Genomic DNA, 52,194 nt, shown 5'->3' with positions numbered 1-52,194 from the left:
TCGGCTAATGGTTCCCCTTAACGGGCCCATAGCGGACTTGCACCGCCAAGTAAATGCGCCCTGCCGGGCGCACCAAAAAAAAGGCCGTATCACGATTTATGATACAGCCTCGTTTTTTCTTATGCAGAAAATCTTAATTTTAATTGACGTACTGTAATAAACCGTTTGCTTGTTGTGTTAGATTGACATTATGGAGCTTTTTTAATTTTTTTACAAACAAAAATCCGGCATCGTTATTGTACTATTGAATCCATCTAAATACAAATATATGAAAGACCAGACAAGAGTTATAGCTGCACTACTGATAGGGGCAGCAGCCGGGGCGGCTTTAGGATTATTGTTAGCCCCCGAAAAAGGCGAAAAAACCAGGGAGGACATCGCCGACTACATAAATGATTTAATAGAGGATGCTAAGGACAAGGCCCAAACCGCCGGAAGCAGCATTCGCGAATATGGAAATAACCTTTATGGCAAAGCACGCTCAAAGTTTGCCGGGGCTGCCGAAACCGCCGCTGACTACAGGGACGCCGCAGTTGCTACTGCCAGGGAAAAAGCTGAAGACCTTAAGGATCAGGCCCAGAGCAAATTTGAAGGGGCCAAAGCAAAGGCAAAAAGCGACATTAACGATCTGAACCACTCTGTTCAGAATTCTTAAAATTAAATTTATCTAAAATAGAAAAACCCGGTTTGATCGCCGGGTTTTCTCATTTATAGAACGTACAGTGGTTTACTTTTACCGGGCTTTGACAGCGGAGTTAGTGCCGTCCCATCTATTGTTGCTTTCATCAGCATCCATAAAAATACCGCCGTCAAGCACCGCCGACTTGATGGTTTTGCCGGCTTTAAGATTGATGCTGGCTAGCTTTTCGTTCTTATGCCAAACTTCAGGCGTTTGGTGAAAAGTTGCAGTAGTGCCGTCGGTATAGGTCACATTGATGTCAAAAGGTATTGCAAAGCCGCCTATATTTTTCACATCCATCGCATAACCTCCATTCGTTTTAGTAAGCTTTTGTACAGCTATATCTATATAATTGGTGGTAAAGAACCAGTTGTTGAAGAACCAGTTCAGGTTTTTACCCGAGCCGCTGTTCATCGAGTTAAAGTAGTCCCATGGAATAGGGTGCTTGCCATGCCAGTTGTCCATATATGTATGCAGTGCTTTTTTAAACAGGTCATCGCCAAGCATATCCTTAAGGGCAAAGTAGCTTAGCGACGGCTTGCCATAAGCATTATTGCCAAAACCCTGCCTTACCTCGCTCGTAGGTACTATAATAGGCAGATCCTCAGCCTGTGAAGGGTCATTGATATAGCCTTCTATACGGAAAGCTTTGTATAACTTGTCGGCTGCTTCTTTGCCAACCTCTGCTGTGCCGATCAGGCGCTCGAAGGTGGTAGCCCAGCCTTCATCCATAAATGAATATCGGCTTTCATTAATCCCCATGTAAAAAGGGAAAAAGGTGTGCGCTATCTCATGATCCTGTACAAATTGGGCAAAATGTAAATCATCCTGGTGGCTGTCGTTTACCATCATCGGGTATTCCATATCGGCAAAACCCTGGAAGGCCGTCATTTTCGGGAAAGGATAAGGTACGCCCGGCCAGTTATTTGACAGCCACGTTAATGAATGGCGGCCAAATTGTACCGAATGATGAAAATCAGTAGCACTGTCTAAAAAAGCAGCCTGCATGCTTGCCCGTCTGCCGGTTTTACTATCAACAATGGCGCTGGCAGCATCCCAGTCATAATGGTCGCTTATGCCTACGGCTACGTCGCTGATGTTAGTAGCTGTCCATACCCAGGTGTTGGTTTCGTTTTGGGCCGTAATCTGTTTCTTCGCCAGGTCTTCTTTTGTAGCCACATGTATGGTCGAATCGCTGGTGAATGATTGTTCTAATCTTTTTGCATACTCAGGTTGTAAAACCTGGGCAGCGTTTTGCAAGGTGCCTGTAGCCCATACCAGGTAGTTTTTAGGCACAGTTACGCTAAGCTTGTAGTCATTAAAATCGTTATAAAACTCCTGTGCATCTAAAAATGGCAGCATATCCCAGCCATTATAGTCATCAAACACCGCAACACGCGGATAAAAATAAGCAAGGTAATAGCTGGTTGAGTCAATCATACCTTCACGGCCGCTTTCTTTTGATATAGTATAATGCCAGGTGATGTCGAGCTTTACTGAATCATGCGGCGCTAAGGGTTTGGGTAGTTTAAAGCGCTGGTTAGTATTTACAGCCCGCTCATTATTCCAGGGAATATTTGTGCCGTTTGCCGTAAACGAATCGATTTGCACACCGGTGGTTAAATAGTCAGGGTTTGCTGTACTAAACCGCGCCACTCCGGGGCGGTGTATGTTCAATATCAGCTTCATGTTCGGCGCCTTTATCGTATCGGGGCTGTTGTTAAAATATACTATCTGCTCAACGCCTTTTATTGTTCTGTCCGGAGGTAGCGCGGTAACTGATATGGTGTACCGGCCATGGTTTTGCCAGTAGTTTTTTCCGGGTTTACCATCCATCGATCGGGTGCCTTTTTTATAGGCTTGCTGAACGTCGCGCGGCATGTAAAGGTCTTGCGCCCGGGCCTGGAACAAAACCATGCTGCAAATAGCAGCTGCAATAATTGATTTAAACATTCTTAGTAATTTTTTTTGCAAAAAGTAAATTGTTTTAGGCTGACACGATATGTCAATAACACCTATCTTAAGACGATATACCCATAAGACGCTGCCGGGATGGAATAATTACAACTGTTTGCGAAAAAAAATTAACTTACTATTTGTAGTCCGGCAAATATTTATTTAATTTGCACCCAGTTATTTTAATAGGGGTATTAAATAACTAATTTCTAACCATCTGCCTTAGGGCGGGTGGTTTTTTTATTTTTGGCATTCCACCGATACAGAGATGGCTGCAGTTTATTCAATTAACTGAATCGGCAAACTCAAGTTAATTCAATCTGTATAATCTTTAAATTACCTTCTGTCTGTGGAACCAATTTTTAAGTCTGTGAAATCATAAGAAAATGAAGTATAAGTTAGGCGATTTTGTGCGGTTTGTTGATGAAAAGATGGAGGGCTTTGTAACCCGTATTATCGACGACCAGATGATAGGCGTTACCGGCGAGGATGATTTTGAAATACCTGTACTGGCGAGTAAAGTTACCACAGTGCATGGTTACGAAGCGCCAGGCAACAAAAAGGACGATACCGCTATTGACCAACCTGTGCAGGCCGGCGAATTTAAAACCAATGGTGTTTTTCTTGGAGCGGTTAACGACTCAAAGGCGAATTCAGTGGTACATTTCTATTTGATTAACGAAACATCCTTTCAACTGCTTGCATCCCTGACCGCTGAAAAACAACAGGTATACAAAGGCGAATTTAGCGGAACACTTGCAGCCAATACTGCTGCTAAAGTTTATTCAGCCCAGTTGGCGGATTTGCAGCTTTGGCCATCCCTCAGCTTTCATATACTATATTATACCAAACAAAATGTGCAGCCCCCTGCCCCATTGATAATTAATGAAAAGTTTAAAGCGAAAGATTTTTCAGGTTCGAAAAAGACAATACCGCTATTAAACCAGCAAGGGTGGCTTTTCAGGTTAGATGAGCCCGAACTGGTAATTGACGCGCAAAAGCTGAAGGAGAGCTTTTATCAATCGCCCGAAGAGAAGGCGGTGGTCGAAAAGCCGAAAAGCGAAGTCGACCTTCATATTGAAAAGATCCGTAACGATTATCAATTTCTCAATAGCGGCGAAATTCTTAAAATCCAGCTGGATTATTTTCATAAGATGCTTGACGCAGCTATTGTCCACCAACTGCCCGAAATAACATTTATTCACGGGGCAGGCAACGGTATTTTGCGCCATGAACTTCATAAACAACTGGGCCGCCACCAAAAAGTGCAAACATTTATGGATGCCCGCAAAGAGAAATTTGGATATGGGGCTACAAAAGTGATTCTGAAATAAATAGCATGCCTTGATTACGCAGAACGCTTACCTGTGTATAAATGGCAAATTTTTCTCTGCGCAATCGTTTGCGCTGGCAACACTAAGTCGGTGGCATTATGCTAATTTAGCATTCCGATAATACACTGACTCTCATGAAGAAAATCTTTTACCTGGCAATGTTGTCTTTTGCTGTTAAAGCTGCTGCTGCACAGCAAATCCCTTACATTTCAAAAAATAACGATTGGGATGCCGATTCTTTAGGCAATCACCGCGTGGCGCTTACATTGCAGAATGCAAATACTTCCGTTGCAAAGGCCATGATCAATTGGCGCAGGGAGGACCTGAAACCAGAAAACAAACAACTATTTATGGTTGATTCTGCCACCAATAAACGCTTGATGAATGTTTCAGTAGCAGCTATGAACCGCGAAGCGTGCGTGCTTTATTTTGAGCCTGTTGCCGGGCATAATAAATACTTTGTATATTATATGCCTTATTCTATCAACCGGAAATCAAACTATCCTAATGCGAAGTATATCCCTGCTGCCCAAACGGCAGATAATGCCTGGCTGCAATCGATAGCGGCTGCCAAGAATATTGAGGGTGCTAAAGTTGAAAGTATTCAATCGCTTAACGCCTTAAACAGTTTTTACCCGATGGAGGTGATCGCCACGGAAACAGAGACAAAGAACTTAATCCAACAAAATGCAGGGAAGAGTTACCTGGTATTTCCGGAGGACAGGTTGCACATTATAAAAATGAAACACGACCTGCCCCAACGCTGGATAGAAAAAGGCGTTAAGGGTATGTTCAGCGGCGAGGCTAAACGCGGTGAAAACTATTCATATCAATTGGGCATTTATCCCGTCGCTAAAGATTTGTCAGGCGTAAAAATTATATTTTCAGACTTGAAAGGCAAGGCCGGCAGTGTTATCTCATCAAAACTGATTTCATGTATAAATAACAGCGGCGTCGATTACCGGGGTAAGTCGTTCAACAAAACCGTCGACATCGCTAAAGGCGATGTGCAGGCAATGTGGTGCCTGGTAAATATTCCTGCAGGAATCGCTGCCGGTACTTATGAGGGTTATGCTACTGTGACCGCAAAAAATGCAGAAAACACTAAAATTGGCATCAGTATTAAGGTAGATGCAAAAGTTGCGGCCAACGGCAACATAAATGAGCCTTGGAAAGAAACGCGGCTTACCTGGTTAAATTCTACATTGGCGCAAAAAAATGATGTCATTAAGCCTTATACGTCGCTGGTCGTAAACCAGAATAGCATCAGTTTGCTCGGTCGCAAGCTCGTGCTCGGTAAAACCGGCTTCCCGGCAAAGATTGAAACTTTCTTTACGCCTGAAATGACGTCGATATCGGCAAAGGCAAAAGAAGTTATTGCGTCGTCGATAAAGCTGGTGGCAGAAAATGAAAATGGCCCGGAAACCTGGCAGGCCAAAGGTGTAAAATTTACAACCAAACAAGCCGGAACCGTTGGCTGGACAGCCACCAATATATCTGCCAACCTGAAAATGGATGTGACCGGCAATGTTGAATTTGACGGATTTGCCATGTACACGGTTAAGTTAACCGCCCTGAAGGACGTAGTTCTAAAGGACATCCGTATGGAAATACCTTTCAATAAAGAGGCATCTAAATACATCATCGGCCTGAACCTTAAAGGCGAGCGCAGGCCGGAAAAGTATGAATGGAAATGGGACGTAGCCCACAAAAACCAGGATGGCGCCTGGCTGGGCGATGTAAACGCCGGTTTGCAATACTCTCTTCGCGATGAAAACTATGTGCGTCCGCTGAATACGAATTTTTATCTGCAAAAGCCCTTACTCCTGCCGACATCATGGGGCAATGATAATAAAGGAGGCATAAACATAAGCGAGACAGGCAGCCAGGTGTTAGTAAATAACTACAGCGGTGCGCGTAATATGAAAAAAGGCGATGTGTTGTATTATAATTTTACTTTACTGATCACACCTTTCCACCCTATTAATACTGATTTTCAATGGGCCACCAGGTTTTATCATAAATACAGTGATTTGGATAGTATCAAAGAAACCGGGGCAACTGTGGTTAACATTCACCACGGCACGCCGATAAATCCGTACATCAACTACCCGTTTATCCGCTGGAAGCAAATGAAAAGTTATATCGATTCCGCTCACCGGTTAGGGCTGAAAGTTAAGATATATAACACCGTGCGCGAGCTATCAAATAGTGCTTATGAAACTTTTCCGATGCGTAGCCTTGGTCATGAAATTTATTCACCGGGCAAGGGCGGCGGCTATTCGTGGCTGCAGGAGCATGTAGTGGATGATTACATCGCTGCCTGGTATGTGCCTGCATATAAGGATGCTGCATTAATAAACAGTGGAATGAGCCGCTGGCATAACTATTACGTAGAAGGCATGAACTGGCTGGTACAAAACGTGGGTATCGACGGTATTTACCTGGATGACGTTGCATTCGACCGCATCACCATGAAACGCATTAAACGTGTGCTGACCAAAGACGGACATCCGGGTATTATCGACCTTCACTCGGCTAATCAATACAATAAAAGCGACGGCTTTAACAACAGCGCTAACCTGTATATGGAACATTTCCCCTACCTGAACAGGCTTTGGTTTGGTGAATATTTTGATTATGAGAAAAATTCGCCTGATTTCTTCCTGACCGAGGTATCAGGCATCCCGTTTGGCCTGATGGGGGAAATGCTGCAAGGTGGTGGCAATCCATGGCGTGGCATGATTTATGGCATGACCAACCGCATGCCGTGGAGCGACAATGCCGACCCACGCCCGATATGGAAAGTTTGGGATCAATTCGGCATGCAGGGCACAAAAATGATTGGCTATTGGGTAGAAAACAACCCAATAAAAACCAACAATCAGGAAGTGCTGGCCACCATCTACAAAAAAGAACATAAGGTATTAGTATCAATAGCCAGTTGGGCGAATGATGATGTAAACGTAAAGCTTAAAATAAACTGGAAGGCATTAGGTATAAACCCGGCTGCAGCAGCTATAACAGCACCTGCAATTAAGAATTTCCAGCCCGCCGCCCAGTTTAAAGATGGGCAGGATATAAAAGTGGAAAAAGGCAAGGGGTGGTTATTAATTATAAAAGAAGGTAAATAGAATCTATTTACACACAAATCATGCAGGTGAAACGTAAAGACGCGATGCTTCGTGTCAAAAAAAAAGCGAAAGGTAATTCGTTTGCAATACGTACCAGAACGAAAATATGTTTGACATCTGTCCTGTGGGAGACGGAAGCATCGCGTTTCTACAATGACATACAATGTATCCGAAATAATGAAGATAAATAAATTGGCTACGGCCGTATTATTCCTAACCGCTATATCTGCTTCTGCAGCAGTAGCAAACGGTCATCATTTCAAAAAAACAATTATCAGCGCAACCGATACCGTTATTACCCTTCCTGCAGGTGGCAATTCATGGCGGGTAGGGAGTGATACAAGCGGCGGAACCGTAACCAATAACGGTATTGTAGGATGGACAAAAAGTACTACTAAGTTTGTCTTTTATTTTCGCCTGCAACGGACCGGCTATTTTAAGCTTTGGTTGAATCTTAAGACGGATGGCAACAGCAAAATAGCCGTATCTGCTTTAAAAAGCACCAGCCAGGTAAGTGTTGCCGGCAGTGATCTTAAGGATTATTATGCGGGTGAATGGTTAGCGAAAGACACAGGTTACGTTGCTGTAACACTAAGCGGTATTAATAAAACCGGCAGGCAGTTTGCCGAGGTGAGCGCGATTAAACTATCAGGCGCCGCAATTAACAATAAAACGGCTTATGTGCCGGATAACAATGGTAATTACTTTCATTGGGGCCGCCGGGGGCCATCGGTGCACCTGGCCTATGACGCCCCCAAAGTTAACGCCGAATGGTTTTACAATGAAGTAACGGTACCGGTTGGAAATGATGTGATTGGCTCCTATTTTATGGCAGATGGGTTTAATGTAGGTTATTTCGGCATGCAGGTTAACTCTCCTACGGAGCGGCACATTCTGTTTTCAGTTTGGAGCCCGTTTAGCACCGATGATCCTAAGGCAATTCCTGACAGCCAAAAAATTGTAATGCTGAAAAAAGGCGCAAATGTGCACACAGGTGAATTTGGCAATGAAGGTTCCGGCGGGCAGAGTTACATGAACTATAACTGGAAAGCAGGAAACACCTACCGGTTTTTGATACACGCCAAACCGGAAGATAAAAACCACACTGCTTTTACCGCATGGTTCTACGCGCCCGAACTTGGCAAATGGGAACTATTAGCCAGTTTCAACAGGCCGCAAACGCATACTTACCTGGTTGGTCTGCACTCATTCCTCGAAAATTTTGAGCCTGAGGAAGGAACAGTAACACGACGGGTAATGTTCAGCAACGGCTGGGTGGCCGATGATAAAGGCCAATGGACAGAAATCACTAAAGCCAAATTTACCAATGATGCAACGGCGCAAAAAGGTTACCGGATGGATTATGCAGGAGGTGTAGAAGGCAGCTCTTTTTTCCTGAAAAACTGCGGCTTTTTTAATAATTATACCAGGCGCGGCCTCATATTGGAAAGAACTCCGAAAGGCAAAGCACCTGTTATAGACTTCGACAATCTGCCCTGATATTTGTTGTAAAAATCTGTCGTGGCGACGCAGCCGATGCCCTACGCTGAGGGAATTTGCCCTTACATGGCGAGAAACATTGCCCTCAATGTGCAATAGCCCTGAAAGGCGCCGATCTGCCAGCGCTGGGCTATGCCCGTCGCTAAACGGCATGACGTACGATATTTTGTTGCTTTTTTATTTATTCAGTTTATCAACTTTATCGTAAAATTCATTTTGCAGCTGAAGGGTTTTGGTATCGGCCTTAACTTCCTGTAGTGCTTTTATGAAAGATGCTATTTCGTGATCGGTGATGAACTTGCCAAATTCGGCCGTTGCCTTATCCCCTTCTCCTGCGTAGTGGTTGGGATATGATGAATACCACCAGATAGGCGTATATAAGCCCGGGAGGTCGCTGCGCTTTTGGTCAGCGCCGCTTTGGCTGGCCGCTCGGTCCATACGCATCAAATCGGGGCGATAATACATTAACACCGAGGTTTCATCTTCACCAGCGTGCTGATCATTAGCCATAGGCGATTTATGCATTGCATGGTACTGTTTAGCATAATCAGCATCCCGCCCGCCGCCTGTATACAGGTAAACCGCATAATTATGGCGCTTGTTCAACAGCGATTGCATAAAGAAACGCAAAAACTCCGGGTTACCGCCATGACCGTTAAGTATCACGATTTTATCAAATCCATTCCGGGCTATTTCGTCGCAGGTTTCTTCCAGCAGTTCGTAAATGACCTTACTTGGCAGGGCAAACGTGCCGGGCTGATGACGGGCCTCATTTATTTGTCCGTAAAAATAATCAGGAAATACCACCGCATACTCTGATCTTACCGCCCGGGCAGCCCATTCACGCACGTGGATTAAATCGGTGCCTATCGGCGAATGCGGTCCGTGCTTTTCTAATATCCCTATGGGCAGAATACAGGTTCTGGACGACTTTTCGAGTGCCTTAGGAAAATCAGTGGCAACAAGCTCATCCCAGCGGGCAGGTAACTCTTGTGCAAAACATGCAACCGAAAACAGCAGGGCTGCAAGCAGTGATAAACAGGTCTTCATATAGCGAGGTTTATAATAATGGATATGCGGATGAAATTACAAACTAATCCTGTTATTTTGCCACACACTATGTAACATCTGCATGAATTTTTCTCTCTTACTTTTCCAGAATAAACGTAATGTTTATCCAGTTTGAGGCAACGGCCGGGCTGTGCAGGGTTTGTTTGATCGTCCAGCCTTCTTCAAGGTACCTGTTTACGTAGCTGATGTCGTAAGCAGAGTGCCGGTTGGTGGTGGATTGTTCGTAAACATTAATATTTACGGTTACTACTTTTTGAGCCATCTTGTTTTATTTTAGGAATCTCAAAGGTATATATTTATAAAGCTATTACATTATAAGGTTTTTGTAACGTGAATAGATATGACGAGTTAAGGAAAGCGCTATCGGTAAACCTCAGTGTAACTGATGAGCAATGGGCGACTATCGCCGGTTTTTATAAACCGCTGACGGCCAGGCGCAACGAAATTTTGTTGGAAAAAGGAAAAATAAGCCAGTATATGTATTTTATTGCTAAGGGTTGCCTGCGTATTTTATTGATTGACGATGACGGACAGGAAGCCACCCGTTTTTTAATGTTTGAAGGGCAAATGGGCACCGCTTTTCCGAGCTTTGTTTTGAAACAGCCATCAAAGGCATCCATTCAGTGTGTCGAACCCTCTGAAATGTTGGTTATTGGCTATAACGACTATCAGCGGCTTATAGACGAAATGCCCGGTTGGGAAACGATGACCCGCCTTAACCTGGAACGCGCATACATTGATGCCATTGAACGGATTGAAAGCCTGATAACCATGGATGCACGAGAGCGGTACGATATCTTACTGAAACAAAACCCCATCATCGTGCAACGGCTGCCTAATAAAATCGTGGCTGATTATCTGGGTATTTCGCAGGAAACATTGAGCAGGCTGAAGTCCCTGAAGTCAGGAAATCGTAGAGGTCAGTAAAGTCCTGAAGGCGGGTATCGGATAAATTAAAACATCTGCTGACATGCAGTTGTCAATCCTCTGCAATACCTTCAAATATGAAATCGACTGATATCTCCCGTTTACGTCTTTTCAATCAGCATTTAGCATCGCAACGATTTAATAAGGCCGCCGAAATTATAAATTATCTGGGCGCCGTACAGGCTCAGGACTATGCAGGTGCAAAATGGGCAGTGGGCATGCGGCTGCAAAAAAGTAAGGATTCTGCTATCGACAAAGCTTTGACGGATGGCAGTATCATTCGTACCCATGTATTGCGGCCGACCTGGCATTTTGTGACACCTGCTGATGCCCGGTGGATGATTGAACTTTCCGCACCGCGCATCGCCCGGCAGGCGGCGGGGCGCCACCGGCAGCTAAAATTGGATAGCCGCATCTTTAAAATTAGCAATGATGCCCTTGCAAAAGAACTGGATGGCAATCGGCAGCTTAGTCGTACGGATATGGCTGCCGTACTGCATAAAGCGGGGATTGACATTAACGAGGAGCGTTTCTCGCACATACTGATGCAGGCCGAACTTGATAAAGTTATTTGCAGTGGCGGCAGGCAGGGCAACCAGTTTACTTACGCCCTTTTCGACGACCGTGTACCGCAATATCCCAGTCTCCCGCACAATGACGCAGTTAAAGAACTGGTTAAACGCTATTTTATAAGCCGGGGTCCTGCAACTGTGCAGGATTTTACATGGTGGAGTGGCCTTACTGTAACAGACGCAAAAGCGGGGATAGAAGCGAATCGGGACCGATTAACCGAAGTTATCTTAAACGGCGTCCGCTACTGGGTGAATAAAGACCGGCAGCAAACAATCGGCAGGGCGCCCCTAGCCTACCTGTTGCCTGCTTATGATGAATTTGCAGTAGCCTACAGCGACCGGAATGTAGCTATCAATAAAAAATATAAAGAGCAAACAAAGTACATAATTTTTGCGCCAGCTGTTTTGATTGATGGCAAAGTTGCCGGAACATGGCGGCGCACTTTGAAAGGAAAAGCACTTGAGGTTGACTTAAACATTTTCGGTAAACTAAACCCCGCGCACAATAAAGCTGTGGATAGAGCGGTTGAGCGTTACAAAAAGTTCATTGGGCGCTGAGGGAAAAATTGTCCATCAACAAGCGTACATCATCCATTTTGCAGCAACGGCAGCGGTTGCACATTTGTATTGTCAATAACGACAAAACAAATTACAAAGAAAATGACACGCTTAACAGCAATTAACCCGGAAGAAGCCACTGGCAAAACCAAAGAATTATTTGATGGAATACAAAGCAAACTTGGCGTAGTGCCAAACATGATGCGCACCATGGGGCATTCGCCTGCCTTGCTTGAAGGATACTTAAATTTAAACGCAGCACTAAGCCATGGAAAATTGGGCGGTAAAAGAGGCGAACTGCTGGCCCTTACCATTGGCGAAACCAACAGTTGTGATTACTGCTTATCGGCCCATTCATATATCGGCGAAAAGCTGGTGCATATTGATACAAACACTTTACAAAACGCACGTAACGGCAATGCGGCTGATGAAAAAACTGCCGCCATTTTAAAGTTTGCGAATGTATTGCTGGAGAAAAAAGGCAGGGTAAACGATGCCGATGTGGAATCAGTAAAAGCCGCCGGACTGACAGAGGGAGAGATAGCCGAGATTATCGGTCATGTGGGTTTAAACGTGCTGACCAATTATTTTAATAACGCCGCAGACACTGCTATTGATTTTCCTGTTGTCCGCGCCGGACAATTGGTGTAATATTACTGCCGGGATCTGGCTATAACCGCAAGAGCTAAGCTAGTTCTTAGCTTTGCGGTTTTTACTAATTTTATGAAATATCAGCATGCAAGAAAAAAGATACCCCCTGCCTCCGTTTAATATGGAGACCGCCCTGCAAAAAGTACAAGCTGCAGAAGATGCCTGGAATACCAAAGACCCAGAAAAAGTATGCCTTGCTTATACCGAGGACACTGAATGGCGTAACCGTACCGAATTTATAAACGGCCGCGAACAGGTAAAGCAGTTTTTAAAAAGCAAATGGGAGAAAGAACTGGATTATAAGCTAAAAAAGGAGCTTTGGGGCTTTAAAGAAAACCGCATGGCAGTTAGGTTTGAATACGAATGGCACGATGCGGCAGGTCAGTGGTACCGCAGCTATGGCAACGAGCTTTGGGAATTTGATGAGAATGGACTAATGCGTAAAAGATTTGCCAGCATTAACGATTTGGCTATTAACGAATCTGACCGGTATTTGTAATATGTTAAATTCCCAGCGCAATTTTACATTGGTTAACCCGCAGACTGGCAACCTGGCCTTCAGGCTGTTTTCATTTAATGATAACAGCCATTTTTGCCACTTGCAGCGCCATAATTTTTACACCATTATATGGATAACGAAAGGCAGCGGTAAGATGCGGTCAAATTTTGCCGAGTACGACTTTGAGGCAGGTTCGCTATTTGCTTTCGCCATCTATCAGCCTTTTATGCTGATTGCTGATTCGGAGATCGAAGGTTTTACCTTGAATTTTCATCCGGACTTCTTTTGCATCCATAAGCACGACAAAGAAGTTGCTTGTCATGGCGTGTTGTTCAATAACATTTATGAGCCGCCTTTTGTGACGGTTGATGAACCGTCGGCGGAAGTTTTTAAAATGGTAATTGAGCAAATATCGGCCGAAATGCGGAGAGAAGCCGTTGCACAATATGAACTGCTGATATCATACCTCAAGATATTTTTGATAACAGCGGTGCGGCTTAAAACAGAACAACAGCCCGCAACCGGTAAAGTACTGCTTTCGCGCAAGGAGCCTTTTATCCTGCAAAATCTGAAAGATGCTATTGAAACTCATTACAAAGTCAAACATTCGGCGAGCGATTATGCGGATATGCTGAATATTTCGGCCAAGGCACTGGCAAAAATGACTAAACAGCATTTTAACCGCACGCTGACGGATATGATAGCCGAGCGTATTGTAATTGAGGCCAAGCGGGAATTGTATTTAACCAATAAACCCGTAAAAGAGATAGCATTCGAACTTGGCTACAATGATGAATATTATTTCAGCCGGTTTTTTAAACTTAATGCGGATGTATCGCCCCAGGTTTATCGCGATACGGTAGGCGCAGGCCGTGCGGAGGTTCGGTAACATGTAAGGAAAATATCTTTCCGGATGACATTAAATATTGTAATTCTCCAATAATCCTTTCAACATCTCAACCCAATTTACTGGATGTTTTTCTTGGAATTTCTTAAATTCAACAATTAATTATTACGGTTATTGGCACAGGCATGTAATTTCAGCAGGCGCCCGTATTTGCTTTAACCTCTGTATGAATTTTATGAGAAATATAAGTTTTTGGCGCTTTTTTGCCACACTGATGGCGATAGTATTAACCGGGAATACACCATTTGCGCAGGTCGTTCCGCAGCAACAAATTACCTGGCCTAATCATAAAAAAGCAGTTATTGTGCTTACCTACGATGACGCGCTTGATTCTCAGTTAAAAAATGCCATTCCTGAACTGAATAAACTGAGACTAAAAGGTACATTCTTTTTAACAGGTTTAAATCGTGATGCCACACCACAATGGCGAGCCGTAAGCCGCAAGGGTCACGAATTGGGAAACCACACTTTGTATCACCCCTGCCTGAGCGCAACGATGCCAGATAACCCGGCAAACGATTCCGGACATTACACAATATATGGCATCCTTAGGGAGATAGACATGCAGAATAACTTTTTGTTCGCCGTGGATGGTAAATCTGTTCGAACCTATGCTTATCCATGCACAGAGACCGAGGTAGGCGGCAAAAGCTATGTAGACTCGCTTAGAAAAGCTGGGATTATTAAGTATGCACGCATTGGCGGTGATGCCGATGCCATTGTTACCGATTTTAAAAAGCTTGACCCGTTGCTGGTCCCTTCCTATGGCCTTGAAGAGCAAACTCCGGCCGAAAAATTGATAGCTTTTGTTAAAAACACCGTTCAAAAGGGCGGAATGGGCATATTTATGTTCCACGGCATCGGCGGCGATTACATCACCACTTCTTCCGAAGCACATAAGGAATTGCTGGAATACCTGGCCAAAAACAAAAAGGACATCTGGGTGGCTACCTTCCGGGAAGCTATGGATTATATAACCAAAGCAAACAAAGGTTGAATTGATTTATAACATGTTTAAGAAATTAACAGGCATAGCTAAAGGTGCAGGATTGGTTTTGGATTATATGTATGACAATGCCCACCGTATCATTAAGGGTGTGCCACGTTTAAATCGCTCGCAGATTAACCAAAACTTATTTTTAGGCAGCCAGTATAATCTAATGGGCCTGAAAAAGCTAAAAGATCTTGGCATTACGGCTATTGTGAACATGCGTATGCACAATGACTATGGCAACGCACCACACGAAGGTATTAAATACCTGCACCTGCCGACGGCAGACAACACACCCCCACCACTTGAAGTACTAATTAAAGGCGCTGATTTTATAGACAGGGAGATAAAAAATAATGGCAAAGTGTACGTACACTGCCGCCAGGGGCTGGGGCGCGGGCCGACGATGGCGATAGCTTATTTGATAAAAACCGGGCTTAGCTATGAAGAGGCTTACGCGATGATAAGACACGTGCGGATATTTATAAACCCCCGGCCCGGGCAAGTTGCGATGTTAAAAAAACTGGAAAAGCATTATAATGAGATAAGGCGACCGCATTGATCTTACAGCCGTTTATGGATAAACCCGGGCAAAATCCAAAACAGGAAACCTATTAACCGCCAGCGCCGGGTTACGTACGCCACATTTTTCTTATCTTCTATGGCTTTATAGATTTGAGCCGCCGCCTTTTCAACCGGTGCAACCCAAAATAAGTTTTCGCCTCCGGCCATTGCTGTATCTACAAAACCAGGGCGGATATCGGTTATATAAATCGGGAGCTTTGTATGTTTGGCTTTTTGCCTCAACCCCTCCAGGTAGCTAATCTGATAAGCCTTTGATGCAAAATAAGCAGGCGCCTGCCCGCTGCCCCGGAGGCCGGCAATTGATGTAATACCAACAAAATGTCCAAACGCCTGCTCCTGGAAAAACTTAAACGCCCAATCGGCAATCTCCGTAAAGCCGGCAACATTTAAAGCATTGGTATCCTGCTCAATCCGGCCATCGAGTACCTCGTTAATTTTACCAGTGCCTGAACTTAATACCAGTAAATCAAGGCCGCCGAGTTCTTTTGTAAGTTGATTAAGATATTGCGGAATACCAGCAACATCAGTTGCATCAAAAACAGAAACGATAAAATGTGCAGGATTGGTCGATTGTAGATTCAATAGCAACTGGTCCCGTCTGCCCGTGATACCGACCTTATAATTATTTGCTGCCAGCAATACGGCAAGCTGGTGGCCAATACCTGACGATGCGCCAACAACAATTGCCTTTTTCATTTTTAACGATAACTAATCTTCGGAATAAACGCTCCCTACCCTATCCCTTAAATTATATGATGAGGCCATTACTTCACCATAGGCTCCGGCAGTGCGTATAGCTATCAAATCACCGCGGAATGATTCAGGCAGCTCGACATCTTTTTGGAAGCAGTCTGTGCTCTCGCAGATAGGGCCTACCACATCGTATTTTAGCAAGTCTTGAGTCGGTTGTTCGTCAATTTTGGAACCGGAAACCCCAAGTTCAGACTTACGACTGATATTCTCAATTCGATGATAAGCCTGGTAAAGCATAGGACGGATCAATTCGGTCATACCAGCGTCTAAAACCAGGAAGTTTTTCTTCTGGCCGTTTTTCACATACAGCACACGCGATATCAGGGATGCGCAATGTCCTACCAGCGCCCGGCCCAATTCAAAATGAACTTCCTGACCAGGCTTAACGTTCAAAAATTGCTTAAAAACATTAAAATAGCCTTCAAAATCGCTAATGTCGTTATCTGGATTATAGTAATTTATGCCAAGGCCCCCGCCGGTATTCAGCACTTTCACCGGGAAACCCTGACCTTCAAACCAATCCTGCATCTCGTTAATACGTGTACAAAGGGTTCTGTAGACCTCCAGGTCGGTAATTTGCGAACCGATATGAAAGTGGATGCCCAGGAATTCAAGATTTGGGCACCTTCGAAGCGTATCGGCCACATCCTGCAATTGCCAGATATTTACACCAAATTTATTTTCATCAAGTCCCGTAGTGATAAAATGGTGCGTATTGGCGTCAACATTCGGGTTGATACGGATGGCTATCTTAGCAATTTTATTTTTTGCCCGTGCCAGCTCATCAATCACCAGCAATTCTTGTACAGACTCTACATTGAAACAGAAAATATCTGCGTCCAGTGCGAGATTTATCTCCTTGTCCGATTTTCCCACCCCTGCAAAAACAACGTTCTCCCTGCCAAAACCACAATCGATAGCTGCCTTTACCTCGTTACCGCTCACACAATCGGCGCCGAAACCGTAATCTTTTATCATTTCCAAAACCTTCGGGTTAAAATTAGCCTTCATGGCATAATGGACATGAAATCCATATTTGGAGGATGCTGCTTTACAAGCTTCCAGGGTGCGGCGTAGTACATCCAGATGGTAATAGTAAAAAGGCGTTTCTAATTGCTGAAAACGGGTAATGGTGTTTGCGTTGAACATGATTGCTGCATGAACCCTGACGAGTCCGGAAAACTTAGATGCCGGCTTAACGTTTGAAGGTTTGTATTAATGATTTTAAGCGGGCAAAAATAGGGTTTTAATGACGTTTGGCAAAGTTATGCAGAATAAAGTTTGGAATGGATAATTACACACCAGCGTCAACCAAAGAAAATATGGCTTTATCGAATCCGGCGGAAAAGACTAATTTGACTTTGCTGACCTGACCACTTCCGGTTTCCCGGTTGCAACAACCCTTTTTCCATCAATAAACCGCTGAATCCGTTTCGAGAAAAGCAGGTAACAACCAATGGCTAACATTATGCAGCCGTTGGTTATATAATAAGTGCGCGTGTTTAACCTGAAAATATCGCCGGGCAACAAAAATGCCTTTTGCAACTTACTCCACCCTAAAAGATTATAAAGCTTCAGAACATAAATCAGCACAAATATTACTGTAGAGTTTAGCCAATACCAGTTACGCCTGAGTGATATGCGCCATGAGATAATGTATGCGACTATGGCGCCAACAAGTGCTGCCTGGGCAACAACTTTCATGTCAAAATTGGTTCTCGCAACATCGTTAAGCCTGGCTTCGACCGGAAGGAAAATCAGGAAATTAAAATCATACAAATAGGCAAGTGTCTGAAAACCGAATATAAAAAGCCAAAAAGCTACGAAATGAATAACCAGCAGTTTTATATTAAATTTTGTAACAAAATTTCCCATCTCAGTTAATTAGGTTGTAATGCAATAATACTACTTTGAGGCGAAAAATCTTAAACATAAATGTTATTTAGTTTAACATGCACGTTTAGTAAATTTTATAGCTTTGAGCATGAACAAAAAGCTACTTATCTGTCTATTTATTTTTTCAGCATCTTTAACATTAGGCGCTAAAGCCCAAAACGACTTCAAAAAGACCAGTATACCTCTTGCAGAACTGCAACAGCAATTTGTTGACCTGCGCTTCGGGATGTTCATTCATTTTAACATCCCCACTTATATGGATCAGGACTGGCCCGACCCAGATGCACCGGCTTCAATATTCAACCCTACAAAATTAAATTGTGACCAGTGGGCAAAAGCGGCCAAATCGGCCAATATGAGCTACGGATGTTTGACTACGAAGCACCACAGCGGATTTTGCATATGGGACACTAAAACTACCGATTATAACGTAATGAACAGTCCGCTAAAACGCGATGTGGTTAGGGAATATACCAATGCATTCAGGAAGGCCGGACTGAAAGTTATGCTCTATTATTCTATTCTGGATACTCACCATCGCCTTCGGCCTAATATGATAAATCGCAAACATATCGAGATGGTTAAGGCGCAAATAACCGAGCTGCTAAGCAATTATGGAGAAATTTCGGCACTGATTATCGATGGTTGGGATGCGCCATGGTCCCGGATTTCGTATGACGATATTCCGTTTGAAGACATTTACAAATTAGTAAAATCGCTGCAACCCAATTGCGTACTAATGGACTTAAACGGTGCTAAGTACCCTGCCGAAGGCTTGTATTACAGCGACATTAAAACCTACGAGATGGGCGCCGGTCAGCGCGTATCAAAGGAAAGCAACCGGATGCCAGCCCTTGCATGTCTGCCGATCAACAAAGCCTGGTTCTGGAAAACCACTTTTCCGACCGAGCCTGTTAAAGACCCTGTTAAACTGGTTAACGAAACACTGATCCCGTTAAATAAAGTTGACTGCAATTTCATTTTAAACGTTGCGCCAAACCGCGACGGCTTAATTGACGACAATGCAATAGCTGCACTTAAACAAATCGGGCAGCTTTGGAAAAATGAGGGTCCGGTTAATAAACTACCCGAACTGGACGCACCAATTATTGCCTCAAATATCGCTAAACATCAGCCCGCTAGTTCAAGCTGGGGAGATGATGATAATATTATGGATTTGGCTAATGATGACGATTTCACTACCTCGTGGGTATCAAATAAAACTGTTGAGCACCCATGGTACGAAATTGACTTCGACCGTGACCGGGCGTTTAATACCATCAGTATTGCTGAAGATAAGGCCAATATTAGCAAATACAAACTTGAATATTACGAAAACAGCGTCTGGAAGCCATTGTTTGACGGTGAAAATAGCAAACGCGTTAAGGTTAACCGTTTTAACAGGGTTTGGGGCAGTAAAGTGAGGATTTGGATCGAAAAATCAGATCGCCAACCTTCGATAGCCGAGTTTGGGGTGTATGATGAGCAGCGATAATCGGCTGGCATTCTGCAGTGATTGATAAATTATAATTCTAGTTTATAGAAAAAGTATAGCGAAGTATGTTGACCAAAAGCCTGATAGCCGCGGCAGTGTTCCTGATTGCATACATTTTACTAAGCGTTTGGGGTTATACAAGCTTTGCGGGCATCGCGCTGGCCGTGTTTTTCGCAATGCTGGCTATTGCCTTCCAAAACTCTCAGGATTTAAAAAGCTTTTCGTTTACCCTGATGATATTTGCCGTAGTGAGTACCGGCATGTATTACCCGCAATATTTTCAGCATTGGGGCAGCTTTAAACTCTCCGCGCTTATACTTCCTTTCCTGCAGGTTATCATGTTCGGTATGGGCAGCGAACTTAGCCTGAAAGAGCTGGCGACCGTTATGAAAATGCCAAAGGCCATTTTAGTAGGTGTTGTTTGCCACTATACAGTTATGCCACTGGTCGGTTTTGGGCTGGCAAGTATTTTTAACTTCCCAAAAGAAATTGCCGCCGGCATAATATTGGTGGGCTGTTGCCCCAGTGGGCTGGCCTCAAATGTAATGGCCTATCTTGGCCGGGCAAACCTGGCCTTATCCATTTCGGTTACCGCTATTTCAAATCTTCTGTCGCCATTATTAACTCCGTTATTGATGCGCTTGCTGGCCGGTAAATTTGTGGAGGTCCATTTCTGGAGTATGGCCTGGGATACTACACAAGTGGTGATCATTCCGATAGTTGCAGGGCTATTGTTTAACTCGCTTTTACGGGGCAAGATTAGATGGCTTGACAAGCTGATGCCCCTGCTATCAATGATAACAATCGGCTTGATAATATTAGTTATTACCTCGGCAGGCAGGGATAACCTGTTAAAAGTTGGCGGATTGCTGGTACTGGCTATCCTGATTCATAACCTCACCGGTTATACGCTGGGCTATTGGTTCAGCAGGCTTTTAGGGTTTAAAGAAAAGGATTGCCGTACTATTTCATTGGAAGTTGGCATGCAAAACAGCGGCCTTGCCTCGGGACTTGCCCTGCTAATGGGCGGTGTGGCAACCATAGGCCTGGCACCGGCTATATTCGGACCGATAATGAACGTTAGCGGTTCGTCGCTGGCTACCTGGTGGCACGGACGGGTTCCGGAAGACAATAGAGAGAGCAGAAATCCATAACTGACACCTATAGAAACTAGCCATGGAAGAAAAATCTACCGATAGGAAGCTGCGAACTGCAATAGTGCTTTGCAGCGTATTCTTTTTACTTGTTATCTTCAGGCATAATATAGATGTCTTTTTCAAAGGGATTAATTATCTTCTTTGGATGGCGTTTATGCTGATTATTTTTCTTGTATTAGCAGTTTCGTTCGCCAGGAGTATCAGGCGCAGCATTAAAAAGAGGAAACAACATAATTTAAAAACGCACCTGCCGGCTTTTATCTACACACTAACCCTTACCCTTTGTTGTATCGTACCCAGCTCCGAAACATTTGAAAGCGACGCCATAATTGTCGCTCGAAATGAAGGTACGCAGAGCCAAAACATTATTAAATTCAGGACCAATAAGACATTTGAAATGAACTCAACTGCTGTTTTCGGCTATAATGAGTGGTTTACGGGGACTTATACCAAAAAAGGAGACACGCTCTTGTTGTCCTATGACACCCCTAGGCCAAAAAATATGGGCTACAAACTATTGCAGACCGGCAGAGAACTAATAGTTATCGACAAACCTCAACGTAAGGATAGTCTCTATTGCTGTCAGACATTCCTTATCCTAAAAAAGAATAAATAGTATTTAGTCCGCCCATACCCGGTTTTCGACTGTTATCCGGATTGACAACATGACGGCATTCAATATTGTAAAAGCAATAGCGGTGTAATACAGATGGAAAACGAGAGGGATAAACGCTATTTCGCAAACCACCTCCATATAGTTCGGGTGCTTCAGGAATTTATATGGCCCTCGTTTTACCGGATAAACACCTGGAATGCGATAGATTTTGGTATTCCAATATTTGCCGAGAGATGACAGCGCCCAGAATTTAAAAAGCAGTACCGCCAAAAAAATCGCAAGGAAGAACCAGCTGATTGAAGTACTACCCTCAAAATTATACTCTGCTATTAATGAGACGATAAAAAGCGTATGCAATGCAATCATGAAAGGATAATGGCGCTGCCCGTATTGAACTGCCCCCTGCGACAACAACCATTTTTCATTCCGCCGGGCAATCAGTAATTCCGATAACCGTTGCAGGATCAGAAAGGATATAAAGATGGTGAAGTACATCTTGTCGGTAAAAGATTAACGGCGAAAGATAAATGATTCTGATGGTTAAGGATAAAGACGCCTTTCGCCTTTTAGCTTTATCCTTTACCTTCTCAGTTCACTCTTAATAGAACCATCTCGCTTGAAAAACCCGGGCCCATTGAGAGCATCAGGCCATAACCGGGCTGGAAACCCTCGCGCATAAATTTTTCCAATACGTACAGCACTGTGGCGCTCGACATGTTGCCGTAATCGTTCATCACCTCACGCGTGATTTTTAAAAAATCGCCCCGTACTCCGAGGGTAGCCTCATAAGCATCAAGCACCTTTTTGCCGCCGGGATGAAAGATAAAGTTATTAATATTGCTGATTTTAAGCTCGTGCTTTGCCAAAAACTCGTCTATATCATCACGGATATGCTCATGAATAAAAGCAGGAATATCCTTGGAAAACAAAACTTTAAAACCACTATCCTGGAAATCCCAGCCCATCACATCGAGTGAATCGTAATACAATTTGCTTGATGAAGCTACATATTTTACCTGCTTATCGCTTGCATGATTATCACCTTTTATAATGCAGGCAGCAATTCCGTCAGAAAATAAGCTAGACCCAATAAAATTGCTCTTACTGTAATCGCTTCTAATTAGTGTAAGCGAGCAAAGCTCTACGCAAACCAACAACACTATGGCGTCGGGGTTTGCAATGGCAATTGTATTAGCTTTAGCCATACCCGAAACGCCTCCTCCACAGCCAAGCCCCCATAGCGGGGAGCGGTTTACATGCGGGTTTAGCCGCATTTTGTTAATAATTAAGCCGTCGATACTTGGCGTAGCCAAACCAGTTGTCGACACAAATACAAGGTCAGTAATGTCATCCTTATCAACGCCGGATTTTGTTATGCAATCTTGTGCTGCCTGTACTGAATAATCCAGGGACAGCTGTATATATTCCTTGTTGCGTTCCTCAAAAGTATTCGGTGTGGAGTAAAAACTAAGCGGTTTACAAAAGTTGCGGTACTTAATTTCGGTATTATCAAAAGCAAAAATAAGCCGGTTAGCCTCGGGAAAGTTTTCCGAAAACATCTCTAGCGCCTGCTGTTTTGCTGTTTCTTGTGCTGTTTTATATGGAAAGTCGATTTTTGCTGCTGAAGCTATAAAGGGCATATTTGTTTATTTGTAATTTAGTACGTAGCCATTTATATGCCAGTTGCCTTAAATCCGGAGAATATAATTGAAAACGATAACCGGTCGGCCTATTCCCCGATAACATACCCAATGGTAAAAGCCGCGTAACTAAAATTTGCGCCAATGACGTTGTATGAGCCGGCAAATCTTATATGCCCTAGTTCCACTCCTGCCCTGCCGAAAAAGCCAAGCTTTATCCGTCCATAATCTGATGTATAAAGAGACTCGCCGGAGTAATCCTCCAGAATGAAATGGCGGGCGTACAGCCCGCCGCCAAACCCCATGAACGGCCTGTTTTTTCCTTTACCAAAGTAATACTCACCTGTTAGGGTGGTAGAGCCGAAATAGGAAAAGTATTCATCCTCATATTCGGGCCGGTAGCCAATAAGAGCCCCCTCCAGCCTAAGCCCGGCGGTAAAATAATCCGATATATAAACACGCGGTTCCAGCGTTAAGACAACCCCGGGGGTGACACCATAGCCTTCTGTTGGCTTTACGTATCCGCCGTCTATATCAATTTTAAACGAACCATTTAAATTTTGCGCGATTAAAAATAACGGGAAACATAACAAGGCTAAAAGCAGGAGCAGGTTTTTCATGACAGGCGTACAGGCTGAACAATTGTGATTTAAATACAAAGTAATAATATACTCATGAAATCGGCATGAAAATATCTGAGATCAAAAGTGAACTTTATATAAAATAAATTTTTGATAATTTCCTGTCGCATAAAAAGACTAAAGGCTCAATACGCGCTTGTAGCTTTTACGGAATTAATGTCAGTGAATAATTAACCTTACGAAGCTAATGACTTCGCAAGGTTTTTGAGAGTAAGTTTTATGAAGATTACCTTATCAGCGCAGCAAACTTATTTTCATAATCAGTCAACTCTGCCTTTATATTTTTGCTAAGCTCCGGTTGGTCGTTATTCCTTACAGTGTCCGCCATACTGTTTAACACCTGTACGCCCAACTGAACAGTGCGCACATCAAGCCCGGCATTGTTGTCAGTAAGCAATTGGTAATTATAATCTAGCTGGTCTTTTATAAAATTGTTCACGCCTTTTACGTATCGCGTAGCCAATTCTTTATCACCAAGAGAATACGCAGTTTGCGCTATAAAAAATTTATGAACGGCAGAATCAATGTCCGGGTTTATGTCCGGCATTTGCTCATCAAATTTATGAATAGCTTTCAAAGCCAAATCGTTACGTCCGTCTTTCATCAAACCATTAGCCAGGTCGTTGAAAGTGCGTTCAATGGTTTGGTAAAATTGCGTCAATGACACATCATCCAAATATTTAGCCTTTTTATAGTTACCGAACTTAAACTTGTTTACAACATTGTCGTACATTACCAGGCTGTTGGTCTTAGCCCCTTCATTACCTGCGTAATATTTGTCAGTTTTAAAAGGTATCAGGTGATATACAAAACCTTCCTTGTATAAGTAAGGCTGCAGGCCAAACATGCTTTCAGGGCCCATCGTTGCAGTGAAGCATATCGGTCGGTCCCAGTTGTTGTGGGCGAGGATATCAATCATCGCCAGGTGATCTTTAGTTAAATAATTTTGTGATATCTTCCATTCCATCGTATCGGCAACCTTACTTTTTTGGTCTGGAGTAATCACGCCTTTTTTAACCAGGTCGTCAGCATTTACAGTTATTTTAAAGTTTTTAGCAGGCAGGTAGTTCGCCATTTCACCACTTTGATAGGCTACCTTAGCGCGCTGATCATCCGAGGTGATAAAATCGAACACATCTTTCATTTCTACAGCGCCGGCTATTTTGGCATCGTTATAATAAATAACATCGCGCGTACCCGATTTATATTTATCAAAAGGCATAGTGATAGGCAAAGGAGCAGATTGGTTCATCTTTTTCTGCATCTGGCGTATGTACCAATCGCCGCTGAAAAGGCTTAAACAAACTATGCGCACATCCGGGCGGATGCCTTCCACTTCCTGGTCGTACCATAAGGAGTAGGTATCATTATCGCCGTAGGTAAATAATATTGCATTTTTAGGGCACGACATAAGATAGTTGTAAGCCATATCATGCGGGATAGTTTTAGTTGAACGGTCGTGACCTTTCCATTCTTTAACGGCCAGCAAGGCTGGAACCGCGAGCATACATACTGCAAATGAGCCGACTGCCGCAATCTTTGCGTTCAGTTTTCTTCGTGCAAATTCAGCAACAGCAACGAAGCCCAGACCTATCCATATGGCGAACGCGTAAAACGAGCCAACATATGAATAATCCCGTTCGCGCGGCTGTATAGAATCCTGGTTAACATAGAGCACGATGGCTATACCGGTGAAGAAAAAAAGCAATGCAATTACCAGGGCATCCCTCCTTTTGGTTTTAAAATGATAAAATGCTCCCAGCAAGCCCAATATAAATGGCAAGGCATATAAAGGCATATAATTAGTTCCGCCCGTAACTGATTTTGGCAGATGTTTGCCGCCATCAAGTATGCCACTCGTCCAGTTCCCGTTAATATTTGCACTGCTCTGTTGCCCGTCAAATTCATTATACCGGCCTACAAAATTCCAAAGGAAGTAACGTGCGTACATCTGGTACATTTGCCAGCTAAACATCCATTTCAGATTATCAGCAAATGTTGGCGACTGATCGTCGGCCATGTTTAGCCACTGCTTGTAAAACTGCACATTCTGCGCATAATAAGGGTCTGAATCCGTACTCCACATTCTTGGCAAAAAAGTAGTATGGTCGTATACGTAGTCTATCTTTTTCCCGGCACTTTCATATCTGGTTTTTCCTCTTTGGTAAATCGTACCGCCCTCTTTAACATCAGTTACTTTGGCATCAAAGTAAGGCCCCGAAAGTAAAGGAACATCCCCATACTGAATACGGTTTAAATAGCCATAAAGCGTAAATGCATTATCCGGATGCGAGTTATTCAAGTCAGTATTAGCTGACGCCCGAATAGGAATATAGAAGAATGAACCGTAGCCAAAATAAATAAAAGCAATACATAACAAAGCCAAATTAAGCATTGGCTTACGTTTGCGGATGCTATACCATATCCCGCCGGTTATAACACCTGTCAGCAGCACTAAAAATATAGCTGCTCCGCTTCCAAAACCCAGGCCCGCACTGTTCACAAAAAACAGATCGAACATAGCCGCAAAATGGACTGTATATCCTCTGATACCAAATTGAACGAACGCCAGTATAGCGATACTGATCAGAAAGGCAATTATCCCCCTCCACACCGTAATATTGTGATATCTGCGAAAGAAATATACCATTGCTATAGCCGGAATTGTAAGCAAATTAAGCAGGTGTATCCCAATAGAGAGCCCCACCACATAGGCAATAAAAACGATCCATTTATCAGCGCCCGGCTCGTCGGCTTGAGCGTCCCACTTTAATATCGCCCAGAAAACCACGGCCGTGCAGAGCGACGATAGTGCAAATACGATGGTCTCAACAGCCGAAAACCAAAACGTATCAGTAAAGGTGAAAGCCAGTGCCCCTACAAGGCCCGACCCCATAATCAGGTATATAACCGATTCGCCTTCCCTGCCCCTACCCTTCAACATTTTTTTTGCAAGGGCTGTTATCGTCCAGAACAAGAACATGATAGTAGCGCCGCTAGCTAACGCCGACATCAAGTTAGTAAAGTACGGCACCTTAGCATTGTTGCCAAAAGATAGCAGCGAAAAAGCTTTGCCCAACATGGCAAACAATGGATACCCCGGTTGGTGTGAAACCTGCAGGCGATAAGCACACGAAATGAATTCACCGCAATCCCAAAAACTTACGGATGGCTCAAGTGTCAGAACATAGGTTGTGGATGCGATTGTAAAGCAAAGCCAGCCTAACAAGTTGTTGATCTTTTTGTAACGCATAACGGAGGTGTGTAGAGGTAGTTTCAAATTTGGGTTGATTGAGTTAGATTAAATTGAATGAGTTAATTTAATTTGTCATCATTCAATCAGAACCCTAATTTCTGCGATATTTTTTTACAGGCGTTGAATTTTAACACCTGTTAACATACTTTAACAAAATTCAGAAGGGATTTAACATTTGGCGGGATGCCAGAATGTCTTTATAAGGTAAGATCAAGCCGGTAAAAACTGCGTTAGTTCTTTTCAGTTATTTCGCTTTGTCTTAGCTCTTCGATTTTACTGTCGATTATTTGGATGGACTGCTCAAGCGTGAGCACGTAGGTATCATCTTGCTGATCGTTCTTGCCTGTCTTAGTTAAATAATTGAGTATTTCAACCATTCTTTCCTTTGATCGCTGGAATTTGTTCAGATCGGCCATACTCAAATTATTAATCAAACCTTTTTACGGTTGCATAGAGCCGATGTTTCAAACGCCTCTGATTATTTCTTCATTTTAGAATAAAGTAACACACTTGTTACAATTAACTATTGGTAACTAATTGTTAGCGAAATGAAAAGCCGGAATAATCCGGCTCCAGTCTCATTTCATTTCTAAGCTGCTATTCATTTTCGATAGCAGAGAACGCCTCTAATAAAATATTCCATTTATGGTTTTTATCAAGTTCCCATATACGCACGTAGTTGTAGTTGCTTACTATGCTGCCTTTCCTGATGCGGGCTTTGCCATAAGTATAGGCAAGGTCGTTGCTGGTTGACCTGCCTGCATTCACCGTTTTGGCATTAATGGTAATGCCTTCATTGTCAACAAACTTCATTACCTGGTCCTGGCCCGTCATCGGCTCAAAGCCAGGAAAGTAAAAATGGCCCTCGGGGCTTAAAAATTCTTTGTAAGTACCAAGGGTCGATATAGTTAATGAGTGATTAAACAATTCGTCCGTTGCCAGAATAATTTTCTTGGGGCCGAAAGGATCTTTGCTTGGCGCAACTTTTTTCTCTGGTTCAGGGTTGCGAAAATCAGTATTTATTTCTTTATCCGGTTCGGGATGCTGAATTCCCAGGTCAATCAGCAATTTCAGCTGGCCTTCGCCATTGTTACGCCACAACGACACATAGTCGCCATACACTTTATCGTCATCGCTTTTGCCATTTTGATAGGTATAGGGGCCTGCTGTAAAGGCAAGGTCGCCATTGGCAGATATACGCGCAAAGTTAGGCTTCCATTTAAGCGACCCAGACTGTTTATCGATGTTGTTGTAAAACTCGGTAATGTTAACAGCGTCTGGTTTAAACACTATTCCTTCCGGGTCGGCAACGGCTAAAAAGCCACCTTTTATGCCTTTGCGCTCAACAAGCTTATTAAAATTGCTTTCCGCGTCAATAACTTTTTGAACGTCAGCGGGAGGTGCATCGGCCGTTTGAGCAACTGAAAACTTGGTAATTCCGGATAGTATAAAGGCGAACAATATTATTTTCTTCATTTTTTTCATTGGATAATGCCGGGCAAATTAATAATAATTTATCGGGGGATATAGTAATTAAGAATGACAATTTAGTTAATTCCCCATATAAAGAACTTTTAACGCGAATTGTTTAATTAAATTTTACTCCAGTTAGTTCCTTCCTTGCTGTCGTTTAACTTGAAGCCTATTTGCTGTAAACCGTTTCGTATTTTATCTGATGTAGCGTAATCATGATTTACTTTCGCTTCGTTCCTTAACGCAATTATCATATCCATTATTTTAGGCAGATCATCATTTGCAGCCTGCTCACTTTTCAAGCCTAAAATATCCAGCACAAAGGTGTTCATCATAGTTTTTAATAACTGCAGGTTTTCAGCATTGATTTTCATCTTGCCATCATGAACAGAATTAATGATGCGTGTTCCCTCAAAGAGTTCAGCAATAAGCACGGGGCTGTTGAAGTCATCATTCATGGCCGCGTAGCAGCGGTCGATCAAAGGCTGTATTTCAATTTCATTGCTGCCCGATGGCTTTAGCCCTTCAAGTAAACTAAAAGCATTCATCAGGCGCTTAAAGCCTTTTTCTGATGCTTCCATGGCCTCATTGCCAAAATCCAGCGTGCTGCGGTAATGGGCCTGCAGCATAAAAAAGCGTACTGTCATCGGGCTATAACCCTTGCTGAGGATTTTATTATTACCTGAAATCAACTCGTGTGGTAAAAAGCTGTTTCCCAGCGATTTTGACATTTTCTGCCCGTTCACAGTCAGCATATTGGTATGCAGCCAGTATTTGGCCGGATTTTTACCGCACGCCGCAACGTTCTGGGCAATTTCATTAGTATGGTGCGTCGGCGCCAGGTCAAGCCCGCCGCCATGTATATCAAATTGGTGGCCCAGGTATTTACTGCTCATGGCCGAGCACTCCAGGTGCCAGCCGGGAAAGCCGATTCCCCAGGGCGACGGCCATTTCATCAGGTGCTCCGGCTTGGCTTTTATCCAAAGGGCAAAATCTAATTTGCCGTGTTTGTCGTCCTGTCCGCCGAGGGTACGGGTATTCACCAACAAGTCATCCAGATTGCGCCCGGTTAATATCGTGTAGTCTTGAGTTTGGTTATATTTTTCAACGTCGAAATATATCGAGCCGTCAACTTCATAAGCATAGCCTTTTGCCAATATCTCCTTCACCATCTCGATTTGCTCAATGATGTGCCCGGTTGCAGTTGGCTCGATACTTGGCGGCAGCGTATTGAATATCTGCATCACTTCATGAAAACCAACGGTATATTTTTGTACTATCTCCATTGGCTCCAATTGTGCGAGCTTTGCTTTTTTAGCGATTTTATCCTCACCCTCATCTCCCGCGTCGCCTTCTAGATGGCCTGCGTCGGTAATATTACGCACATAACGCACTTTGTAACCAATATGGCTTAAATAACGGAAGATCAGGTCGAAAGAAATATAGGTACGGGTATTCCCCATGTGCGCATCGCTGTAAACAGTAGGCCCGCAAACGTACATGCCTACATGCGGCGGATTAAGCGGCTCGAATTTTTCTTTTTTACGGGATAAAGTATTGTAAACAAATAGATTTTGTTCCATGAAGCAAATATAGTGATTGGGGATTAGAGATTAGTTGACTAGTTAATCCGAGATTAGTTGATTAGAAAATAGTTTTATACCAGTTAGTAAAACAATCCCTAATCGACTAATCTCTATTCACCAAGTCTCATTTTTTCAGGCCTATTTCCCTTAATCTTTCATCAAGGTATTCGCCTGCTGTAATGTCTTCGTATTGTTTTGGGTGATTTTCGTCAATACATTGTGGCAGGCAGGTTAAATCCATATTAACCTTCGGATGCAAAAAGAACGGAACTGAATATCTTGAATTTCCCATGAGCTCTCGCGGCGGATTCACCACGCGGTGTGTCGTCGATTTTAGCTTATTATTGGTTAAGCGCTGCAGCATATCGCCCACATTTACCACAAGATCCTCGCCATAAGCTTTAACCGGGAACCAGGTATTTTCACGGGTAAGGAGTTCCAGACCGTCTGCACTGGCGCCTATCAATAAAGTTATCAGGTTGATATCTTCATGCGCTCCTGCGCGGACTGCATCTTCCGGAAGCGCGTCAGGGTTAGTTATCGGAAAATAATGCAGCGTGCGCAATATAGAGTTGCCGTTATGCACTTTATCATCAAAATAATTCTCAGGCAAGTCCAGGTAAACCGCAATAGCTCTTAATAAATGAGTGCCTATCCATTCCAGTTTGCGGTAAACCCGCAGGGTTGTCTCGTTAAATGATGGCAATTCATCCACCATAATATTATCCGGATATTCTTCTTTTATCGGATCGCCGTCGGTAATGGTTTGGCCTATCTGCCAAAACTCTTTAAGGTCGGGGGCTGTAAAGCCCTTGGCGGTTTCCTTTTGTTTACCGGTGTAACCACGTTGTCCTGCCAGGCCGGGGATCTCATACTTTTGCTTTACTTCATCCGGTAATGAAAAAAGTGCTTTTACGTCTTCATAAAGCTTATCAATCAACTGCTTGTCAAGCCCGTGATTAGTTATCGTAACAAAACCTGTATCATTAAACGCCTTGCCTATATCTTCAGAAAATTGCCTGCGCCGGGCAACGTCTCCGCTTATATATGAATCTAAATCGAGCCTTGGAATATTAACCATGTAATCATCATTAAAATGTTCTGCAAAACTATTTAATTAAAAAGTAGTTGTAGAAAAGAATATTAAAATGTTACCAATAACAGACTTTACCTTTTGACTCTGAGGCAGTCATACTAAGGTATCAGATTGAGCTGGATGATTGAGTTAATTAATTTTTTGCGGAATGTGTAATTGCTATAACCCGGCCAATTTATTGAAAAAACACGATCCGCTATCGAGAAAAAAGAAAATCATGAAAGGACTAAATAAAATATGGGGAGCGGGCTTGTTAGCCTTGTCGCTGATGTTTGCGGCGCCCCAATATACCAAGGCACAGGAGGAGGATTACATTTCGGACCAGCAGTTTTATGACGACCTTGACCCTTACGGCACCTGGGTTAGCGACCCGCAATATGGCAACGTATGGATACCTGACGCTGAGGACGGCTTCAGGCCTTATGCTACCCGGGGACACTGGGTTTATACGGATTACGGCAATACCTGGGTATCGGATTATCCATGGGGATGGGCAACCTTCCACTACGGCCGCTGGCGTTATGATAACTATTATGGCTGGGAATGGGTTCCGGGCCATGAGTGGGCTCCTGCCTGGGTTAGCTGGAGACATGGCGGCGGATATTACGGATGGGCTCCGTTACTCCCCGGCATAAGTATAAGTATTTCAATAGGCAACAGCTATCGTGTGCCTGATAATTACTGGGTGTGCGCTCCGCAGGCTTATATTAACAGCCCCGTTATTTACAATTATTATGTTCCGCGGAGCAGGTCGGTTACCATTATTCGTAATACCACCATTATCAACAACACCTACGTTAATAATAACCGCACTTACATTGCCGGGCCGCGTCGCGAAGACATCCAGCGCGCCACCCGTAGAAATGTACCCGTTTACAGGATAAATAATGACAGCAGACCGGGTACTGCAAGGGTGCGAAATAATACTATAAATATTTATCGCCCGGCTGTGAACAAAACAGCCAATGCACGTCCGTCCCGTGTAATTGATGCTAATGCCTACCGCCAACAACATCCTACCCAGGCTATCGCCCGTACCGGTGGCCATGGTCCGGCTTATAACCGCGCTAATGCACAAAGACTGGCCCAAACTGCCAGGGCCGCAAGACCTGACGCTAAAGTTGTGCACATTAACCCGGCAGCAAACCGTCCTGCACAGCCAGCCGCCAGGCCAAACCCGGTACAGCCAAGGCAGCAGGAGGCAGTGCAAAGAAGCCAGCCGCAGGCAGAACAAAGGCGTCAGCAAGAGCAACAAAAAAGTCAGCAACAAGCACAGCAGCGCCAACAGCAGATTGAACAAAGACGCCAACAGGGCCGGCCAGCAGTTCAACCAGCACAGCAACGCCAGCAGCAGGCAGAACAGCGTCGCCAGCAGGAACAGCAGAAAAATCAGCAACAAGCCGCGCAAAAGGCTCAACAACAAACGTTAGAACGCGAACAACAAGTACGGCAAAGGACGCAACAGCAGGCGAAACAGCGTGAACAGCAAGCCCAGCAGCACGAACAGCAAGCTCGGCAAAGGGCACAACAACAGGCACAACAACGTGCTCAGCAAGCACAGCAAAGAGCCCAACAACAGGCGCAGCAACGTGCTCAGCAAGCGCAGCAAAGAGCACAACAACAAGCGCAGCAAAGAGCACAACAACAAGCGCAACAACGTGCTCAGCAAGCACAGCAAAGAGCTCAACAACAGGCGCAACAACGTGAACAACAAGCACAGCAAAGAGCGCAACAACGTGCTCAGCAAGCGCAGCAAAGAGCCCAACAACAGGCGCAACAACGTGCCCAGCAAGCTCAACAGCGACAACAGCAACAGCAGAGGCAACGCCCGCCCCATCATGAATAAAAACCCAGTTGCATAACATTAAAAATAACGCTTGTACTAATTTCAATGTGCAGGCGTTATTTTTACACCCTGATTAATTATGAAAAGAATTTTCAACTCCGGCATGTATAAATATGCCAATCTGATTTTATTAACGGCCACGCTGGCATTCATCAGTCCTAAACACTATCATTCCGTTTCGGTGACTGAGAAAGCGGCAACCGGCATTGTTTTTATAGAAGACTCGTGGGACGAAGCCCTTAAACAAGCTGCTAAACAAAACAAATATATTTTCGTAGATGCATACGCCACCTGGTGCGGCCCCTGCAAAATGCTCAAAGCCAGAACTTTTACGGATACTAAAGCTGCGGCATTTTATAACGCAAATTTTGTGAATGTGGCCATCGATATGGAAAAAGGACGCGGGCCCGAGCTCGCACAAAAATGGCAATTGCGCGCCTACCCTACATTGATAATTTTTGACCCGAAAGGCAAACCTGTTTTAGGAACTGTTGGTTTTATTAATGCCAGCGAACTGATCCGTTTTGGCAGGGAAGCTTTGAAAAAATAACGTTTAGTTTATTGTCCGGCTCCGAATTATTTTTTGCGGAAGGCAGTACTAACATTGGAAAATAAAAAAGGCCGAAAAACTCTCGCAGTTTTACGGCCCTACATCTACCTATGAAAAACAACCCTTTTGGAAGGGCATTTAAATATGTTCAAAAGTAGTGCCAGTTTATTTATTTGCTTTATAAGTTCAAAAAGATTTTGATTTTCGTAAAAAGCAATAGAATTGGGGAATTCATTACCCGCCACGCCGGAATATTTTTTCTCATTCCAGGCATAAGTTTAGATAATTAACAATAAAGAATTTATCAACATATAACGGTAAAAACTACAACCTGTAAACTATAACCTCTTATTGTTGTTATACTTACATGGATTACAATGTTTATCTGCTCGCCACCGACCCAAAAAATCCGTGCAGGGATGTTATCCACTCACGCGATACCCGTTTGAAGATCAGGGTATTTTGCCTCAATAAAGAATCCTTCAATCCCGACAGCAACGAAATTCAGTTATATGGTTACGCACAGGGGAAGCTGTACGCATTTGAAACGATCAACATTGCGGCCGAAGATGCCCTTGACGTTGTTAGCGCTATACAATGGTACGCCGACTACATTAATGCACCCGAAATGGAAATTTTACCCGACGATCCGCGCGGCGAACGGGAAGTAGCTATGTAAAACCCGCCTTTTTTCGCCTTTTCATTGCTTCAAAAAACTTTTTTCAATTTTTCTGTAACGGTAAACAATTGTTAATAACCCACTTACAAGCCTTCAAAAATCCACATTAAAAAAAAGTGAAATATTTTTTTGAAGAATAACTTTGAGCGTCTATATTTGCAGTCCCAAAACAAAGGGAGCTTAGCTCAGCTGGTTCAGAGCATCTGCCTTACAAGCAGAGGGTCACTGGTTCGAACCCAGTAGCTCCCACAAAACAAAGACCTCTTAGAGATAATCTAAGGGGTTTTTTGTTGCCCCTAAATTTCCTGTCTTTTCAAAGTGCGTGCAAATGTTTGCAAATTTTGCAGGCAACCAAAGGGTCAAGCAGAATAATTGTGGGAAAGGATAAAAATTATTTGCTTTACAGGAAATACAAATACGCCAACGCTTGTCAACTGCCTGCGAAACTCTTGGCCGTCTGATTCTGCCCGAAGGGCTTTTGGATTACTTTGAACTTGCTGATCCGCTCAGGAGTTCAGTTCAAATGCCGGTATTCACTGGGTGACTTTCCTGTCTTTGTCTTGAATATTTTGGTAAAATGCGAAGGGTGCTCAAATCCAAGTCCATAGGCAATCTCGCTGATAGAATAGCCGGTGCTCCATAACAAGGACTTTGCTTTATCAACCATTTCCAAATGAATATGCTCCTGCGTGGTTTTTCCGGTAAATTTATTCAAAAGGTCAGATAGATAATTAGGAGACAAACTGAGCCGGGATGCGAAATATTTAACGTTCGGGAGGCCTGCTTCTATCAGGGTACTCTGCGAAAAATAATCCTTTAACAGTATCTCGAACTGCTGCACGACGTCCGAATTTACCTTTGCTCTTGTATAAAATTGCCGGTCGTAAAAACGATTGCAATAGTTTAGCAAAAGTTCTATATTACTTACAATAAGGCCCTGAGTGTGCTTGTCGATATTTTGCGAGTACTCTTTTTCAATCTTTGCTACACAGTCTTTAATAGTCTGTTTTTCTTCTTCCGAAATATGGAGCGCTTCATTAGTCTCGTAGTTAAAAAAAGAATATTGATATATCTTTTTGCCAAGGCTGGTACCATGGATAAGGTCCGGATGAAAAAATAATGCCCAGCCCTCCTCTACCTTAACTTCCGGCCCGGGGGCGATAACCTGACCCGGCGCGGTAAACATGAGCGAACCTTCGGTAAAATCATAATATGCTTTTCCATATTTTAACAACCCATCAAATTTCTTGCATGATATGGTATAAAAGCCAAAACGGAAAAAGCCATCATCTTTGGGGCGCTTCCTGTAGAAATCTTCATGGTCGATTAAGCTCACCAGCGGGTGTTTAGGCGGTGCATATTGCACCAGTTTATGCAGATCGGCAATAGTCTGTAAATCGATATATTTTTCAGGCATATTTTCAGTGGATATAAAATTAACAAAATAACAGGACTCTGCCTGAAATTCCAGGCAGAGTCCTATTATCACAGAGCTGTTTGAGCAGTCATCATTTTTTTAAATTCTACGTCGTCCATCTGTCGTCGGGCTTCTACCAGTTGCAGGGCATCGGGGCCTACCGGGTATCTTAAGGTCTCTGTGCCATCAGTAGCGGCTCCGTAAATAACGTCGGCTACTTCGCCAATATTTTCCGACATAGGCCAATGTTCCAGCATGGCAATAAATTTGTTAAAAACTTCTTTGTAAACTTCAGGCCCGTCGGCGCCGATAAGTGTCATCGAGCGACCCGAAAATTCCGTTTTATACCCGCCGGGTTCAACTATCTTCATGCGTATACCCAGCGGATTGAGTTCATATTGCATAGACTCTGTCAGTCCTTCAACGGCAAATTTGGACGCATGGTACAGCGAAGCAAATGGAAATGTAACCCTGCCGCCTACAGACGAAACATTGATGATGACGCCCGATTTTTGCTGCCGCATTACCGGCAATACGGCTTTGGTAACAGCTATCAGCCCAAAGAAATTAACATCAAATTGCTGTTTCACCTGCTCTTCGGTGGCTGCTTCCATCGCACCTAATGCCCCGTACCCCGCGTTGTTCACCAGTACATCTATACGGCCGAACTTTGCCATGCCCTGCTCTACGGCACTTTTTATGCTATCTTTGTCTGTTACATCCAACCGGCCGACCAGAACGTCGTTCAATTCAAACAATTCCGTTTCGTTCTCAGGCGACCGCATAGTGGCGATCACATTCCAGCCTTTTTGATGAAATAATTTAACAGTTTCTCTTCCAAAACCGGATGAAGCTCCTGTTATAAACACTGTCTTTTTCATTGCTTTATCTATTTGTTTTTCTAAAGCAAAATTGCAGGTAATGTCGTGGGCAGGTTTATATATTTCTATGGAAGTCTTATACTTTTCAGGGATTCGACAAACCACCCAACGGATCTATTACAAACAAATATACGGCTGTTACCGTCCGCTACCGCACATCAAACCGTAACAAAAACGAACGCCGTACTATTAAAAATAATCACAAAACACTAACAATCAGCAACATAAAACTTTGGCACAAATTTTCATTACTCCAGTCAATATCCTTTGTGAATTTTAACCATGATGTTATGATATTCCATTATCTCAAAAGCGCTTCCAGAAGTATCGGCCGGAATAAGATTTATACAGTTATTAATGTACTGGGTCTGGCTATCGGGATGGCATGCACGCTGTTGATAGTTTTGTTTGTGAAAGATGAATTGAGCTACGACCGGTACAACGCAAATGCTGCCAATATCTATCGCGTAGTTCATGATTTTGTGAATTACGACGGCACTCGTCTGCCCGACGCAACCAGCCCTGCAGCCCTGGCCCCTGCGCTGCAAAAACAAATACCCGAAGTGCTGACCACAACACGTGTATATCCGAATTGGGGGCATATTTATTTAGTAAAGTACGGTGAAAAGAAAATGCAGGAAGAAAGGCTATACCTGGCCGACAGCAGCTTCTTTGATATATTTACCCAGGAATTTGTAAAAGGAAATGCCAAAACTGCGCTTGCAGATGTAAAATCTATCGTAATTACAGCATCAACCGCCAGAAAATATTTTGGGGCTGACGACCCCATCAATAAGACGCTTACCGTAGACGGATTCGGTGACATGAAAGTATCTGCCGTGATAAAGGATGTACCCGCCAATTCGCACTTCCATTTTGATTTCCTGGCTTCATTTAAAGCATTGGGAAATATCGACGATGTATGGGGACAGTATAATTATTACACTTATCTAAAAACAAGGGCGCCAATAAACACGGCAAACTTTGGGCATAAAATCCAGACCATTTATGATGAAAACAATCATAACCAGACTAAAAGCACATTTTGGGTACAGCCGGTAACTGATATTCATCTTAAATCGAGCCTGAAATGGGAACTGGAATCGAACAGCGATATTCTGTATGTATATATTTTTACGCTCATTGCTGTATTCATCGTACTGATAGCATCTATCAACTACATCAATTTAACCACTGCGACTGCTTCGGCCAGAGCTAAGGAAATTGGTGTTCGTAAGGTTATCGGCGGGTTAAAAAAATCGATTGTAAGCCAGTTGCTCACTGAATCGGTTTTAATTAGCTTGATGGCGCTGGCATGCGCGTTATGTATAGCACAACTTATTTTGCCCATGGTTAATGAGGTGACCGGCAAACAACTTAGCCTGACCAGCAGTACTTCGTTTTTAATATATGCGCTTGGGGCCACATTGTTGCTTGGCATAATTGCAGGAGTGTTCCCCGCTTTGTACATGGCATCCTTCAAGCCCGTAATGGTATTGAAGGGGTTTAAATCCAGCGAAAAGGGCGCGTTAAACCTTCGAAAAACGCTTGTTGTAGTTCAATTCACCATTTCCATCGTTCTTATTATCGGGGCCATAGTTATATCACAGCAAATGCAATTTATCCGCTCTGCAAAATTGGGGCTTACTACCGACAAAGTGCTCGTGATCAATAAAAGCCTTAGATTACCCAACAAACAATCCTATTTTAACGAAATATCAAAAGTAAAGGGGGTAAAAAAGATAGCCTTCTCGCAGGATATGATTGGCGATGTAAATTCAACCAGCTCGCTTAACGTAAAAGGATCTGAAAACAAACAACTGGTTAATTACCTGAGTGCAGGAGTCGGCTATTTTAAAGTTATGGGCATTGAGATAAAAGAAGGCCGCGGCTTTTCCGACAGCATTTTATCTGATACGCTAAGCAATGGTGTTCCCGGAAAACCGGAACAAATTATCGGTGGCATTGTGCTGAATGAGACTGCTGTAAAAGACCTTGCTATACAAAAACCGGTCATAGGCAAGGAAATATACTGGGGTAATAATAAAGATACAATGCATTATGTTAAGGTTGTTGGCGTGGTTAAGGATTTCCATTTCACATCTATGCGGAACAAAATAAAGCCGTTTGCGTTTATTCACTCCCCCCGCCATGAACAAAGCTTCACTTTAAAATTATCGGGCGATAATATATCAGGAACCATTAAACTACTGAAGGCCAAATGGAACGAGCTATATCCCGATAAACCATTCCAATACACTTTTATGGATGAAACATTTGCAAAACTCTATCAGTCCGACGCCCGTTTCCAGAAAGTATTTATCAGCCTGGTTATACTCGGCATTTTTATTGCAAGCCTTGGGCTGTTTGCGCTGGCTACATTTGCGGCACAGCAGCGCGTAAAAGAGATCGGAATCCGCAAGGTTTTGGGCGCATCCGTCATCAATGTGGTTGGCTTGCTATCGAAAGACTTTTTAAAACTGGTAATCATTTCGCTGTTAATTGCCGCCCCGGTTGGCTGGTATGCCATGAACAACTGGCTGCACAATTTTGCCTATCAAATCCATATCAAATGGTGGGTATTCCCACTGGCAGGCGTGCTTGCAATTATCATAGCGCTGGTAACCATTAGCTTCCAGGCTATTAAGGCAGCTATAGCTAAGCCGGTTAAAAGTCTGAGGACTGAATAACGATAAGAAATCACCACCTATCCAACCCACAAAAAAGCACCGGTGCAATTGCCGGTGCTGAATTATTATCGGGTCAGTCAGTAGTTATTTCTTCTTCTTTTTCAATTCTTCGTGCATAGCTGTCAGTGGTTCCAGTTCGCCATAAATATGGCTCAGATCGGATGGATTTAGTGATGGCGTAGTTCGTGAATGATGACAGGTAAAACATGAATAGATGGGTTGCTGAAAATAGGTCTCCATGGTAGTATTGGCCAATACACTTGTACCTATTGACACACCCGGTGCAGTACCATCAACACCATACACACCACCATTGGGCGCTGCGCCGCCCATCGTCCACGTTGCCCCCACCTGCAGGTATTTTGCCCTCACATCATTACCCAGCATTTTCTGTATGGTGTAATTGATGGAGATGATCTCGCTGTTTGATGCTGCCGAGCTTTGATCCTCCTGGTTGGTTACCGAATCTTTGGCACTGCCCCACGGTAAAACTGCCAGGGTATTACTTGGCGATATCGCATATCCTTGCTGTGCGCGTATGGTATCTGATGTTCCATTCAGCGGTGAAGGATTGAGATTGGTCATATGTGATATATTGACTGCTGTATCGGCTGCATTGGCATTAAACAGCCAGCCATTGCCGGTATCACGCGGCACAGTCTTTACTTTATGGTTATTGTCCACATATTGATATTCAGCATTCGGCGTATTGCTTTGTTGTTCAAAAGTCGCCCACGCCATTTCGGGGTGACCGGCTAAACTGCCTACTATGTGCATACCTACCATCGCCATCTTAACGGTTTTTTCGCCGTTAGGTATCCATTTAGTAGAATCCGATTTATTATAAGTAGGGATTACCGCCATAACGGTTATGTAATCGTCAGGATTGGGCAATGTGCTGGCCTCAACCCATGATGTTTTCAGCTCCATAGCTAATGCGGTTGAATCAGGAAGCGTTGCGTTGTTAGCTTTGGCATAAGTAATTATACTGTCCAATGCGCCCTGGGTGGTAGGGAATTGATTGCCATTAAGTTTCCCGGCATTCACCCCTGTAAAAAACCAGGCATATACATCGTTCACCATTGTTAAATAGTATACTAAGCCGCCATTTCTGGTCATTAACACATCTCCTGTAGCCTGCCCGGCTTCCGTTTGTACCTGGTTTCCCTGCGCATTAAGGAATACCGACTTCCCGTTTGCGGCGGTAAATTTCTGTACAATATCCAAATGTGCTGCTTTGTGCTGAACTACAGCTTTCGGATGGTCAATAACTTTCCCGGCCTTATCAAAAAATGTAAATATCCCTTTTGCATCGGCTGTTACGTGGTCAACCTCAACCTGGTTACCCGCACCGCTGGCAACCATGGCCTTTAACCTTGGCGAAGGCCTTGCCTGCTCAACCTCGTGCATTTTGCCTTTGGCATCAATTATTATAGGCAGATGGTCAGGGCCGTCTTTAGTAATATGGCTCGCCATACGAAGCGGTAAGGTTCCCGAATGTTGCTGCAGTTTGCGTTTTCCGGTTGAGTCGGCAGGTAATACGTCATAAAATAGTGGTGTCTCCAGCACGATATTGCCGCTGCCATATCGTTTGTTATTTGGCGATGTAAGCCATAAAAACGCATTGTGCGACCATTGATAAAAGCTGCAATTGTTAACATGCGGAAAAGTAACACTATTTGCCGGGTTTACTGCCCCGTTCGGTGACGCTGTCCCACTCACAAACCACGAATTAAATGTAGCCTGGGTAACAGTACATGAATCAAGTGCATCAGACGGTAATCTGACCTTGTCGACACTTGGTGATGCGGTTGCTGAAGTAGATGCGGATGGCGCTGTATTGTGGCATGCCCAAATTACGCCGCATAAAATTAATACTACAGTAATTGTTCTGGTTGAATGTTTCATTAACGTTGTGATTAAAAGGTTTAAAAATATTGCTAAACGGTTTAGGTTGGCGTTTTTTAGTAACGCCAAGTGGTTAACTATAAGGTAAATGTAAAAACATTTATTCCAATCCTAAGAAAAAGAATTTAATTATAGCGACGAAATAAGTTATTAACTTATTGTAAAAAAAACCATTCGTATTCAACATATAAACCACGTCTTGCTCATGTCGTTTGCCTGCGCAACACCCACCAGCCATACAGGTGTTTCTAAAACCTCGTTTCTGGTTATTTAATAACCTACCACTTTCTCAACCCCAATAACTTTTCGCCTAATTCACTCAACTTTGCCACTGGATTTTGCTTTTCGCGTTTCAAAGGATCTCCAGGGAAGGCATACCCTTCCATAGCATCGCGGTTTTGCCAGCTATTAATGCGCCATTGGCGCAGCTCTTCATTTTCCTCCTGGGCGGGCATCATGGCAATATATTGCGCTATCCGTACTTTATTGCCGCTAATATTCGGCCGTATGCCATGCGGCTGCAGACTGTTAAATATCAGCAGGTCGCCTGCTTCCATTTTTACTTTTACCGTTTCAAACCCGGTGGTATCGGGCTTATAGTGGTCACGATCTTCGGGCTGGGTCAGTTTCCAGGTATCATAGTTGCGGTACAGTTCAGGTATGCATTGAAAGCCGCCCATGTTTTCGTCGGTCTGGTCAGCCAACGCCAGTACACCCTGCACATTTTGAGGCCTGGTTTCCGGGTCATAATCCCAGTGGATAAATCCCTTATACTCAAAACCAGGACGCAGCGGAAAATTCAGATTGGCACGATCAATGGTCACCCAAAGCTTTTCTGTTCCCCATATATCGGCAAAGGCAGCATGCACTTTCGGGAACTGGCGGTTATCCCATAGGTACTGATGGTTATAAATCTCCACCATACCAGTATTGTTTAATTCCTTCATCTGCATCTGCGCATTAGGCTTTTTATACCAGGTTTCTATGTCGTTGGGGTCCTTGCCTTCATATTCCCATAAATAATCAGCCAGTCTCTTCACCTGTTCTTTAGGAACAGCATTTTTAATCACGACATAACCATTAGTCTCCCAAAAGGTCCAGTCGTCTTCGCTTAATATACGCAAGGGCTCGCCGTTACTGCGGTCGTTTAATTTTATCTGGCTTGATTTTGCTGTCGAAGGGTTACCCGGTATCTCCTTATGAGCATTCATGGCCATTGTTTCGGTCTGCATAATTAGTTTGGTTTAATACATCAAAAGTAGACCGGTTTAGCCGCTGTTTCCATCTATCCATTATCCACTATTTGCTCTCTATTAACATTTTTAATAAATTTGACATGCTAAATAATGGCAATATGAATGAAATTCAGTTAGAAAAGGTAGAATTTGAGCCAGGGAAATCTTTCAAGTTATTTTCACCCAGGCTGCGCAATACCTTTTTATGGCATTACCATCCTGAGTTTGAGCTGGTATATGTAGAGGCTGATGCAGGAATACGACATGTAGGCGCACATATATCTACCTATACCCAAAGTGATTTAGTGTTCATAGGCGGCAATTTGCCGCATCTTAATTTTGATTACCGTCTTAGGAGCGACTACCACCAGATCGTGATCCAGCTTCGTACTGATTTCCTGGGGACGGCGCTTGCTCTGGCGCCTGAGCTTTCATTGATCAAACAACTTTTTAAAACAGCAGAATACGGGATTGCGTTTAGCGGCGAAACAAAACAAATGGTGTCAGAAAAATTGAAGCAACTGGCCGACCTGGATTCGCTGGCACAACTTTTAGAACTAATAAATATCTTACAGCTGCTTGCGGGCTCAACCGAAACCGAGCGACTGAACAGTGATCTTACAAGCAGAGATTTCATTTTAAAGGATAAAATACGGATGGGCGCGATTTATGAATATATCGATGCCAATTTTCATAAAAAACCAGATGTTAACCTGGTTGCACATAAGGTGAATTTAACCACACCGGCCTTTTGTCGTTATTTTAAACGACAGACTAACATTACTTTTACCGAATTTGTAAATCAATACCGCATAGAAAGGGCTAAAAACCTGCTGATGCAAAACCATAATGTAAGCGAAACATGCTACGCCGTAGGGTTTGAAAGTATTTCCTATTTTAACAAGCTATTTAAACAAATCACCGGCGAAAACCCCTCAGACTTTCGCAGAAACTGGTACGTGAAAAGTAGCCATTGAGTACAGCCCGTAACTCAATAGACCGGCAAGAAGCCATATCCCGTTAATTGAAACAGTTGGGGAATTATAATCCCACTCCGGGAATTATTTCCAAATTAACCGTTGTGAAAAAAATATTTAACTTCTAATAAAAAAGACTAAAAGAATAGTAAACTACGCTTAAATATTCCTTTTTTAATGTCTCATAGATATATCGGTATAAGATTTGAACAATATGCAAGGCAATCATGCAGCAATTCTTTATAGAGATAAGAAAAAAAATAACTTAAAAATATAACGGGCTAAAACTAAAACACACATGAAAAAATCAAAATTATTAATTGCAGGCATTTTCTTCGCGCTGTCATTCCTGGCTTACACGCCGGCTCATGCCACTACTACTACAACTACACAAAGCAGCAGCATTTGGGATGGCTTAAGTGATTGGTGGAATAGCATTTTTGGCGGTGGTTCTGGTTCGGGTAGCGGCTCTGGCAGCACTTCGGGCTCCGGCAGCAGCTCAAGCGGCAGCACCAGTTTGCCAATTAATAATAACGTTTGGTTTTTAGTTGCAGCAGGCACTGTTGTGGGCTGCACCGTAATAATGAAAGCCAGCAAACGGCTGGCGACACAAAAAATATAATTACCGGATTGATATATTTTCTATTTATTCTCATTAATTGTAACTTTTGATTAATAAAACCCGTTAAAATCGCTTAACGGGTTTTTTATTTTATCCTCAAACAATAAAAAATAAAAACTATAAACAAATTACTTAATAAAAGACAAAGTGAGGATGAAAAAATCAAAACTATTGTTAGCAGGACTGGTGACCATAGTTGCCCTGTTGGCCAATGCCCCTGTAAAGGCAGCAGGTACATCACAAACCACAGCGCAGTCAACAAGCCTGTGGGATGGTTTAAGCGACTGGTGGAGCAGTTGGTTTGGTGGAAGCGGTTCAGGAACGGGCAGCAGTTCGGGCAGCGGCAGCACAGGCTCTACCGGTGCATCCGGCACAAGCAGCGGGGGTACAAGCCTGCCAGTTAACGGCGGCCTTTGGATGCTGGTTGCAGCAGGGGCAATTGTTGGTACCAAAGCAATTATGTATAAAAACACCGAAACAGCAACTCAGAAAGCTTAATTTGTGTATGTAACATTTATTGTAACCTTTGTTTCTGAAAAACCGTTAAGCATTACTTGACGGTTTTTTTGTGCCGTATTTAACTAAATTACAGCAGCTCATGAAAACATTGAAACTTGTGTTTATTGTCGTTTTAACTACAGCCCTATTTATCGTTTGCCAGCGCGTTAAAGCCGCAGACCACCACGGGCACGGCGATGGCAGCTTATATAGCGGCGCCAGTGATAAATGGCACGGTTGGAATGATGATGATAAACAAGCAACCGGCAGCACCTCGGGCAGTGGCAATTCGGGCAGCACCAACCTCCCGGTAAATGATTATGTGTGGGCCCTCGTAATATTTGGTGCTGCGCTCGGCGCTAAAGTCATTACTGACAGAATAAAATTCGAGAAAAACTAAGTATATTTTTTATTAATTATTGTAACCTTAGGTTAACCAAACCCGTTAAGTACATATCTGGCGGGTTTTTAGGTTTAAGCCCGCAGAATAGATATAAATAAATGACTACAAGCACCTATTTAACCAAATGGCAACAGATCCCCGCGGCAGTTAAACAGTTTCTGGCAAAGGGAGTGATCATGCTGGTAGTTTGGAAATTGCTCTACCTCGGCTTCCTGTTTCCTGCACGAATTTTAGACCGGCCGCTTACCAACACCGTAGGCAGGCTAACGGTTTGGGGTTTAAACAAAGTAACCCATCCGAATGACTACATCGCCAAAGAAGAATTAGGCCGCGAGCTTGATATCGATGCCAGTTCCCGTAGCGTAATGCAGCAATCTATATATTTTAACGGGTATAAGGTAGCCGGCGTTTACGACAGTTGTAACGCGCTTGAGCTAATAGTTTTGTATGTTGGGTTTATTATCTGTATCCCTGCAGCCACAAAACGTAAATGGGCGTATGCTTTGGGCGGCCTTGCTGTGATTTTTGTGGTAAATGTGTTGCGCTGTATCGGCGTGGTTTATGCGTTGAGATATTACCCGCAGCATGCAGACTTTATCCATCATTACCTGTTCGAACTGGTGGTTTATGCTACAATCATAGCCATGTGGCTTGCCTTCGCTAACAAAATCAATGTAAAACATGCCGGGCAAAAAGCGTAATTACATTATACTCGGTTTTATTGCCATCGTTTTAGTTTACACACTTTATTATATGCTATTTGTGTATGTAAGCTATTTTAACGACATACCCCGCAAAGTGAGGCACATCAGCAGGCTGATTTCAATCATTATAGTTTACGGCATCGGCTATTATGCTTTTAAAAAGTACGATGTAAAATGGCTAAGTTCTGTCTGGAACTTTATTTATTTCGTGGTTGTGGTGATGCTGCTACTTGTTGGGATATACGACTGGACGCTCGGCCCTGCATCAGCATCCATCCGGAACGTGGCCAAAACCATGCACGAGCTGCTGATCTCGCCTATATTATATGCCGCATTACTGATCATCAATCGGATAGTTGCCAGGGTCAGTCCTCAGTCTTGAGTGATTAGTCGCAACCTATCATCACGATATAAGCTAAAGACTTAAACTACTGTACTGTGTACCTGTAAACCTTCCGTCCAAGGTTTCCGTTGCTGTCAATCCCTTCAATCACAACGCGGTATGTTCCCGGGCCATCGGCATTATAAAAATCTATCGATGCATTGCCTGCTTTATCGGTAAGCAATTCGGGGTTCCAATAGATGGTAGACCTTAAATCTCTCTTCTTCAAATTTGTTTCATTGGCCGGGTACCGCGGGGAATAAAATGTGCGGGCCTTATAGAATCCCCTGGGTGTTATCGGTAAAATCCCAAACGATGGAATGTCTTTCAGATCTCTGGGCTTACCTATCCTGGTGGTAAAAACTAACACTCCCTGCCCGCCGTCTACGCCATATATTGCGGCATTTGCATATTTTAAAATTTCAACCGTCTCAACATCATTACCTAAACTATTAACATCAAATGGCCGCTGCATTTGCACGCCATCAACAAAAACTACCATGCCCTTTTCATTACCGTTAGCCGAAAGGGCTCCTCCGGCATCTAAAACGGCTGTCGCTCTGCCACCATTATTCACAAAAATAACTCGTCTAAGTATGCCGTTTAGTTTATCAGATAGCGTGCCCCCAGTTTTAATATCATCCATGTGCACCACCTGGTCGGCAATTCCGGGGCCACCCAAAACCGATGACCGATAATTATTCTTTTCCTTTAGCGCCTTTATTTTTACTTCCTGTAGTAATATACCTTTTGGAGTGCCATATTTTGCGTATTCGTTTTGCTGCGCTTTAGCATTTTGAAGGTAAGTTTTAAGTTCATGGTTCACGTTGATGCTACCCTTTATGCCTGTTAGTAAACCCGGGGCTAAAGGCGGCTGGTAAATCAATTGTGTTTTATTACCGCCATCTGCCTTTGCTGCCTGCAATATAAAACGTGTAGAATCAGCAAAATCAAGATTTGTAAATTTGAAGTGACCCGTTTCATCAGCTTGCTCGCTTAGCACTCCGCCGCCACCTGTAGCAATCAACGACACACTTGCGTTTGCCAATGGCCTTCCACCAAGCGATTTAGCCACACCGCTTATCTCCAGATTTCTTTCGGCCTGATATTTTAACGGTTGGTCGTCCCCTTTTAACACTTCCCGCCATTCAAAGTTGCGGTAGCCATGTGTCAGCATCACCAGGTCCAGGTTTTTCAGGGTAGTATCGCTGATGTTGTTAAAGTAATAGCCGGGCTGTTCAACTGTCCCCTTTAAATCATCCGTTAACAGCAGGCTGCTTAATATAGAGCTTTCTTTATTCTCATCAACAGGTACTTTGCTCTCGTCCGTTACTGATACTGAAAAATGACCGGCGACTACAGAATCTGCCCTATTTTTTGCATTTAAGCTGATACTTACCTTTTCGCGCGGGGCGTATGCATTTTTATCACTTTTGATGTCAAGGTTCAGCTTGTCATAGTTCTGTATAAAAAACAGGCGCTCGGCCAGCGGTTCGCTTTCCGGCGAGAATAACGTGGCCGTATTTACGCCCGTTCTAAGGCGCCGTTTGGCAATATCTAATCTTATGATTGCGCTATCCAGTTTAGTGTTTACAGTAGTTATAATTCCACCCGAATAAACCAGCACTTTATATTCTTTATTTTTATTTTGTGCCAGGTATTCTGTATTGGCTTTAATTATGATTGATGTTTTTTGCAGCGAGTCATTATCAACTGCCAGCGTTATACCGCTTTGCGCTGCGGAGGGCAGATCAATGGTGTTTTGATAACCATTTGCAAAAGTTAAGTTAGCCTTATAAACTTTACCAGCCTCTGGTGATATTTCAAAAAAACCCATGCCCAAATGCGCCGAGGCAAAGGTCGTTATTATTTTGCCGGTACTATCGGTCACGGCTCCTTTAACGGTCATTCCTAAACCGTCCGGGCCGATCGCTTTAAAGGCAACCCTTGTTTTTAGCCCGGCTACCAGGTGTCCGCCTTCGGGCAATAACTGAACGTCGGGTTTATTGGCCGCCGGTTGGCCGCCGCCGCTTTCCGGCACCTTATCAGCTAGCGGGGAAACCAAAGGGAACGTGCGGCTAAAAAATCTGGTGCTATCAGTGTTACGCATCAGGTTAGTGTAGGCCCGAACGCGGTATTCGCCTTTGGGCAGCGAATCGGGTAGCGCAAAATCGCCCCAGCAAACACCGTCGCTGATCTTCAGCAGCAGCGATTGATCGATTTTGTTTTTTGTGTTGATAAGATCAACATGCAACACACCGCTCAGCTGAGTAGGCCAATGGCGTTCATTCATAGTTACGTACGCCTTAAAATAGATGGTATCGCCGGCGGCATAGTATGGTTTATCAAAATGCAGATAGGCCTGTTCTGCAGGATGCAATCTTATGTAATCCTCCAGTTTTTCCTGTGGACCTGTCAACGTATCGATACCTGCAGACAGCATCACCGCGCCAGCAGGAGGTGCATAATCTGTCGGCAATAAATCCGCCATACGTTTTTTGGCCCACGCTCCGGTGTATTGTATGGCATTAGGGTTGGTATACACCCCATTTTCATCAAAATATCCAAACGGCTCGTTGAAAGTAAGCAACGTTACGTCTTTGTTGTAGCGGCTATTCAGATTTTCAATTGCTGTTGCAGATGAAAACCGGCGGTTTTGGTTGTAAGTAATATGCAGTCCATCGTTATCACAACCCAGGGCATATACCCCGTATTTGTCCGTCAGCTTTACAAGGTCGGCACTGTTTAGCGGATAATGCTGCAGACTGGTCAGGTATTTCTTTAACTTTTGCTTCTTCTTCCAAAACGATAGTGAATCTTTGCTTCTTTTCGCACTGCTGCCGGCATGCCTATAATAGTTTATTTTAGAGGTTATCAATTCCTCCGGCGGACGCTCTGGATTTTGACGGATAGCATATTGAAAAACCCTAAAACCTTCCTCATCAAGCCGGTTGGCCAGTGCTGCGCGCAAAAAATGTTTGGGCGACCCCTCATAGGCTTCGAGCCTGCGATTTTCCCATGCACGCTCCTGTGTCGCAGTACCTTGCAGGTTTTCAAAAAACGATGAGCCTTCGTAATGTAACGTTTGCTGATATTCATCGTTATTATTTTTGGTAAAATTGGTGAGCAGGTATTTTAGCCGATAACCCAGTCCGGCATTTTCAATCACCAAAAAATCGGCAGATGATGCAATTAATATTTTTTTGTCATCGTCGTATTTAAAGTCCAGCACCTCAGGGTTTAATATCTTACATTCTTTTGCCAAGTCTGATTCACCCAGGAATTCCTTTTTAAATATTTCATAATAATACCCTCGGTTAGGGTCATCTTTAGGTTTAATCTTAACCTCAGATAAAGCAATGGTTTTAGGGAAGATCCGAATATCTGGCAGGATAATATTGGAATTTTCGACGGTTATGGCCTGTTTATAAACGTCGAAACCAATTATCGACACTACCAGGTCATATTTCCCCGGCTTTACGTTGCTCAGCAAAAATGTGCCGTCCCCGGTCGTTTGATTACCTACAGCCGCATTACTTAAAAATACGCTGGCATGTGCTACAGGCTTAGTATCAGCCTGGTTCAAAACCCGGCCCTTTATAGTTAGCTGCGCCGATGTTACAGCTGGCAGCAATACGGCAATTAGCAATAAACAGCTGAGTTGGGTTGATTTAAACATTATGGCAACGTGGATTTTAGGTTTGCGGTTAGCTTTATTAAAGATATGCATTGATATTTTTAAAAACAAGCCTTTTAACTAAAAAATCCGTTATGAGCCACTACAAAGCTTCTACATGCCACTCATGCACCTGTTTCGTGCGTTTTTGTTGCTAATTTTAGCGTCACTAATTGTTAACAACATATGTTTTCGTTAATTCGTTACGATAAGATTACAGCGATTTTATGCGCTTTTATTCTCCTTACATTTTGCCAGGTAAAAGCACAGCGCGCTCAGCCTAAATTTAAGGTAATTGCCTTTTATACGGCGCAGGAAGACAAAGCGCACATCAGCTTTGTGCACGAGGCCAACCCCTGGTTTGCAAAAATGGCAACAGAATACAATTTTGTGTACGATTCCACCAAAAACTGGGATAATCTTAACGCAGGTTTCCTTAAAAATTATCAAGTGGTGCTGTTTTTAGATACCCGGCCCGAAGCCCCTGCACAGCGCGAGGCTTTTGAAAAATACATGAAGGGCGGCGGCGCATGGATGGGTTTTCATTTTTCTGCCTTTGCTTTAACACCATCAAAATATAACCAGGACTGGGATTGGTATCATAAAGAGTTTCTGGGCTCCGGTCAGTATGTAAGCAATATCTGGCGGCCTTCGCCTGCAGTTTTAGATATTGACACCAACTTCCCCGCCATGAAATATCTGCCCAAAACTTTCAGCACCTCGCCAAACGAGTGGTACCGCTGGCAATACGACCTGCGCCAAAACGCCGATATAAGGATATTGGCCTCAATAGATTCGGCCAGTTTTCCCCTCGGTACAGGCCCGAAGCAATCCGAAATATGGCACAGCGGCTTTTATCCCGTATTATGGACCAACATCAAATACCGCATGATATACATGAACATAGGCCATAATGATATGGACTATGAGCATAAATACGACAATACCGATAAAACCCTATCTTACACCTTCGCTAATAAAACGGAGGCAAAGATGATCCTGGATGCACTGCTGTGGCTTGGAAATAAAGATTAGCTGATTAGAGTTGGTGATTATCAGAGGTTATCAAGTGTAATTGACCTGATTTTCAAATTTGTTTACGATATTAATTCAAAGCTTAAGGTTAGCTTGTTTCAACAACGCATTAAAATTCCATCGGCAAGTTCGTATTCTCGTCGGGATGCATTTTTAGCTTATACCACCATCTTGGATCCCGCGCCCAGGTAAAAATACATTGAAAGAAAAAAGAAAGGCAGCCACTTTTTATCGTAACTGCCTTATTTCAGGTAGCGGGAGCAGGACTCGAACCTACGACCTTCGGGTTATGAGCCCGACGAGCTACCAACTGCTCCATCCCGCACTCTATTTTGTTTTGATCACACCGTTTTATTTCCCAAATCGGTGAAATCCTTATTTTTAATTGGGACTGCAAAGATATAATTCGTTTCTTTGCAGTCCAAATAATATTTAAAAAAATTTTATGGCCCATAAGGCAGGTTTCGTAAGTATAATTGGTAAGCCCAACGCAGGTAAGTCGACCTTAATGAACGCGCTGGTGGGCGAGAATATGTCGATAATTACCCCTAAAGCGCAGACAACCAGGCACCGTATACTTGGTATAGTGAACGACACAGACTACCAGATTGTATTTTCGGATACGCCCGGAGTTATCAAGCCGCACTACGCCCTGCACGAAAGCATGATGCACCAGGTTGACGGATCCATTGTGGATGCTGACCTTATTTTGCTTGTGACTGATATTTACGAGGAGTTTGACGAGACCGATGTGTTAAAAAAACTGGAAGGATCGCTGGCGCCAATTGCGGTGCTTGTGAATAAAGTTGACCAAAGCGACGAGGAAACGGTAAAAGCTAAACTGGCTTTCTGGGAAGAAAAGCTACGCCCTAAAGCTATTTTTGCTATATCGGCATTAAAAAATTATAACATACAGGCCGTAATGAACTTTGTGGTTGATAACCTGCCTGAACATCCGGCTTACTACGAAAAAGATGCGCTGACCGACCGAAACGACCGTTTTTTTGCGTCGGAAATGATCCGTGCGCAGATTTTAAAACAATACAAAAAGGAAATCCCATACAGCGTTGAAGTGGTCGTTACCTCATTTGTAGAAGGAGAAAAACTTTACAGGATCAGCGCCGAAATAATCGTGGAGCGCGATTCTCAGAAGAACATCATTATCGGGAAAGGCGGAGAAATGCTGAAAATTGTAGGTACATACGCCCGCCGCGATATGGAGGATTTTTTTCAGCGTAAAATATTCCTCGAGATGTTTGTAAAAGTTATCCCCGACTGGCGCAGTAAGAAAAATTACCTGAAGAAATTTGGGTATGAATAACTGGGTTTACGAATTATGATTTTTCTGGTCAAATTTGTAAATCGAAATATCCCTTAATGCGAATTATAGAAATCATATTTCGCAAATCTAAAATTGTAAACCAAGATGAGCAATATAGTAGCCATAGTAGGCCGCCCCAATGTAGGCAAATCAACTTTATATAACCGTTTAACCGAAAGCCGTAAAGCTATTGTGGACGATTTTAGTGGTGTTACCCGTGACCGGCATTATGGCGTTTCGGAATGGGTTGGCCACCAGTTTACGGTTATAGACACCGGCGGTTACGTGGCAAATTCTACAGATTTGTTTGAGGCCGCTATCCGCGAACAAGTGGTGATAGCCATCGAGGAAGCTACCGTAATTTTATTTATGGTTGACGTTACTACCGGAATTACCG

At 43.5% G+C, this 52,194-nt stretch carries 46 protein-coding genes and 2 tRNA genes (1 of these 48 cut by a window edge); 28 read left to right on the top strand and 20 right to left on the bottom strand.

Annotated features, from left to right (window positions below; translation table 11 throughout):
- The first annotated feature begins 268 nt into the window (after positions 1-268).
- Positions 269-655: a YtxH domain-containing protein gene (locus Q3W13_RS19745; protein ID WP_302866733.1), complete on the top strand. Its 387-nt coding sequence runs from the start codon at positions 269-271 to the stop codon at positions 653-655.
- A gap of 78 nt (positions 656-733) precedes the next feature.
- Here Q3W13_RS19745 and Q3W13_RS19740 read toward each other — a convergent pair whose 3' ends face one another.
- The gene (locus tag Q3W13_RS19740) at positions 734-2,632 is read right to left on the bottom strand and encodes a M1 family metallopeptidase (protein ID WP_302866731.1); all 1,899 of its coding nucleotides are present in this window, start codon (positions 2,630-2,632) and stop codon (positions 734-736) included.
- A gap of 389 nt (positions 2,633-3,021) precedes the next feature.
- Between Q3W13_RS19740 and Q3W13_RS19735 the strand changes: the two genes are divergently transcribed.
- The 3 genes from Q3W13_RS19735 to Q3W13_RS19725 all read left to right on the top strand — a co-directional run bounded on the left by Q3W13_RS19735 (position 3,022) and on the right by Q3W13_RS19725 (position 8,603).
- Positions 3,022-3,969, top strand: coding sequence for a Smr/MutS family protein (locus Q3W13_RS19735; RefSeq protein ID WP_302866728.1), 948 nt, complete (start codon positions 3,022-3,024; stop codon positions 3,967-3,969).
- 134 nt (positions 3,970-4,103) lie between these two features.
- Positions 4,104-7,103: a glycoside hydrolase domain-containing protein gene (locus tag Q3W13_RS19730; RefSeq protein WP_302866725.1), complete on the top strand. Its 3,000-nt coding sequence runs from the start codon at positions 4,104-4,106 to the stop codon at positions 7,101-7,103.
- A gap of 153 nt (positions 7,104-7,256) precedes the next feature.
- Positions 7,257-8,603 carry a DUF3472 domain-containing protein gene (locus tag Q3W13_RS19725; protein WP_302866723.1) on the top strand — a complete coding sequence of 449 codons (1,347 nt, stop codon included), beginning with the start codon at positions 7,257-7,259 and terminating at the stop codon, positions 8,601-8,603.
- Positions 8,604-8,780: 177 nt separating this feature from the next.
- Here the strand turns inward: Q3W13_RS19725 and Q3W13_RS19720 are convergent, their stop codons facing one another.
- Both Q3W13_RS19720 and Q3W13_RS19715 read right to left on the bottom strand, forming a co-directional pair.
- On the bottom strand, positions 8,781-9,653 hold the full coding sequence (locus tag Q3W13_RS19720; protein ID WP_302866720.1) for a creatininase family protein: 873 nt from the start codon (positions 9,651-9,653) through the stop codon (positions 8,781-8,783).
- A 97-nt stretch (positions 9,654-9,750) separates the two neighbouring features.
- Positions 9,751-9,936, bottom strand: a complete 186-nt coding sequence (locus Q3W13_RS19715; RefSeq protein WP_302866718.1) for a hypothetical protein — start codon at positions 9,934-9,936, stop codon at positions 9,751-9,753.
- Positions 9,937-10,004: 68 nt separating this feature from the next.
- On the opposite strand from Q3W13_RS19715, the gene Q3W13_RS19710 reads away from it, so the two are divergent.
- From Q3W13_RS19710 to Q3W13_RS19680, 7 genes are all read left to right on the top strand, one after another.
- A complete protein-coding gene (locus Q3W13_RS19710; protein WP_302866716.1) occupies positions 10,005-10,601 on the top strand; it encodes a Crp/Fnr family transcriptional regulator in 597 nt (198 codons plus the stop codon).
- 77 nt (positions 10,602-10,678) lie between these two features.
- Complete coding sequence (locus tag Q3W13_RS19705; protein WP_302866715.1) at positions 10,679-11,731, top strand: winged helix DNA-binding domain-containing protein; 1,053 nt, start codon at positions 10,679-10,681, stop codon at positions 11,729-11,731.
- A gap of 102 nt (positions 11,732-11,833) precedes the next feature.
- Entirely contained in the window at positions 11,834-12,382 is a 549-nt protein-coding gene (locus tag Q3W13_RS19700; protein ID WP_302866712.1) for a carboxymuconolactone decarboxylase family protein, read from the top strand.
- Between the two features lie 85 nt (positions 12,383-12,467).
- Positions 12,468-12,881 (top strand): nuclear transport factor 2 family protein, encoded by a 414-nt coding sequence (locus tag Q3W13_RS19695; RefSeq protein WP_302866710.1) that lies wholly within the window; start codon positions 12,468-12,470, stop codon positions 12,879-12,881.
- Between the two features lies 1 nt (position 12,882).
- The gene (locus Q3W13_RS19690; protein ID WP_302866708.1) at positions 12,883-13,770 is read left to right on the top strand and encodes a helix-turn-helix domain-containing protein; all 888 of its coding nucleotides are present in this window, start codon (positions 12,883-12,885) and stop codon (positions 13,768-13,770) included.
- A gap of 193 nt (positions 13,771-13,963) precedes the next feature.
- Positions 13,964-14,785, top strand: a complete 822-nt coding sequence (locus tag Q3W13_RS19685; protein WP_302866705.1) for a polysaccharide deacetylase family protein — start codon at positions 13,964-13,966, stop codon at positions 14,783-14,785.
- A 13-nt stretch (positions 14,786-14,798) separates the two neighbouring features.
- Positions 14,799-15,341: a dual specificity protein phosphatase gene (locus Q3W13_RS19680; protein WP_302866704.1), complete on the top strand. Its 543-nt coding sequence runs from the start codon at positions 14,799-14,801 to the stop codon at positions 15,339-15,341.
- 2 nt (positions 15,342-15,343) lie between these two features.
- On the opposite strand, the gene Q3W13_RS19675 is transcribed toward Q3W13_RS19680, so the two are convergent.
- From Q3W13_RS19675 to Q3W13_RS19665, 3 genes are all read right to left on the bottom strand, one after another.
- A complete protein-coding gene (locus tag Q3W13_RS19675) occupies positions 15,344-16,060 on the bottom strand; it encodes an SDR family NAD(P)-dependent oxidoreductase (RefSeq protein WP_302866702.1) in 717 nt (238 codons plus the stop codon).
- 12 nt (positions 16,061-16,072) lie between these two features.
- Positions 16,073-17,266, bottom strand: coding sequence for a diaminopimelate decarboxylase (lysA, locus tag Q3W13_RS19670; RefSeq protein WP_302866701.1), 1,194 nt, complete (start codon positions 17,264-17,266; stop codon positions 16,073-16,075).
- Positions 17,267-17,467: 201 nt separating this feature from the next.
- Positions 17,468-17,992 (bottom strand): hypothetical protein, encoded by a 525-nt coding sequence (locus Q3W13_RS19665; RefSeq protein ID WP_302866697.1) that lies wholly within the window; start codon positions 17,990-17,992, stop codon positions 17,468-17,470.
- Between the two features lie 109 nt (positions 17,993-18,101).
- Here Q3W13_RS19665 and Q3W13_RS19660 point away from each other — a divergent pair, with 109 nt between their 5' ends.
- The 3 genes from Q3W13_RS19660 to Q3W13_RS19650 all read left to right on the top strand — a co-directional run bounded on the left by Q3W13_RS19660 (position 18,102) and on the right by Q3W13_RS19650 (position 21,281).
- Complete coding sequence (locus tag Q3W13_RS19660; RefSeq protein WP_302866695.1) at positions 18,102-19,508, top strand: alpha-L-fucosidase; 1,407 nt, start codon at positions 18,102-18,104, stop codon at positions 19,506-19,508.
- A 65-nt stretch (positions 19,509-19,573) separates the two neighbouring features.
- Positions 19,574-20,662, top strand: coding sequence for a bile acid:sodium symporter family protein (locus Q3W13_RS19655; protein WP_302866693.1), 1,089 nt, complete (start codon positions 19,574-19,576; stop codon positions 20,660-20,662).
- Between the two features lie 22 nt (positions 20,663-20,684).
- The gene (locus Q3W13_RS19650; protein WP_302866690.1) at positions 20,685-21,281 is read left to right on the top strand and encodes a hypothetical protein; all 597 of its coding nucleotides are present in this window, start codon (positions 20,685-20,687) and stop codon (positions 21,279-21,281) included.
- Between the two features lie 3 nt (positions 21,282-21,284).
- Here Q3W13_RS19650 and Q3W13_RS19645 read toward each other — a convergent pair whose 3' ends face one another.
- The 8 genes from Q3W13_RS19645 to Q3W13_RS19610 all read right to left on the bottom strand — a co-directional run bounded on the left by Q3W13_RS19645 (position 21,285) and on the right by Q3W13_RS19610 (position 30,958).
- Positions 21,285-21,776: an isoprenylcysteine carboxyl methyltransferase family protein gene (locus Q3W13_RS19645; RefSeq protein WP_302866688.1), complete on the bottom strand. Its 492-nt coding sequence runs from the start codon at positions 21,774-21,776 to the stop codon at positions 21,285-21,287.
- A gap of 92 nt (positions 21,777-21,868) precedes the next feature.
- Positions 21,869-22,921 (bottom strand): type III polyketide synthase, encoded by a 1,053-nt coding sequence (locus Q3W13_RS19640; protein ID WP_302866687.1) that lies wholly within the window; start codon positions 22,919-22,921, stop codon positions 21,869-21,871.
- Positions 22,922-23,010: 89 nt separating this feature from the next.
- Complete coding sequence (locus Q3W13_RS19635) at positions 23,011-23,541, bottom strand: hypothetical protein (protein ID WP_302866685.1); 531 nt, start codon at positions 23,539-23,541, stop codon at positions 23,011-23,013.
- Between the two features lie 247 nt (positions 23,542-23,788).
- On the bottom strand, positions 23,789-26,815 hold the full coding sequence (locus Q3W13_RS19630; RefSeq protein ID WP_302866684.1) for a DUF2723 domain-containing protein: 3,027 nt from the start codon (positions 26,813-26,815) through the stop codon (positions 23,789-23,791).
- Positions 26,816-27,048: 233 nt separating this feature from the next.
- On the bottom strand, positions 27,049-27,234 hold the full coding sequence (locus Q3W13_RS19625; RefSeq protein WP_302866683.1) for a hypothetical protein: 186 nt from the start codon (positions 27,232-27,234) through the stop codon (positions 27,049-27,051).
- 181 nt (positions 27,235-27,415) lie between these two features.
- Positions 27,416-28,294, bottom strand: coding sequence for a hypothetical protein (locus Q3W13_RS19620; RefSeq protein ID WP_302866681.1), 879 nt, complete (start codon positions 28,292-28,294; stop codon positions 27,416-27,418).
- Between the two features lie 116 nt (positions 28,295-28,410).
- A complete protein-coding gene (gene cysS, locus Q3W13_RS19615; RefSeq protein ID WP_302866680.1) occupies positions 28,411-29,874 on the bottom strand; it encodes a cysteine--tRNA ligase in 1,464 nt (487 codons plus the stop codon).
- Between the two features lie 127 nt (positions 29,875-30,001).
- Positions 30,002-30,958 carry an isopenicillin N synthase family oxygenase gene (locus Q3W13_RS19610; protein ID WP_302866678.1) on the bottom strand — a complete coding sequence of 319 codons (957 nt, stop codon included), beginning with the start codon at positions 30,956-30,958 and terminating at the stop codon, positions 30,002-30,004.
- A gap of 232 nt (positions 30,959-31,190) precedes the next feature.
- On the opposite strand from Q3W13_RS19610, the gene Q3W13_RS19605 reads away from it, so the two are divergent.
- The 4 genes from Q3W13_RS19605 (at position 31,191) to Q3W13_RS19590 (ending at position 34,297) form a co-directional block, all read left to right on the top strand.
- The gene (locus Q3W13_RS19605; RefSeq protein WP_302866676.1) at positions 31,191-32,819 is read left to right on the top strand and encodes a DUF6600 domain-containing protein; all 1,629 of its coding nucleotides are present in this window, start codon (positions 31,191-31,193) and stop codon (positions 32,817-32,819) included.
- A 79-nt stretch (positions 32,820-32,898) separates the two neighbouring features.
- Positions 32,899-33,369 (top strand): thioredoxin family protein, encoded by a 471-nt coding sequence (locus tag Q3W13_RS19600; protein ID WP_302866675.1) that lies wholly within the window; start codon positions 32,899-32,901, stop codon positions 33,367-33,369.
- 367 nt (positions 33,370-33,736) lie between these two features.
- Positions 33,737-34,048, top strand: a complete 312-nt coding sequence (locus Q3W13_RS19595) for a hypothetical protein (protein WP_302866673.1) — start codon at positions 33,737-33,739, stop codon at positions 34,046-34,048.
- A 174-nt stretch (positions 34,049-34,222) separates the two neighbouring features.
- Positions 34,223-34,297, top strand: a tRNA-Val gene (locus Q3W13_RS19590).
- 265 nt (positions 34,298-34,562) lie between these two features.
- Here the strand turns inward: Q3W13_RS19590 and Q3W13_RS19585 are convergent.
- Entirely contained in the window at positions 34,563-35,465 is a 903-nt protein-coding gene (locus Q3W13_RS19585; RefSeq protein WP_302866671.1) for an AraC family transcriptional regulator, read from the bottom strand.
- A gap of 68 nt (positions 35,466-35,533) precedes the next feature.
- Complete coding sequence (locus Q3W13_RS19580) at positions 35,534-36,346, bottom strand: SDR family oxidoreductase (protein ID WP_302866670.1); 813 nt, start codon at positions 36,344-36,346, stop codon at positions 35,534-35,536.
- Positions 36,347-36,636: 290 nt separating this feature from the next.
- Between Q3W13_RS19580 and Q3W13_RS19575 the strand changes: the two genes are divergently transcribed.
- Positions 36,637-39,036, top strand: coding sequence for an ABC transporter permease (locus tag Q3W13_RS19575; protein WP_302866667.1), 2,400 nt, complete (start codon positions 36,637-36,639; stop codon positions 39,034-39,036).
- An 84-nt stretch (positions 39,037-39,120) separates the two neighbouring features.
- On the opposite strand, the gene Q3W13_RS19570 is transcribed toward Q3W13_RS19575, so the two are convergent.
- Both Q3W13_RS19570 and Q3W13_RS19565 read right to left on the bottom strand, forming a co-directional pair.
- The gene (locus Q3W13_RS19570; protein WP_302866666.1) at positions 39,121-40,944 is read right to left on the bottom strand and encodes a hypothetical protein; all 1,824 of its coding nucleotides are present in this window, start codon (positions 40,942-40,944) and stop codon (positions 39,121-39,123) included.
- Positions 40,945-41,222: 278 nt separating this feature from the next.
- Positions 41,223-42,176: a phytanoyl-CoA dioxygenase family protein gene (locus tag Q3W13_RS19565; protein WP_302866665.1), complete on the bottom strand. Its 954-nt coding sequence runs from the start codon at positions 42,174-42,176 to the stop codon at positions 41,223-41,225.
- Between the two features lie 122 nt (positions 42,177-42,298).
- Between Q3W13_RS19565 and Q3W13_RS19560 the strand changes: the two genes are divergently transcribed.
- The 6 genes from Q3W13_RS19560 to Q3W13_RS19535 all read left to right on the top strand — a co-directional run bounded on the left by Q3W13_RS19560 (position 42,299) and on the right by Q3W13_RS19535 (position 45,765).
- Positions 42,299-43,156, top strand: coding sequence for an AraC family transcriptional regulator (locus Q3W13_RS19560; RefSeq protein ID WP_302866663.1), 858 nt, complete (start codon positions 42,299-42,301; stop codon positions 43,154-43,156).
- Between the two features lie 298 nt (positions 43,157-43,454).
- The gene (locus Q3W13_RS19555; RefSeq protein WP_302866662.1) at positions 43,455-43,778 is read left to right on the top strand and encodes a hypothetical protein; all 324 of its coding nucleotides are present in this window, start codon (positions 43,455-43,457) and stop codon (positions 43,776-43,778) included.
- Between the two features lie 153 nt (positions 43,779-43,931).
- On the top strand, positions 43,932-44,276 hold the full coding sequence (locus tag Q3W13_RS19550; RefSeq protein WP_302866660.1) for a hypothetical protein: 345 nt from the start codon (positions 43,932-43,934) through the stop codon (positions 44,274-44,276).
- Between the two features lie 100 nt (positions 44,277-44,376).
- Positions 44,377-44,676 (top strand): hypothetical protein, encoded by a 300-nt coding sequence (locus Q3W13_RS19545; RefSeq protein WP_302866658.1) that lies wholly within the window; start codon positions 44,377-44,379, stop codon positions 44,674-44,676.
- A gap of 101 nt (positions 44,677-44,777) precedes the next feature.
- Positions 44,778-45,380: an archaeosortase/exosortase family protein gene (locus tag Q3W13_RS19540; RefSeq protein ID WP_302866656.1), complete on the top strand. Its 603-nt coding sequence runs from the start codon at positions 44,778-44,780 to the stop codon at positions 45,378-45,380.
- Positions 45,361-45,765: a hypothetical protein gene (locus tag Q3W13_RS19535; RefSeq protein ID WP_302866654.1), complete on the top strand. Its 405-nt coding sequence runs from the start codon at positions 45,361-45,363 to the stop codon at positions 45,763-45,765. The genes Q3W13_RS19540 and Q3W13_RS19535 overlap by 20 nt, the downstream gene beginning before the upstream one ends.
- 46 nt (positions 45,766-45,811) lie before the next feature.
- Here Q3W13_RS19535 and Q3W13_RS19530 read toward each other — a convergent pair whose 3' ends face one another.
- Complete coding sequence (locus Q3W13_RS19530; RefSeq protein WP_302866652.1) at positions 45,812-49,495, bottom strand: carboxypeptidase regulatory-like domain-containing protein; 3,684 nt, start codon at positions 49,493-49,495, stop codon at positions 45,812-45,814.
- A 132-nt stretch (positions 49,496-49,627) separates the two neighbouring features.
- On the opposite strand from Q3W13_RS19530, the gene Q3W13_RS19525 reads away from it, so the two are divergent.
- Positions 49,628-50,476: a ThuA domain-containing protein gene (locus tag Q3W13_RS19525; RefSeq protein WP_302866650.1), complete on the top strand. Its 849-nt coding sequence runs from the start codon at positions 49,628-49,630 to the stop codon at positions 50,474-50,476.
- A 252-nt stretch (positions 50,477-50,728) separates the two neighbouring features.
- Here Q3W13_RS19525 and Q3W13_RS19520 read toward each other — a convergent pair.
- Positions 50,729-50,801: transfer RNA gene (locus Q3W13_RS19520), tRNA-Met, on the bottom strand.
- Between the two features lie 120 nt (positions 50,802-50,921).
- Between Q3W13_RS19520 and era the strand changes: the two genes are divergently transcribed.
- A complete protein-coding gene (gene era, locus Q3W13_RS19515) occupies positions 50,922-51,797 on the top strand; it encodes a GTPase Era (protein WP_302866649.1) in 876 nt (291 codons plus the stop codon).
- Positions 51,798-51,902: 105 nt separating this feature from the next.
- Positions 51,903-52,194, top strand: partial view of a ribosome biogenesis GTPase Der gene (gene der, locus Q3W13_RS19510; RefSeq protein ID WP_302866646.1) — the beginning only. The gene runs 1,010 nt beyond the window's last position; only the first 292 of its 1,302 coding nucleotides appear in the window; its start codon is at positions 51,903-51,905; its stop codon lies off the right edge, out of view.

Source organism: Mucilaginibacter sp. L3T2-6, assembly GCF_030519355.1.
Classification (GTDB): domain Bacteria; phylum Bacteroidota; class Bacteroidia; order Sphingobacteriales; family Sphingobacteriaceae; genus Mucilaginibacter.
This window is presented reverse-complemented; position numbering and strand designations above follow the sequence as displayed.

Bases quoted from the DNA above. Each gene is read 5' to 3' on its own strand.
- Q3W13_RS19685 (WP_302866705.1), top strand. From the start codon at position 13,964: ATGAGAAATATAAGTTTTTGGCGCTTTTTTGCCACACTGATGGCGATA.
- Q3W13_RS19635 (WP_302866685.1), bottom strand. From the start codon at position 23,541: ATGAAAAACCTGCTCCTGCTTTTAGCCTTGTTATGTTTCCCGTTATTT.
- Q3W13_RS19630 (WP_302866684.1), bottom strand. From the start codon at position 26,815: ATGCGTTACAAAAAGATCAACAACTTGTTAGGCTGGCTTTGCTTTACA.
- Q3W13_RS19730 (WP_302866725.1), top strand. From the start codon at position 4,104: ATGAAGAAAATCTTTTACCTGGCAATGTTGTCTTTTGCTGTTAAAGCT.
- Q3W13_RS19600 (WP_302866675.1), top strand. From the start codon at position 32,899: ATGAAAAGAATTTTCAACTCCGGCATGTATAAATATGCCAATCTGATT.
- Q3W13_RS19530 (WP_302866652.1), bottom strand. From the start codon at position 49,495: ATGCATATCTTTAATAAAGCTAACCGCAAACCTAAAATCCACGTTGCC.
- Q3W13_RS19690 (WP_302866708.1), top strand. From the start codon at position 12,883: ATGTTAAATTCCCAGCGCAATTTTACATTGGTTAACCCGCAGACTGGC.
- Q3W13_RS19565 (WP_302866665.1), bottom strand. From the start codon at position 42,176: ATGCAGACCGAAACAATGGCCATGAATGCTCATAAGGAGATACCGGGT.
- Q3W13_RS19535 (WP_302866654.1), top strand. From the start codon at position 45,361: ATGCCGGGCAAAAAGCGTAATTACATTATACTCGGTTTTATTGCCATC.
- Q3W13_RS19580 (WP_302866670.1), bottom strand. From the start codon at position 36,346: ATGAAAAAGACAGTGTTTATAACAGGAGCTTCATCCGGTTTTGGAAGA.
- Q3W13_RS19650 (WP_302866690.1), top strand. From the start codon at position 20,685: ATGGAAGAAAAATCTACCGATAGGAAGCTGCGAACTGCAATAGTGCTT.
- Q3W13_RS19525 (WP_302866650.1), top strand. From the start codon at position 49,628: ATGTTTTCGTTAATTCGTTACGATAAGATTACAGCGATTTTATGCGCT.
- Q3W13_RS19610 (WP_302866678.1), bottom strand. From the start codon at position 30,958: ATGGTTAATATTCCAAGGCTCGATTTAGATTCATATATAAGCGGAGAC.
- Q3W13_RS19725 (WP_302866723.1), top strand. From the start codon at position 7,257: ATGACATACAATGTATCCGAAATAATGAAGATAAATAAATTGGCTACG.
- Q3W13_RS19540 (WP_302866656.1), top strand. From the start codon at position 44,778: ATGACTACAAGCACCTATTTAACCAAATGGCAACAGATCCCCGCGGCA.
- Q3W13_RS19740 (WP_302866731.1), bottom strand. From the start codon at position 2,632: ATGTTTAAATCAATTATTGCAGCTGCTATTTGCAGCATGGTTTTGTTC.
- Q3W13_RS19735 (WP_302866728.1), top strand. From the start codon at position 3,022: ATGAAGTATAAGTTAGGCGATTTTGTGCGGTTTGTTGATGAAAAGATG.
- Q3W13_RS19745 (WP_302866733.1), top strand. From the start codon at position 269: ATGAAAGACCAGACAAGAGTTATAGCTGCACTACTGATAGGGGCAGCA.
- Q3W13_RS19575 (WP_302866667.1), top strand. From the start codon at position 36,637: ATGATATTCCATTATCTCAAAAGCGCTTCCAGAAGTATCGGCCGGAAT.
- Q3W13_RS19700 (WP_302866712.1), top strand. From the start codon at position 11,834: ATGACACGCTTAACAGCAATTAACCCGGAAGAAGCCACTGGCAAAACC.
- Q3W13_RS19665 (WP_302866697.1), bottom strand. From the start codon at position 17,992: ATGGGAAATTTTGTTACAAAATTTAATATAAAACTGCTGGTTATTCAT.
- Q3W13_RS19570 (WP_302866666.1), bottom strand. From the start codon at position 40,944: ATGAAACATTCAACCAGAACAATTACTGTAGTATTAATTTTATGCGGC.
- Q3W13_RS19620 (WP_302866681.1), bottom strand. From the start codon at position 28,294: ATGAAGAAAATAATATTGTTCGCCTTTATACTATCCGGAATTACCAAG.
- Q3W13_RS19720 (WP_302866720.1), bottom strand. From the start codon at position 9,653: ATGAAGACCTGTTTATCACTGCTTGCAGCCCTGCTGTTTTCGGTTGCA.
- Q3W13_RS19660 (WP_302866695.1), top strand. From the start codon at position 18,102: ATGAACAAAAAGCTACTTATCTGTCTATTTATTTTTTCAGCATCTTTA.
- Q3W13_RS19560 (WP_302866663.1), top strand. From the start codon at position 42,299: ATGAATGAAATTCAGTTAGAAAAGGTAGAATTTGAGCCAGGGAAATCT.
- Q3W13_RS19715 (WP_302866718.1), bottom strand. From the start codon at position 9,936: ATGGCTCAAAAAGTAGTAACCGTAAATATTAATGTTTACGAACAATCC.
- Q3W13_RS19550 (WP_302866660.1), top strand. From the start codon at position 43,932: ATGAAAAAATCAAAACTATTGTTAGCAGGACTGGTGACCATAGTTGCC.
- Q3W13_RS19625 (WP_302866683.1), bottom strand. From the start codon at position 27,234: ATGGCCGATCTGAACAAATTCCAGCGATCAAAGGAAAGAATGGTTGAA.
- Q3W13_RS19545 (WP_302866658.1), top strand. From the start codon at position 44,377: ATGAAAACATTGAAACTTGTGTTTATTGTCGTTTTAACTACAGCCCTA.
- Q3W13_RS19680 (WP_302866704.1), top strand. From the start codon at position 14,799: ATGTTTAAGAAATTAACAGGCATAGCTAAAGGTGCAGGATTGGTTTTG.
- era (WP_302866649.1), top strand. From the start codon at position 50,922: ATGGCCCATAAGGCAGGTTTCGTAAGTATAATTGGTAAGCCCAACGCA.
- Q3W13_RS19695 (WP_302866710.1), top strand. From the start codon at position 12,468: ATGCAAGAAAAAAGATACCCCCTGCCTCCGTTTAATATGGAGACCGCC.
- Q3W13_RS19555 (WP_302866662.1), top strand. From the start codon at position 43,455: ATGAAAAAATCAAAATTATTAATTGCAGGCATTTTCTTCGCGCTGTCA.
- Q3W13_RS19605 (WP_302866676.1), top strand. From the start codon at position 31,191: ATGAAAGGACTAAATAAAATATGGGGAGCGGGCTTGTTAGCCTTGTCG.
- Q3W13_RS19640 (WP_302866687.1), bottom strand. From the start codon at position 22,921: ATGCCCTTTATAGCTTCAGCAGCAAAAATCGACTTTCCATATAAAACA.
- Q3W13_RS19585 (WP_302866671.1), bottom strand. From the start codon at position 35,465: ATGCCTGAAAAATATATCGATTTACAGACTATTGCCGATCTGCATAAA.
- cysS (WP_302866680.1), bottom strand. From the start codon at position 29,874: ATGGAACAAAATCTATTTGTTTACAATACTTTATCCCGTAAAAAAGAA.
- lysA (WP_302866701.1), bottom strand. From the start codon at position 17,266: ATGTTCAACGCAAACACCATTACCCGTTTTCAGCAATTAGAAACGCCT.
- Q3W13_RS19595 (WP_302866673.1), top strand. From the start codon at position 33,737: ATGGATTACAATGTTTATCTGCTCGCCACCGACCCAAAAAATCCGTGC.
- Q3W13_RS19675 (WP_302866702.1), bottom strand. From the start codon at position 16,060: ATGAAAAAGGCAATTGTTGTTGGCGCATCGTCAGGTATTGGCCACCAG.
- Q3W13_RS19705 (WP_302866715.1), top strand. From the start codon at position 10,679: ATGAAATCGACTGATATCTCCCGTTTACGTCTTTTCAATCAGCATTTA.
- Q3W13_RS19645 (WP_302866688.1), bottom strand. From the start codon at position 21,776: ATGTACTTCACCATCTTTATATCCTTTCTGATCCTGCAACGGTTATCG.
- Q3W13_RS19655 (WP_302866693.1), top strand. From the start codon at position 19,574: ATGTTGACCAAAAGCCTGATAGCCGCGGCAGTGTTCCTGATTGCATAC.